Origin of the sequence: Psychroserpens mesophilus (genome assembly GCF_050617655.1) — a bacterium.
In the GTDB taxonomy this organism is placed as follows: domain Bacteria; phylum Bacteroidota; class Bacteroidia; order Flavobacteriales; family Flavobacteriaceae; genus Psychroserpens; species Psychroserpens mesophilus_A.
The window spans coordinates 865,069-922,739 of the sequence record NZ_JBODQC010000001.1 but is presented as its reverse complement, the minus strand read 5'-3'; the positions used below and the strand labels follow the sequence as shown (position 1 = coordinate 922,739).

Sequence of the window (57,671 nt, the reverse complement as noted above, 5' to 3'; positions counted from 1 at the left end):
TAAGTTAAACCTATATTAATGTTTAATCCACTAAGCTCTGATCTGTTTTCCTCTCTTGTTTGATATTGTATAGGTATTCCATCATCATATAAAAATGCGATAGCTGTATTTTGGATCGTACCAAAATTGTAATTAAAATCAATTCCTGCACTTAATTTATCTGTTATTTGATAACCGAAACCTACAAAAGCTTTATTTAATCCACCCTCGCCTCTATATCTATTTACAACCTGATTGTTGCTGTTCAAATCTTCTAGCTTATAACCAACAGAGGTGTAAGGTAAAATTCCTAAACCAAATCCAAGTTTTTTACCTAATGGCATTGACATTGCTACATAATCAACTGTGGTAGCACTTGTTTTTTCGCTACCAGAATCTGCTTTTAAATTGATGCTATTATGACTTGCAGCTATCGAAAATTTAACTGGACGATTTTCATTATTAAAAGTCTTTAAATCTGGACCTACATAGGAAGCAGGGTTTCTAAGGTTAACATGAATGCTATCAGTATAGATGCTTAATCCACCCATACTCCTATTTTCAACTGTACCCTTAAATTTTAAAGATCCTATTCCATAAAAAGAATATGGTGAAGCTGTGCCTTCTTGAGCATTCATTTGTAATGCAAAAAAAGCAACGAAAACTATTACAAGTTTTTTTATCATTATTATGTATTATATTCTAAAATAAAATTCAAACCCTCTAAAAGAAAATTTGAATTCGCAAATATGCCATTTTTTAATTGTTTAGACAAGAAATTGGTATCACCTCCTGTTAAAATAACTGTTAAATCCGAATATTTCTCTTTATACTCATTAATAACACCATCTATTTCTTTCAAAACACCAAATACAACTCCTGAATGGATTGCACTATCGGTTCTGTTTCCTATTAATGATTCCGGTTGTTTAGTCTCTAATAACGGAAGATTTGAAGTTAAATTATTTAAACTTCGATATCGCAATCTGATACCTGGAGAAATCGCACCTCCTAAATATTCATTTTTAGCATTTATGAAGTCATAAGTAATACAAGTCCCTGCATCAATAATGAGAACGTTAGTCTCAGAAAACTGCTTTACAGATGCACTAACCAAAGCTATTCGGTCTACACCAAGAGTCTCAGGCGTTTTATATAAATTTTTATAAGGTTGTTTCGTTTCAGGGTTTAACACTAATAAATCAATCTCTGATTTTACAACTTTAATGTCTTTACTATTTAACTTACTAACAGAAGAAATGATCCCTTTAGAGATGATAGGATATTTATTGAGTACTTGCTCAACCGAATTCAGAAACTCATCGTGTTGAATTATAACTTTTTCAAACAAAACACCATCCTGAAAAACAGCTAGTTTCACTAAGGTATTACCTACATCTATTATTAAATTCATAGTAAACTAATATGCGGTAAACATACAAAATGCGAAAAAAATTCAAAGTCGGTTTAACCAAAAAATAACATATTAATTCGCTGAGTGTATTGACACTATACTTTTTAATGAACAAAGAGGGTAAATTTTTAAAGTTTCTTTTTGGTAATACTAAAAATGCATATATATTTGCAATCTCGTTTAAAACGACTGGTGCCTTAGCTCAGTTGGTAGAGCAAAGGACTGAAAATCCTTGTGTCCCTGGTTCGATTCCTGGAGGCACCACCACAAAAAAGCCTTAAACATTTGATTTCAAATGATTTAAGGTTTTTTTGGTTTTTATAAGGGACAACAATAGGAACGAATAAATTTTCTAAACAGAACTTACACTTTAGTCAAAGAACTTCATTAAATATAGAATAGAGTTCATAAACAGAACTCTACTCTTATTTTTGTTTATTAATGTTTGTGGTTTGAATGGTCATCACTTTTTGTGTCACCTGATTGATTCATCATCATGTCGTGGTCGTATTTACAACAATCTGGTAAACCATCATATGCTTCTTCATCACCTGCTACTTTTTCAGTATCATAACCTGAAGCTGCGATTGCTTTATGGATTGCCATTGCATCGGTTTTTGTATCATCAAAGGACACATCAATCTTCTTTTTATCGACATCCCAATTAGCACTTGCAACACCTTCAACACCGTTAGCTGCTTTTTCGATAGTATTTTTACACATTCCGCAATTTCCTCTTACACCAAAAGACAGGTCTGTCATTGCCATATCTTTTGACATTTCAGTAGTTGTGGTTTCTGTTTCTTTTTTGGTTTCGTTTTTACAACTTGTGAAACCTAATGCTGCTATTACAGCTACACTTAAAATTACTTTCTTCATTGTTTAAAATTTAATTGTTATTACTTGATTTATTATTCTATTACTTGTTTTATTTCACCACAGGTTAGCATTGCTTCGCCAAAGTATGGATTGATTACTTTTTCTTCTTTACTCAACCAATATGCACCATTGTTGTTATCTGCCATTGGACAAAATTCCACATAGACCTTTTCATTGACACCAAACAATTGAACAGCATTGATTAGATGTGATGATAAATGTTTAAAATGGTCTCTTTGAGATTTTATATCGGACGTTTCAGAAATTGAAGTTGCAGAAGATTTTATTTCGCCTTCTAATGACATCCAATGGTTATGCGCCTTATTATCTGACAACAATTTCATATCTACTTTGTTCAATTTATTTAATAATGTTGTTGCGCTTGTTGAAGTACTTTTTGAATCTTCTTTTACCAAAGCATCTTTTAAATTGATATACGCATTGAAAACAGCTTTTAACTGCTCTTGAAATTTCGCTGATACTTCCAAACGCTCATTCATATTAGTGTGGTCATTTTCTTTGTTAGATGCATTGTTATCCATACCTAAATGACCTTCGTGTCCAGTCATTACTTTACCACCATCTTTATTCATCATAGACTTTTTGCCTTGTAATTGTGCTGCTGCATCAACCGTAAATGTTCCGTTAGTCACTATTTCATTTCCAACAAATAAACCTTCTACAACTTCATATTCATTACCAATTTGATTGCCTAATTTAATTTCACGAATTTCAAAAATAGGTTGGTCTGGATTTGTTTTAAGGTACACCACAGAACGTTCACCTGTCCATAATACAGAAGATGCAGGAATTGATAATACTTCATCATTTTTAGCTGTACTGCCTTCAATATTTGCGGTTACAAACATTCCTGGTTTAAATACATCGTCCTTATTGCTTAAAACAACACGTAAGGTTACAGTTCTTGTTTTCGTGTTTAAAACTGGGTCAATGAAATCAACTTTACCTTTAAACTCTTTATTAGGATAAGCATTGGTTGTTATCATCACTTCCTGTCCTTTTTTAAAGCGGTCAATCTGATTTTCATACACATCAAAGTTTCCCCAAACTGTGTTGAGATTGGCAATTTTTAATAAGGGTTGTCCTTGTTTGATGTAATCGCCTTGCTCTACCAATTTTTCTGTAACAGTACCCGAAACGGTTGCATACACAGGAAAGTTTTCTTTTACTTTTCCTGTTTCTTCAATCTGGTTGATTTGATTTTCAGAGAGTTTCCATAATTTCAATTTATTACGGACTGCTTTGTATAAAGCAGGTTGAGATTCTTTTAAAGAAGCTGCTGTGATTAATTCTTGTTGTGCTGCATAGAGTTCTGGCGAATAAATGGTTGCCAATAATTGACCTTTACGAACTTCTTCGCCTGTAAAACTCACATTCAAACGTTCAATTCTTCCAGCGAAATAACTTACCTGTACTGCATTGGCTTCTTCGTTTTCAGCAATTTTACCAGATAACTTTATGGTGTTGCCTTCAACATTTCCCTTGCCTACAACAGTTGTTTGAATATTGGCTAATGCCATCGCATTTTCTGTTAGTTTAAATTGGTCTGCCATTAAGCCATCACTTCCGCTTTCCGCAGGAATTAAATCCATACCACAAATGGGGCAGTCGCCTGGCTCTGGTTGCATAATCTGTGGATGCATAGAACACGTCCACATTTGATTGGTTGCTGCAACCGCATCGTGATTATGGTCTATTTCTTCATTTGATGAGCCACCAAAAAGCAACCAACCCAACAATACGCCTACTATGAGCAATCCAATATATATAACTATTTTATTATTTTTCATTCTCTAATCGTTTTATCATTGCTTTCATTTCTCCTATTTCTTTACGTTGAGCTTTAATAATATCTTCTGCTAATTTCTTAACTTCTGGGTCTTGAATATCTGCTCTTTCACTTGTTAAAATAGCGATAGAATGATGTGGTATCATTGCTTTCATCCAAAGGACATCACCAATAATGGGTGCTTGTGTTCTTACCAACCCTAATGCACCAACAAACAGAATGAAACTACTTGCGAGTATTGCGATATTCTTCTTTTTATCATTATACATTTTTCGCATAAAAAACCACATTATTACTGCCATTGTTGAAATCCCTAAACACGTCATATAGAATCGTGTTAAACTAAACCATACGTGGTCTATGGAATAGGTGTTTAAATACATTGTGATGTACATTGCTACAAATGAGCAAGCCAACATTATAAAGAAGGTTTTGTAATTTCCTTTGTTTGAGTGTTTTTTTGAATTTTCCATAATTATTTGATTTTATAGTTATACTTTAATTGTTCTTAATCGTAGTGCGTTACCTATTACCGAAACCGAACTAAAACTCATTGCTAAAGCTGCTATCATTGGCGAGAGTAGTATTCCGAAGAATGGAAACAACACACCTGCTGCAATAGGCACACCTAAAGTGTTGTAGATAAGTGCAAAAAATAGGTTTTGCTTAATGTTCTTCATTACAGCATTACTTAAATTTTTTGCTTTTACAATACCGTGTAAATCGCCTTTTACTAAAGTTATCATAGCACTTTCTATCGCTACATGTGTTCCCGTACCCATTGCAATACCTACATCACTTTTTGCCAATGCTGGTGCATCATTAATTCCATCACCTGCCATAGCAACTACTTTTCCATTTTTTTGTAGTTTCTCTACTTCTTTGAGTTTGTCTTCTGGTAGCATACTGGCTTTAAAATCTGCAAGATTTAGTTCTGATGCTACTGCTTGTGCTGTATCGTGATTATCACCTGTTAGCATTATTACATCTATCCCTTTATCTTGAAGTGCTTTAATCGCTTTAGCACTTGTTTCTTTTATCTTATCGCCTATAACTACATACCCAACAACGGTTTTATCTATTGACAAATAAGAAACTGTTTTACCCTGTTTTTGGTAAGATTTAGCTTCGTCTTTCATTTTAGAGATAATATCTGCTTTGGCATATTCCATCATTTTAGGATTACCTAATGCTACTTTTTTATCTTTTATGGTCGCTTCAACACCTTTTCCTGTGACTGCACTAAAATCTTCGGACTTTAAAATTTCTGTGTTGTGTTCTTTGCCATATTTAACTGTCGCTTCTGCCAAAGGATGTTCGCTATTGGTATTTAATGAAACGATGTATTGTAACACTTCTTTTTCGCTTAAAGCATCGTTAAAAGCACCAACGGTTTCAACTGTTGGTTTTCCTTCGGTAATTGTTCCTGTCTTGTCAACAATAAGCGTATTTACCTTATCCATTTTTTCAAGAGCTTCAGCATTTTTAATCAATACACCATTTTGAGCACCTTTACCCACACCAACCATTACAGACATTGGTGTTGCTAAACCTAAAGCACAAGGACAAGCAATGATTAGTACTGCAATTGCATTGACAAACGCATACACATAAACTGGTTCTGGTCCCCAAATAGACCATACAATAAATGTGATAATAGAAATAAGAACTACAACTGGCACAAAATAGCCTGAAACTTTATCTGCTAAATTTTGAATAGGTGCACGACTTCTACTGGCATCATTAACCATATGAATGATTTGTGATAATAAAGTGTCACTTCCTACCTTTTCTGCTTTCATTAAAAAGGATTGATTCCCATTAATTGTACCGCTACTTACTTTATCATTTTCAGCCTTGTTTACTGGAATAGGTTCTCCTGTAATCATTGATTCGTCAATACTTGTATTGCCTTCCGTAATGACACCATCTACAGGAATTTTATCTCCTGGTTTCACTTTTAGAATATCATTAAGTTCTATCTCGTCAATACTGACTTCAACTTCTTCACCATCTACTATTTTTATGGCTTTATTAGGTGCTAATTTCAACAGTTCTTTTACTGCCGAATTGGTTTTACTATGTGCACGAGCTTCTAACAATTGACCTAAAAGCACTAACGTTAAAATCACAGTTGCTGCTTCAAAATAGACGTGAACTGCACCTGATTCTGTTTTAAATTGACTTGGAAATACTTCTGGAAAGAACATACCAAAAACACTAAACGACCACGCCACACCTGCACCAATCCCAATAAGTGTAAACATATTGAGATTCCAAGTCTTAATGCTTTTATAGGCACGTTCAAAGAACATCCAAGTGGCATAAAACACTACTGGAATTGATAATGCAAACTGAATCCAGTTCCAATATTTCTGTTCCATTATATCGTACAACGGATTGTTATTGAGCATTTCGCTCATAGCCATTAAGAAAATGGGCAAGGTAAATGCTGTGGCAATCCAAAATTTCTTTAATAGCTTTTTATACGTTTTTTCTTCTGCTGAACTATCTGCTTTCATTGGCACTAAATCCATCCCACAAATAGGACACGAACCTGCTTCTTCTTTTACAATTTCTGGATGCATCGGACACGTCCATTGTTCCTTTGAAGTTGCTGATAGATTTTGTTCTTCCACCAAATCCATTCCGCAAACAGGACAATCACCTGGTTTGTTATAGATTTTATCGCCTTCGCAATGCATAGGACAATAAAATGTGCCTGTACCTTTAGGTTGCTTTTCCTTTTTAGCTTCTGAATGCTGATGGTGTTCACCTTGTTTATGAATGCTATATGTACCACCATCCTTTTTTAAGGCTTCTTGAAATGTTTCTATGGGAATATGTGATTCCATTTCTATGTTAGCTTCTGCCTTATCTAAATCGACTGTTGCTTTTGAAACACCTCCTACTTTAGAGAGCGTTTCTTCTACGTGTGTTCTACAACCATTACAGGTCATTCCGTGTATATGATATGTATGTTTCATTTTTAAATATTTTAGAATTATTAGTCTAAATTACAATGACTTACCTTATAATATTATTCTAATTCTGGCTAATTTTTATACAATTTCATCCAAGGATTTTCTGTCTCCATATTGTAAGTTTTTATAATCTGTCATTGACATTCCAGTAACTTGTTTAAACTGTTTCGATAGATGACTACTGTTTTTATAGTTAAGGTTATAGGCTATTTCTGAAAAATTAAGCTGATTCAATTGAATATACTCTTTAGCTTTTTCTATTTTCAGGTTGATAAAATACTTTTCAAGTGTTATCCCTTCTGATTTACTAAACGTTTTACTCAATGTAGAATAACTTTTGCCTATTTCACTCTCAAGTTTACCAAGAATTTCATCTGTTTCATTTTTTTCAATATGCTGAATAAGATTAATTTTAATTTTTTCAACCAATGCCTTTGTAGGATCTTTAATCACTTCAAATCCTAAAGCATTCAACTGTGTTTCTAGCCGAACATAATCATCACTAGACTGTTCTTTAACAACAATTTTACCCAATTGTATAGATTCCACTTCAAAACCTTCATCATCCAACAAATTTATAATCGTCATTTTACAGCGATTACAGACCATATTTTTTATATGAAGAATATGATTCATTGTTTATTGATTCAATTTTTTAAATGAAGTATGTGAATGAATAATCTTCCAATCTCCATCAGTTTTTTTTAAAATTGAAGTTGCTACGCCTTTACTTTCAATGGTTCGTTCTTTTGTTCCTTTAGCTTCATCTGCCTTTAAAACTATCGTATACAAATAATTTTCAGTTGTATATGCATCTTGCGTAAAGAGTTGAAAAGTGCCTTCGGTTGTTAAGTTTTGAATGGCATTTTTATAAGATTTCATAATTTTCAACACTTCCTCTTTTTCATTTGTGGTGTCAACAACGACCTCTTTTTGAGTTTCGATAGTTGTATCTTGTTGTTTACTTTCTTTACAACTCACAATTAAAATCGTGAATAATAAGACAAATATGGGTGGTTTCATAATCGAATATTTTGATGTTTGACTTTTAATTATTTAAATTTTCTTTTAAATCTGACATATACTCTATGAGTAATTTCTTTTCGCTTTCAGACAATTTTGCATCTCTGTGTATTAACGTGTAAGAATCTAAAGGCATTTTATTGCCTTCTATTTGTTTTATAATTGAACGCAACTTGCTTGTTTTTCTTCGAATTGTTAATGAACCCCATTCACTAAAATTTAATTCTTTTTTGCCATCTTTAATATGTTCTTCTAAAAACCAAGCAACTGGTTGTATTTTATTATACCAAGGATATTTAGTGTTGTTACTATGGCAATCATAACAAGATACTTGCAACTTATTTTTTATATTATTTGGCACATTATTTACCAACATAAAATCGGTTACTGGTACAATATCAGTTTGGTTACTTTCTGTGGGAATAAATTGTATTCCCACAAAAGCGACCAATAAAATCAGCAATATGATTTTAACAGTTTTCATTTAGTTAATTTCTCTTTGTACTTTTCCGCACTTCAGCATTTTACTACCATAATAAGGGTTACGTACTTCTTTATTCATACTTAACCAAGCACTTCCTTTTTCATACATTGGGCAATATTGCTCATATAATTTATTAGAAGCACCTGTTATCGCAACCATATCTATAATATCTTTACTTAAAACCTTAAAGTGTTCTCTTTGGTGTGCTATTGGGCTTTTGGATATATGCTCTGCGTGTTCTTTGGCATCCAAAATAATATCCTTTAATTCTAATTTTTGAGCATCCGTATATTTAGAAACATCTAAATTTTCTAAACTTTTTTCTAATGAAGCACCTATTTTTTTTGCCTTTGCTTCATCATCTACAACTAAAGCATCTTTTAGATTAAAATAATCTTTAAGTATAATTTCGGCATTCCCGTCTTGATTGCTATTCATTGCCATTTCTTTTTTATCACTATCGTGATGACCATCGCTATTGTCGTGATTCATTTCTGTATTATGACCTTCATCGTTGTTATGTTCTTTTTTTGCGTCTTTACAAGACATTGCTGTTAGGCTTATAAAAGTCATTACCATAATTGTTGTTACTAATTTTACTTTTTTCATTTTGACTTACTTTTAAGATTAATATTTGTTTATATAAAATTGTTATGTATTATTAGAATCGAACTAATAGTCCGCCTCCCCAGCCATATTTATTATTGTAATTCCCTTGAATTGAAAAATTTCGAGATAAGATGTACGATGCTCCAATTAACCATTGAGTTTCACCTTCATAAGAATTGTTGTTTTCTAAATCATTGACCCATCCAAAATCCGCTCTATACTCGTATTCTCCTTCGAGAAAAATTCTAGGAAAAATCAATAGTTCTCTGTCCAAACGTATTCTTGGGCGCAGTTGATGGTCCATACTCACATCCACATTAAATCTGTAAGGCGTGAAATATTTAACTCCAACTAATCCTACAGTATTAAATGTATCATAAGAATTTGGTGTAGAAGTTTCAGTATTTACACCTGCATACACACGTACCCAATCATTGAGATATCTGTTATAATTTACTTCTATCTCGGCATTTTGGTTATAATCAAACTCGGCACGTAGTCCAAATTCGTTACGAATGTTGCTTGACATCAATAAAAGTTCATTAAAGTTTGAACCTACACGTGCAGCTCCCCAAGAGTAATAATGGTCAGTTTCATCAATTAGTTTTTGAACTGGATAAGGTTTCATCCTTTCATCGCGTGGTGTATCATAGCTAAATACTCTTGCCATACCACCCATCATATGATATAACACGTGACAATGAAAGAACCAATCACCATATTCTTCGTTATAAAATTCGATGACCACTTTTTGCATAGGTGGTACATTGACGGTATGTTTTAATGGGGAACGTTCGTCATTTTCATTGATGACCCTAAAGTAATGTCCGTGTAAGTGCATTGGATGATGCATCATTGTTAGGTTATTCAAAGTAATTCTAGTAACCTCTCCACCTTTAATTTTAATTTTGTCTGTTTCCGAAAGTGGTATGCCATTCAAACTCCAAACATAACGTTGCATATTACCTGTTAGATTAAGTAAAAGGTCGGTTACAGGTATGTCTGCCTTATAAGTCGTGTTTTCTTTTGCCTTTAAAAAATCATAATTGAAATAGGTTTTACGTGTGTCATAATTAAATGAAGTGGTGTCCTTTTGCATCATCTTATGATTCATTGGCATCACATCCTTTTTCATTTCCATATTCATTTCATTCTCCATCTGTCCATCTTTCATATCCATATTCATCTTCATCCCATATTTCTGCATTAGGACTTCTGGTGTGTTACTGTTTTTATTTCCTACTAAAGCAGGTGCACCCATCTTCATATCCATTTTTGCCATTTGCTTCATCATAGCTACTTTATCTGGTCTATCTATTACAGTTGCAGGAAAAAGTTTTCCAGTACCCAAACGAATTGATGTGTAGCCCGACCCATCTTGTGCGGTTGCAGTTACTTCTAATGTACCGTTTGGTATCGTAACTATGACATCATAGGTTTCTGCTATACCAAAGAGAAACCTACTTTTATTGACTGGTGTGACATCGACACCATCACTTGAAACAATTGTAGCATTACCTGCTCCAAAATCCATCCAATAATAAGTTGAGGCAGAGGCATTGATAAACCGAAGTCTTACTTTTTCTCCAGGTTTAAACTTTGGATATTCTGCAAGTTTTTTACCATTAGAAAGAAATGCAGGGTAATAAATATCTGCAATATCTGCACCTTCCATTCTATCGCGCCAAAATTTGAATTGTGCGCCTAATGCATCTTCTTTTATAACTCTGCTTAATGGTACCGCTGTTCCTTTTTTAACCTGATACCACTCATTTCCTCGTTTAAGGTTTCGCAGTACATTTATTGGTTTTTCATTTGTCCAATCGGAAAGGACTACGACTAAATCCTTATCATAGTCCAAGGTCTTTTCTTTAGGATGAATGACTATTGAGCCATAAACTCCTTTTTGCTCTTGCAACATCGTGTGGGAATGATACCAATATGTGCCAGATTGGTTTATAGGTATTCTATATTGAAATGTAGTGTTTGGTTTTATAGGTGGCGTAGTTAAATAAGGTACACCATCATAAAAATTAGGAAGTATTAAACCGTGCCAATGTACAGAGGTTTCTTCATCCATTTTATTAGTTACGTTAATAATAGCGAGGTCACCTTCATTAAATTCTAATGTAGGACCTGGAATTCCACCATTAATTGTCATTCCTTTGGCGGTTACACCTGAAAGAGTTATTTCATTTTCTTCTATAGTAAGGTTATACTCTTGTATGTTTCGGCCTTCTTCTTTTCTATCTTCACCATTTGTACCAACTTGGGCAAATGCCATTGAAGTTAGAAACAAGAGAAATATTGTGTTAAATGTTTTCATTGTTTACTGAATTAAATAATTAATGATTGTACTTTGCACATAGTAGGTCTTCACAGATTCTATTTGGTTCATTTGAAACTTTAGCTGCAACTCTTGAATATCCAAAACATCATTAAAATCAATCGTTCCTGTTTCATAGCTTTTGATTAAAATATCTTCTGCATCTTTGGCTTGCTGTAGGTTTTTGGTTTGGGTAGCATAACTAATTCTTGCAGAAATGCGTTCGTTAATCGCTTTGTCTAAAAGCGTTTCCAATGCATTTAAACGTTCCTGTTTTTGAGCAGTAATTTCCTGCTGTTGCAAATCATTTTGTTTGGTTTGGGATTTATATTTCTTATTGAAAATTGGGATAGATACCGAAACCATTGGCATTACAATATCCTTTCCGTTATCGCTGAAATCCATATTTGGTCTTTCAGCAACATTGATATAATCTAATCCAAAACCAATCATTGGACTGCTTTCTTTTTGATTCAATAATTCTGATTGCTCTATGGATTGATAGAGTTTATCAAATTTTAGTAATTCAGGATGTAATACTAATTTTTCAAAAGTAATATCAAAGTCTTCTGAAGGTATCATTAAACTATCTACCACATTCACGGTAACATCATTATCTCTATTCAATAGATTATTGAAGTTAGTTTGTTCTGCTAAAAATTGTTGTTGCAATACATCTTTTAATTGTTGCATTTCGTTTTGACGCATTTGCAATCGCAATACATCTACTGCGGATGCTTTACCAACCTCAACAGAAGTTAATGCCAACGTCTCATAAGTTTCTAATAGTTTGATGTTTTCAGTTAAAACCTCTTGCTTTGCTTTGTTAGCGTATAAATTATAATAGGATTGTGATACCGAAGCCATTAGTTTTCGCTTTGCGATGACAATGTCTTCGTATTTAGCATCTGCCAATGAACTCACGTAATTTTCTCTCGAGGTAATGGTTCCGAACCACGGTAACATTTGTTTAGCAGATACTTTAAAGCGTTGTGCACCTGTTCGTGTTTCTGCCTCACTCACAAAATAACCAACACCAAATTCGGTATTAGGAATGGTGTTGACCTCGTTTACCTTTTCGGAAGCTCTTTTGTATTGTAACTCAAACTTTTGAATTTCTGGATTGTTTGTTAAGGCTTCATCGATAAGTATTTCTAATTGTTGAGCGTTCGCAAAAAGACTCAAGAAACAAGAGCCAAGAGCCAAGACGATTTTTATTTGTATTGATTTATATTTCATTTTGATGTTCTTTTAAGTTGAACTTCTGCTTTCCAGCTATATAATACTGGAACAACAAATAAGGTGATTAAAGCGATTAACATTCCGCCGAAACTCGGTATTGCCATAGGAATCATAATATCACTACCTCGTCCTGTTGAAGTCAATATGGGCAACAATGCCAAAATGGTGGTTGCTGTTGTCATTAAACAGGGTCTGATACGTTTTTCTCCTGCTTCAACTACTGAAGCTCTAATCTGTTTTTTGTTTTCCGGTGTATTTCTATCGAATGTTTGAGTTAAATAGGTTGCCATAACTACACCATCGTCTGTTGCGATACCAAATAGTGCAATAAACCCAACCCAAACCGCTACACTTAAATTAATCGGGTGCATTTGAAATAAATCGCGCAGATTTTCACCAAAGACATTGAAGTTTAAGAACCAATCTTGACCATATAGCCATATCATTACAAAACCACCAGCAAAAGCAACTGCAATACCTGTAAATACCATTAGTGATGTCCCTACCGAACGAAATTGGAAATACAGAATTAAGAAAATGATTGCCAACGCTAAAGGCACAACAACCGACAAGGTTTTTTCTGCTCTTAATTGGTTTTCATACGTTCCTGTAAATTGGTAGTTAATACCTTTTGGAACTACTAATTCGCCACTATCTATCTTTTGCTGAATTAGAGCTTGTGCGCTTTCAACTACATTGACTTCGGCAAAACCATCTAGTTTATCGAACAATACATAGCCAACTAAAAAGGTATCTTCACTTTTAATGACCTGTGGACCTTGTTCGTAACTTATAGTTGCCAATTCGCTTAAAGGCACAGGACTTCCTTTTTCAACTGGCACATAAATCTGTTGTAATTCTGTTGGGTTTGCTCGTAATTCTCTTGGGTATCGTACTCGTACACCATATCGCTCTCGACCTTCAACCGTTTGGGTTAAGACCATACCACCAACTGCTACTTTTAATACATCTTGAACATCTTGTATCGAAATGCCATAACGTGCAATTTTCTCTCTGTCAATATCAATGAGCAGATAAGGCTTACCAACAATTCGGTCTGCAAAAACAGCTTCTTTTTTAACACCTTCAGCTTCCTTGATAATGTTTTCTAATTGCACACCAAACGCTTCAATCTGCTTTAAGTCTTGACCTTTTACTTTAATTCCCATTGGTGCTCGCATTCCTGTTTGAAGCATTACCAATCGGGTTTCAATAGGTTGTAGCTTTGGTGCAGAGGTTACGCCTGGCAATTTGGTAACTTTTACAATTTCATTCCAAATATCGTCCGGTGACTGTATTTCTGGTCGCCAATTACGGTAGAACTCTCCATTATTGTCTGGAATGAGTTGTTCTTTTGCTTTAAGAGATTGCCACGCTTCACGCTGTTCCGCTCGCAATGACATTCCGTTTTTTAACACATATTCACCATCATCATTGACTTTATAGCGTTGGCGTACTCCGTTTTCATTCAGCATATATTCTGGTTTATACTGAATGATATTTTCATACATCGACAAAGGTGCTGGGTCTAACGCTGATTCTGTTCTACCTGCTTTACCAACTACCGTTTCAATCTCTGGAATACTGGCTACTGCCATATCTAATTGCTGTAAGACACGTTTGTTTTCTTCTACGCCAGAATGAGGCATCGAGGTTGGCATTAGTAGAAATGAGCCTTCATTTAAAGATGGCATAAACTCTTTGCCTGTATTTTTCATAATGAAAAAACCTGCAATGACAATTGCTGTTGGGACAGACAAAAAGAGTAGCTTATTATCTAAACACCACCTTAAAATGCGTGTGTAGTATTTTATAAATAATGAGAAAACACCTAATAAACCAAAGCAAATAACACTCACGAAAATAAGATTCCAGAAAATGCTTTTATCAACGCCTAATGGTCTCCAATATTCGGCTAACAAGAATACTATAGCTGATGCTGAAATAATGATATTGATAAGATTCGCTTGTTTGTCTGTTATCTTATTTTGAAGATTGAGAAGCGCTGTAATTCCAAAAGCTATCAAAATCAATCCTAACCAATAACCATAGACTATTGCAACTATTCCTAATACTATTAAAACACCATTTAAAATAGTTTTAAAATTGGTTTTAATGTTTTTCTTTCTGAATAAAAATGCAGCAAACGGTGGAATTAAAAATAACGCTACGATTATAGAAGCTGCTAAGGCAAAGGTTTTTGTAAACGCTAAAGGCCTAAACAGTTTTCCTTCGGCACCAATCATTGTAAACACAGGAATAAAACTGATGATGGTGGTGGCTACAGCAGTTACAATAGCACCTGAGACTTCAGCCGTGGCATTATATACGACAGTGTTGATAGGAAGTTTCCCTTTGTCTTCATCCAAATGCCTTATAATGTTTTCTGATAGGATAACTCCAACGTCAACCATGGTTCCAATCGCAATCGCAATCCCAGATAAAGCAACAATATTGGCATCAACACCAAAGAGTTTCATAGCTATAAATACCATCAAAACAGCGACTGGCAATAATCCAGAAATTAGTACTGAAGCTCGAAGATTAAACACCATCACAATGATGACCAAAATGGTAATCAATATTTCAAGAGTTAAGGCTTCATTAAGTGTACCTAAGGTTTCTTGAATTAATTCTGTTCTATCATAAAATGGTACTATGGTGACTTGTGAGGTTCTTCCATCTGCCAATACTTTTGACGGTAATCCTGCGCTTAATTCATTAATCTTTTCTTTAACATTGTTAATCACTTCCATTGGGTTCGCACCATAACGAGCAACAACAACAGCACCAACAACTTCAGCACCTTCCTTATCCAAAATTCCTCTTCGAGTGGCTGGTCCTAAGGAGACGTTCCCAATATCTTTAATTCGTATGGATGTATATTCTTCGGAAGTGACTACTGCATTTTCGATGTCTGAAATGGATTTCACGTAACCCAAACCACGCACTAAATATTCGGCTTGGTTAATTTCCAAAGTCTGTGCTCCAATATCTTTGTTACTTTCTTTAACAGCTTTTACAACGTGATGTAATCCAATATTATATTGACGCATCAATTCTGGATTTACATCCACTTGGTATTCCTGAACATAACCACCAATGGATGCGACTTCCGAAACACCACTTGCTGAGGATAGCGCATACTTTACATAGTAATCTTGAATACTGCGTAACTCTTGTAAATCCCAACCACCAGTGACGTTTCCGTTTTCATCACGACCTTCAAGCGTGTACCAAAATATTTGTCCTAATCCTGTGGCATCAGGACCCAAAGCAGGATTAACACCTTCAGGTAATAAACCACTTGGTAAGGAATTAAGTTTTTCGAGAATACGACTTCTACTCCAGTAAAATTCTATGTCTTCTTCAAAAATGATATAGATACTTGAAAAGCCGAACATAGAAGAACTACGAATGGTTTTTACACCTGGAATACCGAGTAAAGATGTTGTGAGTGGATAGGTGATTTGGTCTTCTATATCTTGTGGTGAGCGACCATCCCATTTTGTAAAAACGATTTGTTGGTTTTCACCTATATCTGGTATGGCATCTACAGCAACTGGATTACTTGGTAAGAAACCAGTATCCCAATTAAAAGGTGCGTTGACTGTTCCCCAACCCACAAAAAGAACGAGTAGCAGAACTGCTACGAGTTTGTTTTCTATTAAAAATTTGATGCTTTTATTGAGCATTGGCTTTGATTATTAAACAGTTAGACATTGGTGTAAGGAAAACACCGAATACAGCGAGTTATCCTTACAACATTGCAGTCATAGGATAAAAAAGTCTATTGTTTAAAAATCAAATTAAGTATGTTTCGTCAATCTTGTAGATACGCCTAATGACGAGTGGCGGTTTATATTCTTCGTAAGTAGAAACGTTATTTTCTAAACCTTCAAAAAGGTTAATGTAAGTGTAAACAAATGAAGCTATAAATAGGTGTTGCTCAAACGTAATTTTATCAACTTGCAATTGTAATTCGTCCTGACCTTCAATTGATAATTGTTCATCATCACAACAATTTTTCTTGGTAATAGAACAGCCTTCGGTTGAAGGTTTTTCCATGTCCATGCCGCAACCTTTGGTTTTTTGAAAGATAGTCGTTTCCACTAAAGTATCTCCACAGTAATGCATATTTACAGTAAATGACATTGTAGAGAACAACACTACAAAAGCCATTACTAAAGACATTATTTTATGGAAAAATTGCTTCATATTGATTACGAAGTTACGAAATTTTAACAACTATTAATTGTGTTTAACAGAAGTTTAATTGATTAAATAACTGAATACCAATTCATTTTCTGTATTCGAACTGCATTTTAACTTAGTAATAAAGCCATGTCTACATTTACAAATACTGCTTCACAAATTTTAGCAAAACCAACTGCTCCTAAAACAATATAGTGACTACGCTCCAAATGACGCCAGATTGTATTAAAATCTTATTCTTTTAATGTTTTGTTTTAACAATGATACAGAACTCCCAAAACAATTGTGCTTATAGCCTATCGCCTTCTTAACCATCCAAATTCATTTGTTCGTATAACGTAACCTATTCTTATTATACTCTGACTTTGTTGGTAATTTAATAATCCTTCTGCTTGACCTAAAAACCACTCAAACATAATGTATTGATTCGAAACATTGTTACTAAATGGATTGAAATACAATCGTGACCTTACTGAACCTTTTGCATCAAAATTTAAGCCTTTTCTAACCCTAAGATCAAAAACCCATTTATTTGGCTTAAACCTATGTGAAACATTAATTTCACCTAAACCAACATATTCTAATAGATCAGAATTATTTTCTTTATAAGCAAAAGGTAACCATACTTTAAAACTAGCAATAGTATTCTTCTTAATATTAGTGGTGTATTCTAAACTTATGCGATTCCAACTTCTAGAAGCAATACTATCTCTACCATTGGACTCATGCTCAAAAGAAAATGTGGCAATTCCTTTTAGTTTTTCTTCTTTATCATAAATAATTTTCCCTAAAGCAATGGATGGATTAAAGTTAATATCGCTGAAAGGAAAAGATTCTTTGTAAATATTCCAAAAGGATTTTTGAGTATAGGTCAAATAGAGAAAGGTTTCCAATGGCAATTTACTACGAGTTAAAATTTGTTTAAAACTAATTTGATATTTTGCATTAGCAGTGTTTCTATTAATAGATTTATTGATTGGTACTCCAGTAATAAAATAATTATTCTTGTGAATTGAAAAGTAAGGCTGTTTTTTAATTGAGTCGTTTATCTCTTGTTTTGTATAAACCTGAGAGTTACATACAATCGTAGCAAACATTATCATTATAAAAACAAGAAAATCAAAAGCTCTAAAGTTGTAAGTAGTTTTTTTCATGCTAAAAAGTGATCTTAAATACTTTATGCAACTTAAAGATTTAACATCTTACAATTTACCTTAATTACTATTGATGCTATCTCATATACTAACATGAAAAAAATATAAACCTTATTAATTACAACCTTCTACCTTGCATCAATCACAGTCTTTAGCCTAGATTGGCATACTGCGTCACAGTTATTAGTGAGTTTTTAGGGTTTCTCCATTCAAATAGAAGAACCGACGACTTCATTGATATAACCTTTAAAGTTAGGGTAAAAATCGACCGTAACTCAAAATGCAAAATAGGTCATTAAACTACGTTTTTTCGTTTCAAAACTTAACTTTAAAACTTTTAGACAACGCAGAATACAATTCAGGATGATCTTTCTTCAATCGTTCTGGACTTTCAAAAAAGTATTCTGAAGCTACAGCAAAAAATTCTGCCTGGTTAGTGGCTCCATAGGGTCTTAGTTTTGACTTATTATTGCTAATGCTTTCCATTTCCTTATAAACTAATTCTAACCAAGGAATGACATTAGGATGTTGTAATAAAATTTCAGGAATTCCATCTACACTTTCATCCATTTTATCAATGAGGTGTACAAACTCATGTATGGCAGTATTTCTTCCATCATTATCATTCTTAAAACCATGATGCAATGCCTTTTTAGAAATTATCATTTTACCTTGTAAACGACCTGTACCTACAACACCTGCTATTCGTTTAGATTTACTAGTCTTTGAAAATTCAAAATCTTCATTAAAATTATCTGGATACAAAATCACACCACTCAATGTATTGTAATGCCAATCGTTAAATGCAAATACAGGTATAACACCACTGGCAGCAATTAAAATAGTATCTAACTCTGTTATTTCTAAATTAACGCTATCAATATACACTTCACTTAAAAACTGCATCATTCGTTTCTGAAACCTTAGCTGTTCGTCTGCACTTAAACCTCTGTAAAATTCAACTTCCTTTACCAAAAGAACATGCCAGTGTGCAGGAAATGGCTTGATTGTCCTTTTACCTGTTCTGAAAAAGGCATATCCTACAAATCCGATTAGGATTATAAAAATGACAAAGTAAACATCCATGATTATCTGGTTATTTAGCGTTCTGAAGCTAACAAAATTCTTCAAGAATTTACCTTATGCAGACAGTAACTTCTACACATAGGCTAAATTGATTATTAACAGCGTTAATATTAATAGCAATAGTAACAATTATAATATCTTTGGTTAATTATATTTGAAACTTGGAAAATAACGAAACAACAGAACATAAATCGCCTAAACAATCAAAATTTCGATGGTTCCGCAGAACCATAAGAGTCTTTTTGAGCATTTTACTTTTTTTGTTTTTGATCTTACTTTTTCTAAGAAGTCCTTGGGGACAAAATTTAATAGTGAGCAAAGTTGTTAGCTACATATCTGATAAAACCAATACAAAAGTTGAAATTAAAAACCTTTTTATAAATTTTGATGGCGATTTACAAGTTGACGGACTCTATTTGGAAGATAAAAAAGGAGACACTTTAGTCTATTCAAAATCATTAGAAGCCAACATTCCTTTACTTCAAATGATTAAAGGTGAAGCAATTGGTGTAGATGCCTTGAACTTGACTGGTTTAAGAGCTAATATTATTAGAAAGGATACTGTTTCAGGATACAACTTTCAGTTTTTAATTGATGCGTTTGAAACATCTGATACCACAAAGACTACTACAAAGGCTCCAGCAACACCCTTAAATATAATTTTAGGCAATTTAAAATTTAACACTATCGACATTGTTTATGATGATGCTGTGGCAGGTATCGACAGCAGGTTTCAGATAGGTACACTTAATGCCAACATGAAAACTACAGATTTTGAAAACATGACGTTTGATGCTTCGGAAATTGAATTGAGTAACTCAAAAATAAAATTCATTCAAAAATCAGTTGGTGTAGACACCGCATCTTCCAACACTATACCGCCAAAATTCTCTTCGGAAAGTATTTCATTAAATAATGTTATTGCTTATTACGAATCACAACCTGAACAGATTATAACCGATTTGGATATTGAAGAATTCTACACTGAAATTCCACAAATCAACCTGGCAGATAATGATTTACACTTGGATATTATTCGTTTAAAAAACTCTGAAATCTTTGTCAAAACGGAATCCGAAACCAATAGCACACTAAAAGAAACTAAAGCTGATACAACAGTCGGTTTTCAAACTTTTGAATGGCCTCAATTAAAAATTGACATAGCAGAGATTGATTTTGAAAACAATCAAATTGACTATCGTGCTGGTAATGCAAAACCAAATGACTCATTATTTGATCCAAATGCTATTGCGTTGCAAAATTTCAATTTAAAAGCACAACATCTACTTTTAAAAGACCAGGAGGCAAGTTTACAACTCCATCAGTTAAGCTTTAATGAATCCTCAAACCTCAACCTTAAACAATTAGCAGTTAATTTAAAAGTTACACATCAAAAGTTACGATTGGATGACTTAAAATTCAAATTAAACGATAATGCTGTTTCGGGTTATGCTCATTTAGATTACAATTCGATTTCAAAATTAATAAACCATCCTGAAAGCACTGAGGTTGATTTTAATTTCCCATCCTTTAATCTATCTTTAAAAGAGCTATTTAAGTTTCAGCCCAAACTCAAAAAAAATCCATATTTAAACACATTAAGTAACAAACAACTCTTTGGAAACATTAACGCTTCAGGAAGCCTAGCCTCTATTAACTTATCGCAAGCCACTATGTTTTGGGGAAATACAACAAAGTTGAATGTAAGTGGTAAACTTCAAAATGTTACCAATCCTGAAACACTTACATTTGAGATTCCTCAGTTTTTAGTAGAAACAACACTTTCAGATATTAATCAATTTATAAATGAAACAGATTTGGGTGTAAATCTACCCAATTCAATAGTTCTTAACGGAACTATAAGTGGTAATCTTAAAGATTTTTCAACTCAGACAACTTTAACAACTACGCAAGGTACTGCTATATTGAATGGTAATTTACAAAACACAAACACCATGACTTATGATGCCTCTCTTACCATTGAAGATTATAAAATAAACGAATTACTTAATGATCCGCAGTTTGGTGCTTTGAGTTTAAATTTAAAATCACAGGGAAGTGGTAAAACTATAAACACATTAGATGCTTCATTAGACGCTACGGTTTCAAAATTTCAGCTTAATGAGTATGCAATCAAAGACCTTAATCTTAACGGAAACATTAAAAATGGAACAGGAACAGTCATCTCAAAATACAAAGACGACAACCTTAATATAAACCTTGATGCTTTTGTGGTATTAGATTCAATAGCTCCAGAAGCTAGTGTAGAATTAAACATCGTTGGTGCAAATTTACAAGCACTTGGTATAACCAATCGTAATGTTAAAACGGCTATGGATATTTATGCAGACTTTAAAGGAAATAGTGAACGCTATGATGCCACAGCTATAGTAGATAAAGGTGTTTTTGTTTATGATAACAAAGCTTATTTGTTAGGAGATTTAAATGCATTGGCATATGTTGATAAAGATACGACTTCTGTTTCTGTCAAAAACAAAATGCTAGATCTTAATCTAAAGTCAAATGCTAATCCGCAAACTTTTAGCAAAGCCATAAAAAGACACGTGTCAAGTTATTTCTATAGAGATACAGAAGTGCCTGATTCGATTTCTAATTTTGTCAATTTAAAACTAAATGGCAAAGTTTCAGAATCGCCATTACTAAGTGATGTTTTTTTGGTAAATGTTAAAGATTTAGACACTATAAATATCGCTTTCGATTTTAACGAAAAAGCTCGTCAGCTTAAAGCAAACATTACTGCTCCGCATATTAATTACAGTGGTAATGAATTAGACAGTTTAGCGTTTTCAATGGATACTGATCAAGACAACTTCAGCTTTAATTTAGGTTTTAAGAACATAACTGCTGGCCCATTAAATGTACCAAAAACAGTCATCACAGGAAATCAAACTAATAATGAGTTGTCTTTAAATTTCTTAGGGTATCATGAAGGTGAAAGGCTAATGAATGTAAATACAAAAATAACAGGAAATCGGAATCGCTTAAAATTTTCGGTTAGTCCAGATAGTTTAATTCTGAACAAGAAAAAATGGATCATTCCAGCACAGAATGAAATAATTTTAACCGACAAGAACTTAGAATTTAATGACTTTAAAATATCAAAGAATAACCAATCAATTGCTATTACAGATAAGCTTCAAAATATCACCAAACCGCACATTGCTTTAGAATTTATAAATTTTAAAATAAGTGAATTTTTTAATTATTTAAGTCCTGATGCACAATTGGCAACTGGTCAACTCAATGGTGATTTTGTTCTCGAAGCACCTTTCGCAGAAACTGGATTATTAGCCGATTTGAGTATAGAAAATTTCAATGTCTTAAAAACCGACTTAGGCACCTTAAGTCTGAATGGCAATTCGCTTTCAGATAATGAATATGCCTTTAACGCAGGACTTAAAGGAGGAGACATAGATATAGATCTTGTTGGTGATTATACTGCTACAGCTGCTGATGCCGACCTTAATCTCAACCTTAATATCAACGATTTTAAAATGAGAGCACTTAACACCTTGGCTCTAGGGGAAGTTAAAAATGGTGAAGGAAGTTTCAACGGTAAATTTAAAGTCACAGGAACTATTTCAGACCCTTTGTATAATGGTTCATTACATTTTAATAATGCTGGTTTTAATGTGGCAAAACTCAATACAAAGTTTACCATGAAAAATGAAACACTCAATGTTAATAACGACAGATTGTCAATGTCTAACTTTACGGTTTTTGATGAAAATAATAATGCACTTATCCTTTCTGGAGAAGTTGGAACTGAAAGCTTTTTAAACCCAACATTTAATCTCGATTTAAAAGCTGATAATTTTCAAGTTCTTAATGCTACTCAAGAGGATAACAAAAGTTTCTATGGAAAAGCCAGCTTTAATGCAAAAGCAACACTTACTGGAGATTTACAAATTCCAAAGTTGAGCGCTGAGTTGACTTTAGGATCTAATACTGATGTAACTTATGTCATGCCAGCATCATATGCTAATATTGAAGAACGTGATGGTGTCGTCGTTTTTGTAAATCGTGAAAATCCTGATGCCATCCTTACTCAAACTGAAGAGCAAACAGCTACCATCAAAGGATTTGATATTTCTACTCTTATCAAAATAGGAAAAGACGCAGCAGTGACTGTTATACTTGACGAAGAAACTGGAGATAATTTCAGAGCGTCTGGTCAAGGAGAACTTATTTTTACCATGGTTCCTAATGGACGCGTAACCTTAACAGGAACTTATGAAATATCAAATGGGCATTACGAACTAAATTTATACAATCTGGTAAATAGAAAATTTGTAATTGCTCCAGGAAGTCGTGTTACCTGGTCTGGTGATCCATTTGATGCCAAACTGGATGTTCGTGCTATTTATAATTTAGAAACGTCTGCATCTGGATTAATGGCTCCTCAAATTTCTGGTGCTGATCCTTCAGTAAAAAATAAATACCGACAAGTATTGCCTTTTAATGTTTATCTTAATATTGATGGTGAATTATTGTCTCCAAAAATATCTTTCGGCTTAGATATGCCTGAAGAAGAACAAGGTGCTATTGGCGGACAAGTTTACGGTCGTGTGCAACAAGTTAATGCACAAGAAGGTGAATTAAACAGACAAGTGTTTTCGCTATTGGTGCTCAATCGCTTTTATCCAGATTCTGGTAGTGATGGAAGTTCTGGAGGTTTTGCAACCATAGCTAGAGACAACCTTAACGACGCTGTCTCTGAACAACTTAACACATTCTCAGATAAATTATTAGGCAATTCAGGTTTTGAGCTTGATTTCGGAATCAACAGCTACACAGATTATCAAGGTGAAAGTGCTGAAGACAGAACACAATTAGACATTGCAGCGCAAAAAAAATTATTTGATGATCGATTAATCGTTCGAGTTGGTAGTGAAGTCGACATTCAAGGCAGTGGCTCTTCAGAAGAATCCACACCATTAATAGGCAATGTTAGTTTAGAGTATATCATCTCAGAAGATGGCAGATACAGATTAAAAGGGTTTAGAAAAAGTGAGTTTGAAAATGTTATTGATGGCCAAACTATCGTTAGTGGTATTGCTTTAATTTTTACACAAGAATTTAATCAGTTTGATGAGCTTTGGGATGCTATTTTTAAATCACAAAGTCAAAAGAAATCCAAATTGGAAAATGAAAAAAAAGCTGAAGAAGAAACAGATGAAACCTCAGAAAAGAAAAAAAATTAAATCTTGAAAAAAAACATAATACATATCGCTTATCTTTTTTTCTTTGGTATTGTACTACATTCCTGTAGCATTAAAAAATTCATCCCAGAAGGTGAACGCCTTTACACAGGAGCTAAAATAGAAATTGAAGCAGATTCTTCTATTCAAAATGTTGACCAATTAAAAGATGAATTGGAAACTATTTTACGACCTGAACCTAATTCAAAGTTTTTAGGCATGTATCCTGGTCTCTATTATTACTATAAAATCCAAAAAGAAAAACCAGGTTTTTTAAACCGTTGGCTCTTCAAACAAATTGGTGAGAAACCAGTGTATCAATCTGATGTTGAAACTTTTGAGGTTGAAGACATTTTACTTAATAGATTAGAAAATAATGGTTTTTTCTATAGCACAGCAGGATCGTCTTTTGAAGAAAAAGAGCTGGAGGCATTTGCTACTTACTCACTAAAAGTTCCTCCTCCTTATAAAATGGAAAGCTTTCAAGTAGATTCTATGGCATCACCACTTTATGAATATGTAAAACAAGCCGCAACACATTCTCCTTTAACAAAAGATATGCGATTTGATTTATCTAATCTCAAATTAGAACGCCAACGTATCGATTCTGAATTAAAAAAGAAAGGCTACTACAATCTTAATCCAGATTTTTTCATTTTTGAAGCAGACACTAATCAGTATCGTAACAGACGTTTTGACTTATATTTAAAATTAAAAGCTCAGGTTCCACAAAAAGCAACAGTCCCTTATCAGGTAAAGCATGTTAACGTATATCCAGATTATGATTTGCAAGATTCAATACCCCTTAATGCCGAACGTTACAACTCTAAAAATTATTTTCAAGATTCGCTTTTTTTTAAACCTAAGCATTTAGATAAATTTATCACAATCAAAGAAGGTGAATATTACAATCCGCAAACCTCAAAAAACACATCCAGACGCTTATCAAGTATTGGAGCTTACAAATATGTAAACATTCAATATAATGAAATCGATTCTTTATTAACCGATAGCTTAGGAATTCTCGAAGCCAATATATTTCTTTCACCTTTAACAAAGCGAGCTCTCAGAGCAGAATTACAGGCAGTTACAAAATCGAATAATTTCGCAGGTCCAAATTTAGCATTTACTTACAGTAACAGAAACCTTTTTAGAGGTGGAGAAACGCTCAACATCAGTACAAACATTGGTTACGAAACGCAATTTGCAAGTGGTGAAAATGCAGGATTGAGCAGTTTGGAACATGGATTAAAAGGAGAGCTTATTTTTCCTAGAATGATTTCGCCATTTAATATCAGAGATGATTTTTTTAGATATTCTGTTCCGAAGACCAAAACCAGTTTAGGCATTAGTTATTTAAAAAGAAGTAAACTCTACACTCTAATAACCGGAAGTGCTCTTTTTGGATATACTTGGAATGCTAATCGCTTCATAACCTATGAGGTTAATCCCATTACTGTCAATTACACAAGCCTCTCTAATACAACAGATGAATTTCAAGATATTCTGGATAATAACCCATTCTTAAAACTTAGCTTCGACCAGCAATTTATTTCTGGGCTTACCTTTTCATTTACATATAACGAAATGGTAGATACTAAGGACCCTAATCAATTCTTTTTGAATACAACTTTAGATGTTGCCGGAAACTCTATAAGCCTTTTGGGCAAAGAACAAAATAAAGGAGAACCTAAAACTTTTTTAGGCTTGGAATATGCACAATATGCGAAAGCAGATATCGATGCCAGATTTCATTTAAACTTTGGAAAAAACAGACAACAAACATTGGCAACACGATTGTTTGCTGGCTACGGTTTAGCCTATGGAAACTCTGATGTTATTCCATTTGTAAAACAATATTTTTCTGGAGGTCCTTATAGTGTAAGAGCTTTTAGAATTCGATCTTTAGGACCAGGAACCTACAATGAAGATAATGATGCTAATAGTGATGGCACATTTTTTGACCAAACTGGAAACATTAGACTCGAAGCAAATGTAGAATATCGCTTTCCAATTTTTTCTTTTTTTAAAGGTGCCTTTTTCGTAGATGCAGGAAATGTGTGGAACTCAGAAGCTAACCCTGTTTTTAATGGTGATGATAAATTTACTTCAAACTTCATCAATGAATTGGGTATGGGAACAGGCTTTGGTTTGCGAATAGATGTACAAGGCTTTGTGATTCGATTTGATTTAGCTGCGCCATTCCATGATCCATCTTTACCAGAAGGAAAGCGTTTTGATTTTAAACTCGATGAGCCTGTTTTAAATTTTGCTATTGGCTATTCGTTTTAATTTTTATCAACACTTTTACATTTTATTATATCTTTATAGGTACACAAATTTTAAAGCTTTTATATAAATATCTATGACAACTAAAGAAAACTTCATGAAAGAAGCTGTGAATGCAGCTTTAAAAGGAATGAATAACAACGAAGGTGGCCCTTTTGGCTGCGTGATAGTGAAGGACGGAAAAATCGTCGGACGAGGAAACAACAAAGTCACATCAACCAACGATCCAACTGCACATGCCGAAGTTACAGCCATTAGAGACGCTTGCAAAAATCTGGATTCTTTTCAATTAGAGGGTTGTGAAATCTATACCTCTTGCGAACCATGCCCAATGTGTCTAGGTGCCATTTATTGGGCAAGACCAGATAAAGTGTATTATGGAAGTAATCAGGTAGATGCTGCTAATATTGGCTTTGATGATGAATTTATTTATAAGGAAATTCCGTTGCCTTACACTAAAAGAAGTATTCCGTTTGAGCAGTTAGCTCGCGAGATTGCTTTAGAACCATTTCAAGAATGGACCAAAAAAGAAGATAAAACGGAATACTAAATCTATAACACCACTATTCGAGTCTCTCGACCTGTTTTATGGACATCAACCTTAAACCAATTGAAATTCAATGATAACCTTCATACTCAATAATAAAACCATAAGAACTCCTGAACATTCAGGAATGACCTTACTTGATTTTGTACGATATGAACAACGGCTTACAGGTACAAAAATTGGTTGTCGTGAAGGTGATTGTGGTGCTTGCACAGTTTTAGTTGGAAGCTTAGAAAATGACAGTATTAAATACCAAAGCATTACCTCTTGTATTTCTCCTTTAGGAAATGCACATGGTAAACACATTGTTACCATTGAAGGTACTAATCTTCAAAACAAACTCACCATTGCCCAAGAAGCCATGAAGACAAATTATGCCACACAATGCGGATTTTGTACTCCTGGTTTTGTAGTGGCTCTAACAGGATTTGCTTTGTCTAATTCTGAGAAAAATTATAACAATGCACTTGACGCAATCAGTGGAAATATTTGTAGATGCACTGGTTATAAAGCCATTGAAAAAGCTGCTTACCAAGTCGTAAAAAGCTTGGAGAAACATAAGGACTTCAATTCCTTTAGCTGGCTAATTGAAAATGGTTTTGTTCCTAAATATTTTAATGACATTCCTAAACGATTAAAAGCTTTAGAAGCTAAAGACATCAATCAACCTAGAGGAAAATACATTTCTGGAGGAACCGATTTATACGTGCAACAAGCCGATCATTTAGCTGATAATTCTGTGCATCTAATTGCTGAAAAAGATTACCTCAAAGGGATTAAAATTGAACATGACAGTTGTACAATAGGAACAAATTCAACTGTTTCTGATTTGTGGAATCACACCGAAATTAATAGCTACTTTCCAAATCTGAAAAAACATCTCAAACTGGTCTCTTCAGAACAAATTAGAAATATGGCTTCATTTGGAGGTAATTTAGCCAATGCTTCTCCAATTGGTGATATGACTATTTTCTTTTTAGCACTTAATAGCGATATCATTATTACAAACGAACACGAAGAAGAACGCGTCTTACCTCTAAAGAATTTCTATCAAGGTTATAAGACTTATGATTTGAAAGAAGGAGAACTGTTAAAAGCGATTCGTTTTAAATTACCAACATCACATTCCTTTTTTAATTTTGAAAAAGTTTGTAAGCGAACACATTTAGACATCGCAAGCGTCAATTCGGCAATTCATATTTATAGTGAAAACAATCTCATTTTAGAAGCGCACGTATCCCTAGGTGGTGTTGCTGCAATTCCAAAGTATTTGCATGAAACCTCAACATTTTTAAAAGGGAAAAAACTGTCTTCGGAAACCATATTAAAAGCAAGCGACCTTCTTCAAAATGAAATTTCACCAATTAGTGATGTTCGAGGAACAAGCGACTATAAACGTCTTTTAGGTCGACAATTATTTTTTGCACATTTCACAGAATTATTTCCGAAGCAATTTACATTAAACGATTTTGTTCAACATGCATAAAAACAAAATAAATAAGACGCTAAATTCTAAATTAGATGCTGTTTCAACCTCTTTAAAACAAAGCATCAAAAACCTGGATTCATACACACACGTTCGTGGTGAATCGTTATACGTAGATGATGTTAATATCAGACAAGGTACGTTTCATGCAATCGTTTTTGATTCACCAAAAGCTCATGGTAACATAAAACACATCAATTATTCTAAAGCGGAAGCACTCGAAGGTGTTGAGCGTATTTTTACTTACAAAGATATTCCAGGGAAAAACCAAATTGGAGGTATCATTCCAGATGAACCTTTATTTGCTGAAGATGACGTTCATTTTTGGGGAATGCCAATTGCTTTGATTGTTGCTGAATCTGAATTTATTGCAAGAAAAGCTAGAGGATTAATTGAAATCGATATTGAAGAATTGCCTGTAATTACAACAGCAAAACAAGCCAAAGAAAAAGGAAGTTTTATCAATGCACCTCGCTCCTTTAGTTTAGGAAATACTGAAAAAGCATTTAAATCTTGCGAGTATATTTTTGAAGGTGAAACTTTTTCAAACGGACAAGAACATTTATACATTGAGGCACAAGGTGCTTACGCTGAACCTTTAGAAAATGGAAATATAAAAATCACCTCTTCTACCCAAGGTCCAACGGCTGTCCAAAAAACAGTGGCTCAGGTTCTGGGTGTTGCCATGCACAAAATTGAAGTAGATGTCACACGTCTTGGTGGTGGATTTGGAGGTAAAGAAGACCAAGCCACACCTTGGGCTGTTATGGCTGCATTAGCAACCTACCATTTAAACCAGTCCGTAAAACTCATATTGAATCGTCATGACGATTTACGAATGACTGGGAAGCGTCATCCTTATGAAAGTTCTTATAAAATTGGTTTGTCTAAAGATTTAAAAATTTTAGCTTATGAGGCTGAGTTCCTTCAAAATTCTGGTGCAGCTGCCGATTTATCACCTGCTATTGCTGAGCGAACGTTATTTCATGCTACAAACAGTTACTTTGTTCCGAATGTAGAAACCACAGTGATTAGTTGTAAAACCAACCTTCCTCCCAATACAGCATTTCGAGGTTTTGGTGGTCCGCAAGGTATGTTTGTCATAGAATCTGCAATAGCACATGCTGCTCATGAAATTGGTGTGTCTCCTAAACAGATTCAAGAAGCAAATCTGTTAGATGAAAACGATACGTTTTCTTACGGACAAATTGCCAAAAAGGTTGAAGCTAAAAACACCTGGGAATCTGCGAAATCCCTTTACAATCTCAAAACTTTAGTACTAGAGGTTGAAGACTTTAACAAAAACCATTCTAATTTCAAAAAAGGGCTTGCTCTCATGCCTATTACTTTTGGCATCTCTTTCACCAACACACCTATGAATCACGCTCGTGCTTTGGTTCATATTTATCTCGATGGAAGTGTTGGCATTAGTACAGCAGCTGTTGAAATGGGACAAGGTGTAAATACAAAAATGATGCAAATTGCTGCTCAGGTATTTTCGATTCCTATTGAAAAGATAAAGATTGAAACCACCAACACCACCAGAGTTGCAAATACTTCGCCTTCTGCTGCAAGTTCCACTGCAGATTTAAATGGAAAAGCAACTTTAAAAGCTTGTCATACATTACTCGATCGTTTGAAAACTGTTGCTTCAAAATATTATAAAGTTCTACCAGAACAAATTGCACTAAAAGATGAGTTTGTTTATGTAAAGGGTAAAAAATCTAAGCTTGAATGGACACAACTCATCAGTATGGCTATGATAGAACGTGTGGCATTAACGGAAAATGCACATTATGCAACACCAGAAATTCATTTTGATAAAACAAAAGAAAAAGGCCATCCTTTTGCATATCATGTTTACGGGACAGCAATCATTACAACCACTGTAGATTGTACGCGTGGCACTTATGAATTTGATTCGGTAAAAATTGTTCACGATTACGGAAAAAGCATGAGTGAAGGCATTGATTTAGGTCAAGTTGAAGGCGCATTGGCACAAGGAATCGGCTGGATGACTATGGAGGAGATTTCATATAATAATGAAGGTCGATTGCTTTCAAACGCCTTATCGACCTATAAAATTCCAGATCTGTTTTCGGTACCAAAACGTGTGGAAGTTATTCCTGTAGACACCAAAGGTCATGACTTAGCCATATTAAAATCAAAAGCTGTTGGAGAGCCACCTTTAATGTATGGCATTGGTGCTTATTTTGCCATTCAAAATGCTATTAAAGCGTTCAACCCTAAGTATAATTTAAAGTTTCATGCACCAATGACTCCTGAAAAAGTTTTAATGAGTCTCTACGAAAAATAACGCCTTATCACACTTCACTACAAAAAACAAAACAGTCTTAAAGGTGCACTAATTTACAGTGCAGGAGATTCTGTAGCAGCAATTTTACTTGATGAGTTTTCCTGGTATCGTTTATTTGGAATGATACTTATTGGCGCCACGTTTTATGCTTTTGAAATACCCAATTACTTTGATTGGATTGTCAAAAAAACAAAGCATTTAAAAGGCTTGAGATCTACCTTAACCAAAACAGGTTTGGCGATTATATATTTTAATCCCTTGTGGATTGCCAGACATTTAATCTTTATTAAATTATTTTCAGGAGACATTGAAGCGATTGGCTGGAATGTAATGCATATAGCCTTTTGGTCGTTTGTGGTAAACATCCCTATTTCATTTGTAGCCAATTTCATTATTCAGAATAGATTCAAACTTAAATGGCGTTTTGTTGGGAGTGCTATTTTTTCTGCAATTATGGCAATTTATTATGCTTTAAGTGAAACCATTTTTAGTTGATAGATTCTACATCAAATACGATGGATAAATCATAATAATGATTTTAAATCTTCCTTTTTCAAAATTGAATATTTAGAAATCGCATAATGTTGTAAAATGTCTTTAAGTAAATACTCGCGAACCACAACAATTAAATGATGCGTGTCATTATTTATATAAGTTGGCATTAATATTTTAACAGAATAGTGTAACCCTTCATTTTTCAACTCTAACTTTCCTAGTTCATCTATAATTAGATAATTGGTTTTTTTTTCAGAAGCCATAGACAGCAAATCATTGTTTGCTTTTTTGAATGCTGATTTTAAAAACTTAAAGTTGCCAATATTGATAACACCTTCATGATTGTTTTCTACTTCAAAATCAAATGTTTCATTAGATTTTACTTTCAGAAAATAGCGTGTTCCAGAGTCATTATCAGGACACAATAACCCATTAACATCGTTCCTGTTGTTTATCCAGTTTAATAATGCTGTTGTTTTTCCTGTTCTAATAGCTCCTGTGAGAATGTAAATCATTCCGAAGGTATTTTGAAATGAATACAATTAGAGATGCTATTGGCCATAAAATACTTAAATCTACCATACCCTTTTAGGCCTTTGGTTTCTTTCCAACTGTATAAAATAATCTGCCTGAAGTAAGGAAACAAATACATTGCATTTGAAATATCTTCTTTGTACTGAGACTTCTTTTTATTAAGATATTTTTGAACTAATTGCAATAAAAAAGGACCAATTATAAGGTACCAAAGCAATAAAATTAAGAAACTACGAAGCATGATATAAACAGCCATTTTCCAACCAAACATATCGCCTCCAAAAAAAGTGAATGCTATGACAATACCAGTTACAGTAAGCAACCAAACCCAAATCACTTTACTTTTAAACGACTTTTTAGATTTGTTTTGACTTGAATCTAAATCATCAGGCTCTAAATAAAAATCATCTTGTTTTTTGTTGGATATAATTTTAATCATGCTTTTGATAAACAGACCTGCTAAAATTCCGCATATGCCATATACCAAGAGGTAAGTTGTTACTAAAACAGATGTTGCCGACGTTTCAGAGACCACACCCAATTTCTTTTGAACTGAAGCGCCATACATATTGATAGCTTCCCAAAATCCTGTTCCGTAAACGATGGTAAGTATTAATAATTTCTGAAGTGCAGATTCTAAAAATGTTACCATTCCTAAAACCATCAACGTGATTCCTTTCCAAGAAAAATTTGCAAATAATAAAGCTCCAAAAAGTGCCTGAAAACTTACAGCGACATATGCACCAAACGGCGAATATGGACTAACAGCCATTTTTATAATTAATACGACAAGCAATGCTTTTAAAATGGCTTTCCATTTGTTTTCAGCATAATAGGCAATTAAACTTATGAGTAAAATTGAAATTCCACCAACTATAATTCCTGTAAAAGGCGTACTAAACACATGTAAAAAACCTCCAAGTCCAGACTCATTTAAAGCCCACAGTGCAGTTAATTTATCAATAATAGATTTATTATTCTTCATTTTTATAATGCACTTCCAGCAGCTGTGCAACAACGCTTATTGCTATTTCTTTAGGCGTGTCACCTCCAATTTGCAACCCTATAGGACACACCACATTGCGCATCCCTTCTTCAATATTCATCTCTTTTATAAGCATATTATTAAAACGAACTTTCTTGGTTTTACTTCCAATTAAACCCAAAAATTTCGTTTCATTTTGAAGTGCCATTGCAACAACCTCAAAATCGATAGAGTGGTCATGAGTCAACACTAAAACATAGCAGTTTTTTCCCCATTTCACAACATCTCTAAACGTTTTAAAATCATTTATATTAACTTCACGACAACTAATACTAGCGTCTAGTGTAAAACCTTTAAACCAATCTTTTCGCGAATCAATAAGATGAACTTTAAAAGGTGTATCAACTAATATTTTCGCAATTTCACATCCAATATGACCTGCTCCAAATAAAAATAATTCTGGTGATTGATTCATAGGTTCTATTATAAATTCAACTTTTCCGCCACAACATTGTTCAAACTCCGGACCTAAGGTATAGCTTGATTCGATAATTCTATTTTCACGAAGTGCATTTATGGCTTCTTGTGTGGCTAGGAATTCTAATTTTCCGCCACCAATAGTGCCATATAGTTGCTTATTGTTAGTTATTATCATTCGTGAACCAACAACACAAGGTGTTGATCCCAAACATTTTGTTACAGTAACAAGCGCAACAGGTTGTTGTGATTTTTTAAATTCTGATAACTGTTCAATCCAATTCTTCATTTGCATTACAAAAGAGAATTTTAAAAATAAGACTTTTTTGGTGTAAACCATATATAGTACCAGCTATAAAATAAATTAGCAGAAAGCTTATTTTTCTGTTAAGTTTGATAATTAATACCGACTTAAAACCCAATATCTACTATTTTCGTAGATAAATTAACTCATAACATTTTAAACATGTCAAAAACATATTACGACCCAGCCGATCTTAAAAAGTTTGGGAAAATCACAGAATGGAGTGAAGAATTAGGGACTAAATTTTTTGAATATTATGGAAAAGTATTTGAAGAAGGTGCACTTAGCGCTCGTGAAAAATCATTGATAGCATTAGCAGTTGCACACACAGAACAATGTCCTTATTGTATTGATGCCTATTCTCAAGATGGATTACAACGTGGTATTACAAAAGAAGAAATGATGGAAGCCATCCATGTTGGAGCTGCGATAAAAGGTGGAGCAACTTTAGTTCATGGTGTTCAAATGATGAATAAAGTAAATAAACTCGACGGGTAACTTAAAAACCTTCTTTTAAATTTTTTCGTAAATAGTTTAAAGACAATTTATCAATGGCAACAAAGTCCTTACACAAAAGACATAGCGATTTAGCAAATAGTAACAGACAATTAGAAATTTTATCAAATGGTATTTTTCAAAATGGAGAATTACCAACCTTTAAAAATAAAATTTCTGAAACAAATCAATTTCCTTTAAAAGCAAAAAAACTTGAAATCTTACAGATTAATGTAGGTTATATGTGCAATCAGGTTTGTGATCATTGTCACGTTGATGCTGGACCAGACCGAAAAGAAATCATGACAAGAGATACTATGACAGAGTGTTTGGAAGTGATTAAAAATTCTGGTGCTCACACATTGGATTTAACAGGTGGAGCTCCTGAGATGAATCCAGATTTTAGATGGTTTGTTGAAGAAGCAGCTAAAGTAGGAATTAAAGATTTTATCGTTAGATCTAACTTAACAATTATTAGAGCTAATAAAAAATATTACGATTTACCTGAGTTTTTTAAAAAACATAATGTTCATGTAGTAAGTTCTATGCCACACTGGACAAGAGGAAAGACAGACAAACAAAGAGGTGATGGTGTTTTTGATAAATCTATTAAAGCTTTGCAAGAACTCAATGCTGTTGGCTATGGCATGCCTAATAGTGATTTGAGATTGGACTTGGTTTATAATCCGTCTGGTGCATTTTTGCCTGGAGACCAAATGTCTATGGAAAAAGAGTTCAAAAAAGCTCTACTAGATGACTTCGGAATTCAATTTCATAATCTATTTGCCATTACCAATCTTCCAATATCTCGTTTTTTAGATTATTTAATCGCATCTGAAAATTATGAAGATTACATGTACCAACTGGTTGAAAACTATAATTCTTCAGCAGTAAAAAATGTAATGTGCACCAACACCTTATCTGTAAGTTGGGATGGCTATTTATACGACTGTGATTTTAATCAAATGCTTGAATTACCTGTCAACAGTAAAATAAAGCACATTTCAGGATTTAATGAAGAGCTATTAGAAGGACGTCAGATTATGATTTCTCAACATTGCTATGGTTGCACAGCTGGTGCAGGAAGTAGTTGTCAAGGTGTTGTTGCATAATATGAAAACATTCTTTTTATACCTATTCGGACTCTTAACTATGTGTAGTTTTTCACAAGAAAGCCTATCTGAATTGCTACAAAAACACAACACTAAACAAGTTCCTTACATCTCTGTAGAACAATTGGCCATGCCAAAAACAAACCCTGTTGTTCTTGATGCAAGAGAATCTCAGGAATATAAGGTGAGCCATCTTAAAAATGCCATTCATGTTGGTTATGATCGTTTTAATATAGAAACTGTTGAGATGCTAATACCAGATAAAGATCAACACATCGTGGTGTATTGTTCTCTTGGAATTCGTTCAGAGGTGATTGCTAACAAACTGAAAAAAGCTGGATATACTCACGTTAAAAATTTATATGGCGGAATTTTTGAATGGAAAAACAAGAACTTTTCAGTTTATAATACTCAAGAAAAAGAAACAGACAGTATCCATGCCTTTTCTAAAGACTGGAGCAAATGGTTAAACAATGGTATAAAAATTTATGAATAAGGAACTCGTTATTGTTTTTGTAAAAAATATAAAACTTGGAAAAGTAAAAACAAGACTTGCCAAAACCATTGGTAATCAAGCTGCTTTTGAAGTTTATAAAGAATTGGTAAACCTTACCGAAAACGCTACTAAAAAACTTAATACCCCTTTACGAATATATTTTTCTGATGCTGTCGCTGACACTAAATGGAACGAAGCCTATAAAACTGTTCAAAAAGGGATTGACTTAGGTGAACGCATGAAAAATGCATTTTTAGATGGTTTTGAAGATGGTTTTGAACGCATTGTTTTAATTGGGTCTGACCTTCCAGATATAGGTGCCTATCATATTCAAAATGGGTTGAAAGCCTTACAGCATTCTGAAGTTGTCTTTGGACCTGCTGAAGATGGTGGTTATTACCTCATAGGAATGTCTAAAATGAACTTTAAAGTGTTTGAAAACAAACCTTGGAGCCAAAGCGATTTATTATCGGAAACCTTGTCTGAATTACAACAAAGCAATACAACTTATACAACATTAGAAGTCTTAAATGATATTGATACATTTGAAGATTTAGAGGCCTCTGAATTTTATAAAAACAACATAGCATTACAACATAAAATAAAACAACTCAATGATTAAATTCATAACAGAAACCGCAGACTATCTTGTTGCAAAAGGTTTTGAAAATCCAGAGATAGGAATTATTTTAGGAACTGGTTTAGGTCAGCTTACCAACGATATTGACGTGATAAGCGAAGTAAGTTATAATCACATTCCTAATTTCCCAACAGCAACTGTAGAATTTCATAAAGGAAAATTAATTTATGGCCATCTGGCTGGTAAAAAAGTGGTCGTCATGCAAGGTCGCTTTCATGTGTACGAAGGCTATTCGTTGCAGGATGTTACTTTCCCTGTTCGTATTATGGAAAAACTGGGAATTAAAACTCTGCTTGTCTCAAATGCTGCTGGTGCCATAAACCTCAACTTTAAAAAAGGAGAATTAATGTTGATTGACGATCATATTAATTTACAAGGCAGTTCTCCATTAGCTTTTAAAGGTGTTGAAACTTTAGGTGAACGTTTTACAGACATGAGTGCTCCTTACAATTTAGAGATTAATGACAAGTTTAAAAATATCGCAAAAGCACATAACATTACCTTACATGAAGGTGTGTATGCCAGTGTTGTCGGACCTCAACTGGAAACTAGAGCTGAATACAGAATGCTGAAAATTATTGGCGCAGATGCTGTAGGCATGAGTACAGTGCCAGAAATTATTGTTGCTAATCATCTAAATATGAAAGCTGTAGCCATTTCAGTATTAACAGACGAATGTAATCCTGATGATTTAAAACCTGTAAATATTTCAGAAATTATAACAATGGCTGGAAAAGCGGAGCCTCATATGATTACGCTTTTTAAAGAACTAATAAAAGCAATTTAAATGTGTAATCTTTGTTACACTCTTCAAATGATAAAGGATCTATCTTTATCTACAAAAATTTTTAATAAAAAAACCATAAACTATGAGCTACTTAAACGCTACTAACGATTTATATAAAGAGGCAGCATTAACACCTGATGTTGGATTGTGTTGTACCACAAATCCGGTTTGGGAATTACCTGGTTTAAAAATTCCTAGGATTATGCAAGAGATGAATTATGGCTGTGGAAGCACAGTTCATGCTCGTGATTTAACAAATAATCCTAAAATGCTTTATGTTGGTGTTGGTGGCGGAATGGAATTATTACAATTTTCATATTTTAACCGACAAAAAGGTGGTGTTATTGGAATTGATGTGGTTGATGAAATGTTAGAAGCTTCACGTAAAAATTTCGTTGAAGCTGAAAAACAAAATGATTGGTTCAAGGCTGAATTTGTAGAACTTAAAAAAGGGGATGCCATGCATTTGCCTGTCGACGATAATAGTATTGATGTAGCTGCTCAAAACTGCTTATTTAATATCTTCAAAGCAGATGATTTAAAGAAAGCTATAGCAGAAATGTATCGTGTTTTAAAACCTCACGGACGTTTGGTCATGAGTGATCCTACATGTGAACAACCCATGAACGATGAATTGCGAAATGATGACCGATTGAGAGCGTTGTGCTTAAGTGGAAGTTTACCAGTTTCAGAATATGTAAAAGCATTAACTGATGCTGGATTCGGAACTATTGAAATTAGAGCAAGAAAACCATATCGCGTTCTTAGTCCGAAACAGTATCCAACAGATGAACTCATCTATATCGAGTCTATTGAAGTTGCTGCTATTAAAGACCCAATGCCAAGTGATGGACCATGCGTTTTTACAGGAAAAGCTGCCATTTATTATGGTGAAAATGATTATTTTGATGATAAAGCTGGACATGTATTACTTAAAAATCAACCTTTAGCCATTTGTGATAAAACAGCTGGAGTTTTGTCTAGCTTAAAAAGAGATGATATCTTTATAAGTGAATCTACCTATCATTATGATGGTGGTGGTTGCTGTTAAACGACAATCACCATTTAATCAGATCACTCTGACATAAAAAAACTGATGGAAAAGTATCTCGACATATTAAAAAACTCCTATTCTGGATATTGGAATTATTTAAAGAACGAAATCCTATTGCAAACTAACTGGGATAACTATTTCTATGGTCTAATTCTCATTTCAATTGCCGTTTGGTTATTAGAAATAGCATTCCCTTGGAGAAAAAACCAAGCCTTATTCCGTCAAGATTTTTGGCTGGATACGTTCTACATGTTTTTTAATTTCTTTTTGTTAAATCTTATCGTTTTTATAGCACTTTCAAATACAGCCGCAGAACTCTTTAATGACATCCTTGGTTTAGTAGGATTATCTGTTTCCAGTTTTCAGTTATTTGATGTTGACGATTTACCAAGGTGGCTAGGTCTTTTTGTTTTTTTTATTATTAGTGATTTTGTACAATGGAATACACATCGCTTACTGCATCGTGTTCCAATGTTATGGAATTTCCACAAAGTACATCACAGTGTAAAAGAAATGGGATTTGCTGCGCATTTACGTTACCACTGGATGGAACCTGTTGTTTATAAATCACTACTTTATATACCCATTGCAATCATAGGAGGGTTTGATGCTCAAGATGTGGCTGTCGTTTATTTTTTTGCCATCGTAATTGGCCACTTGAATCATGCTAATTTGGGTTGGGATTACGGGATCTTTAAGTACATATTCAATAATCCGAAGATGCACATCTGGCATCACGCCAAAGAATTACCAAAACATGTTAGGTTTGGCGTTAATTACGGACTAACCTTAAGTATCTGGGATTACATCTTTAAAACGGATTATGTGCCTCATAATGGTCGAGACGTTGAATTGGGTTTTGAAGATGATGAGAAATTTCCAAAAGATTTTTTAAACCAAGAGCTATTTCCACTTAAAACCAAAAGTTAAGTAGTCTCGTAGGTATTATAACAAACTCTTAAAAAACCTAAAAATGAACTACTTAAAATATACACTTACGCTTTTGATAACGTTAAGCACATACAGTTGTTTCTCAGCGAAAGGGCTTCCTGTAAAAGAGGTGAAAGAAAACACTTCCGTTAAAACCAAGAATCAGGTATTAGATCATTCATCTTGGGATGACTTATTACGAAAATATGTTGCAGATAATGGCAATGTAGATTACAAAGGCTTTCAAGCAGAATCTAAAAAATTAAAGGATTATATTGATTATTTAGCATCAAAAGTACCTGCTAAAGATTGGAGTGTGAATCAGCAATTAGCTTACTTTATTAATGTTTACAATGCTAATACAATCAAACTTATTATTGACAATTACCCATTAAAAAGCATTAAGGATATTAACAACCCTTGGAGAAAAAATCGATTAAAAATTGGAGAAAAAGACTATTCACTGGCAGATATTGAAAATGGTATTCTAAGGAAAATGAACGAACCAAAAATTCATTTTGCTATTAATTGTGCCTCTTATTCTTGCCCAAAACTACTAAACACAGCTTATACTTCAGAAAATGTTCAGGAATTAATGGAACGTGCTACCCGAGAGTTTATCAATAATTCTGACAAGAACATATTATCAACTAATAACCCGAAGTTATCTGAAATCTTTAAATGGTACAAAAGTGATTTTACAGAAAACGGCTCGCTAATAGATTACATTAATCAATATGCTGATACTAAGATTTCAAATAAGGCTAAAGTAGATTATTTAGATTATAATTGGAATTTGAATGAATAGAGTTTCTGTCATTATTCCAACACTTAATGAAGCTCAAACCATTGGTGACCTGATCAGGTATTTAGTGAACAATTCTGCGTTACCTGAGCAACTAGAAATCATTGTCGTTGATGGCGGAAGTACTGACAATACAATACCAATTGTAAACAATGTCAGCTCAAGTATCGTTGAGTGGTCTCCCAAAACAATCAACTGTGCTGAACTTAATATTACACTTTTACATTCTGAAAAAGGACGAGCAAAACAGATGAACCTGGGAGCAAAAAATGCCTCAGGTAACATTCTTTATTTTTTGCATGCTGATTCTTTTCCTCCTCAAAATTTTGATGGGTTTATAATTAACGAAATAGAATCAGGTAATCAGGCTGGTTGTTTTAGGATGCAATTTGACAGTAATCACTGGTGGTTGAGATTAGCAAGCTGGCTCACTCAGTTTTCCTGGAGGGCTTGTCGTGGTGGTGACCAGAGTCAGTTTATTTTACGCAAACTTTTTGATGACATAGGTGGTTTTGATGAACGCTACATTATATATGAAGACAATATTTTAATTAATGAATTGTTCAAAAGAAAACAATTTGTAGTCATTAATAAAAAGATTCAAACCTCATCAAGACTTTACAAAAAACATGGCGTCTGGAAATTGCAATATCACTTTTGGACCATTTATGTCAAAAAATGGTTTGGTGCTTCTGCTGATGATTTATTTACTTATTATAAAAAGCATCTAGGTTAATTAACTTTTATTTCTTCCTGATTCATTAGGATATAGATGTTGTAAGGCTTCACTCTGGAAAATGTTTTTTGTATCAATATCAATAGCAGATAGCTTTCCGGTAAAAGCAGCTCCTGTATCTACATTCCAGACGTTAGCTGCATTCATAGGCTTATCTTTATTATAGTTAATGGTTGGTGTATGACCTATGTAAATTTCGGAATAATGCTTTAAGCGTTTTGGATATAATTCAGAATCCTTTTCAATACGTTTATCCAAAGTGACTACCATTTCCCAAAGAGTCCGATCAAAATAAAAATTGCGAAAACTATATTCCCTATCAACGCCATGCATCGATGTGAAACCAGCATGAATAAATAATCGATTGTTATCATCAATATGATAAAGGCTCATATCACCAAAGAAATACAAATGTTGTTTCTTTTCTTCTTTTGAAAGTAACGAATAACTTTCTATTGTTTCTTGTCCGCCATGAGCTAACCAAACCGGATCTTCCTGACCAGTTCGCAACCAATCCTCACACCAAACATCATGATTTCCTTTAATAAAAATACAATTATTAATCTTTGATAATTTGATTAAATATTGAACGACCTGAGCTGACTCACTCCAGCCATCAACATAGTCTCCAACAAAAATGAGCTTATCTTCTTTAGTAACCTTTGCAACCTCTAAAAGTTGTATCAAGCCTTTTAAACCTCCATGAATGTCTCCAATAGCTAATGTTCTCATTTAATTCCTTTTTACAAATTTAAGTCCAAAAAATTACAGACCTATAACTGACCATTAAGTTAAGGTTAATTTATATCACAAAAAAGCCACCAAAATTTTTGGTGGCTTAAATATAGTTGAGTGTAAACTATTATTGTTTTTCAAGTCTGAATTCAAACGAATCTGTTTCAGTGATTCCCTGAAATGTCTCTTCGTATGAATTGGTCATGTTCAAATTAGTTTCGTTAAAAAATGTCACATTATACAATTCTCCGTTAAGCGTAATTGTTCTATTTGCATTATTGAAACCAAAAGTACCTGTCTCATCTAAATTAACCACTCCTTGTTGAGTTTCTGGAGCCTGTCCAGTAACAGTAACTGTATATGTTTCTACATAAGACCCTGAAAATGCATAAGTACCATCAGTATTAAAAGTTAGCATGGCATTCGTAAACACATCCCCTGAGTACACATCAGTTTCAGTAACTACGGTTACACCTCCTGTTGCTGTTACACTAGTCTGACCAGAACCAGCATAGTATATTATTTCATAGGTTCCTACTAGATTATCGTTGTTAAGAACTATCTCTACAGGACCTTGATCATCATTACTATCATCATCACTGCTACAAGCGCTAAATGACACTATAGCCATTGCAAATAAAAAGAATTTTAGGATTTTCATATGGATTTAATTTGTTTTAATTAAGGAGCAAATATAAACAAACGAAGTAATTGTTGCATCTATTTTTTTATTTATTGTCAACTGTTTTTCAATTACTTAATAACACTAAATAAAAGTCATAATTGGATATTTTTATTAGAAATATTGTCCAATTCCAAAAACAAAACCTCGTGTTGCTCTATCAGTAACTCCTATTCCGTAGTCGATTCTAAAAATAGCATTAAATATTTTTTTATGAATAAATCGCAGTCCGAGACCTGGATAAACAAGCACATTTTCAGATTCAAACAAATCACTAAAATCACCTCCAGGATCTCTCCAGCTTCCTGTATCAATAAAGGCATTTCCTTGTAAAGAAAACCAACCTTTTTCGTATAGAGTTTGACGATATTCTGTATTCAAAACTATTGCTCCTGTTCCTCTGTCAATCACATTCCCAACACCTCTAATATTTATATTATTATCAACAGCAAATGGTGCAAAAGGTGTATCATTATTAGTTGACAGACCCAAACGAAGTCTGCTAGCCCAGTTCCCTGTTTTTCCTGAGCGCTTGAAATACTGAAAATCATTCCATCCAATGGTAAACGTTGGGAGTTGTGCTTCATCTTTTGAAGTTACATGTTGAAAATTCAAAATATTTCTAAACCCTTCAACATATTGATAATCGTAATTGAGGTTATTATATTCATAAATTAATTTATACATTAACTTATCAACCTTAAGTTCTTGAGGGACGTTTGGACTTGTAGCACCAAATTTATACGTATAATCTTCAGTAAAATAATTAAGACCTAATTCAAATCTGTTGGTATCATTAAGTTGAAATAAACCTAGTACTTCAATAGACTCATTATTATATTTATAATCTGAAGTTGTATTATCAAAAAAAACAGGTTCTTGCGTAGTTAAATCCTGGTAATTAACGGCTAATCCCAATTGGCTGGAAAACAAAAAAGGTGCTCTAAAACTTATTGCGTATGAGCTGTAAATATCTTTTTGATAAAACCCACCAAAAATCATGTTTTGTCCAAAGAGGTTGAATTCATACAATCCTAATCGGTAAGCAAATTCATCGTCGTTAGTGGTATACACATTTGCTGATGGAATAATCGTAAAGTTTTCTTCAATAGTATAAACTACATGATAGGTATTTTCTTCCGAAGGAAATACTTCGTAAGACGCATTGGCAATTGATGGTAATCGTTTTAAAAGTCTAATATCTGCTTCTATTATAACAGAATCAAGTTTTACTCCAGGTTGAATTTTTGAAATCTTCTTTATAAGAGACGTTTTAATCTTTTTGTTTCCTTGTATTTTTAAGTTTGCAACTGTATTATCCTGAGCATTTGCAAATGATGAAAATAGAATAAGAATGGTTATAACATATTTCATATAAGAGTAAATATAAACTTTTGTCGTCTACATTATAATTCCTTACTATCAATCGAAATATTTATTTTATTCATACTTATAATAAGATTTAATAATGGCTTCAACTGGTTTATTTTGAGGTGTAAACTGATTATCTTTCTCTCCACCACTATTTTCATAATTATGATACCATTTCCAAACAAAACCTCCAGCAAACCAGTCTTCATTCCAGAATTCTTCAAAAAGTGCTTGAGTCGCATTTGCCTGACCTTCAAAATTTAATGATTGTATGGTATGATCACTTTCCCATGGCTCTTTTCCGGTAAAATCCATGCTTCGGTAACCATATTCGGTAAATAAAACAGGTTTATTATAAGTTTCTGAAAGTGATTTAATAAGTGTTTTATGAGATTGCCATCCGGCTTTACATTCTTCAATTGTTGGTGTTTGTTGTTCACTTACTGGAAAATAAGCATCTACTCCAATATAATCAAGAGTACTCCAGAATGGTGTACGTTTAAATTCGTCCCAGTTCGCGGCATAAGTCAGTTTTCCTTTATAGATTGTTCTAATTTTTGAAATTAAATTATGCCAATATTCAGGACGCTCTGTTGTAAATTGTTCTAATTCGGTACCAATACAAAAGATTTCAGCATCCGTATTTTGAGCGAGTTCTACATATTCCATAATAAATTTAGAATATGTTGTTTCAAGAGCTTTCCAATTGTCTTCAGAAGACATTTTAATATGACCCGTAAACTCACCATTCCAAACCCAAATTTGTGGTTTAATCATTATTTTAATGGAATGCTTTTTAAGCGCTTCAATATACTGTTTTGCTCCTGCTCTAGTTTCGCCAAACCACTGCTTATCTGTATTATGAATGATTTCAGGATGTTCTAAATGACGCATAAAACCAAAAGGCATGATTGCTGTATAATTAGCACCAACCTCAATTACTGGTTTTGTATGATGTTCGTTAATAATTTCTGGAGAAGCCACAAAACTAAGTCCGTTTATTTTCTCTTTTTGAACAGCGCATGAAGTCACAATTAAAAACAGAATAAAAACACAGAAAGTCAAAATTATTCTCATACCTAAGATTTAATCTTTAAATTTAAACAAAAAGCTAATAGTATTTAAGGTTTTCACTAAACCTTCGACAAAAGATTCAACTAATTTACGCTTATGGATAATATCGTCATTATTGGAAATGGAATTTCTGGCATCACTCTAGCAAGACACATTAGAAAACTTTCTGATAAAAAAATCACTGTTATATCAGCTGAAACCGATTACTTCTTTTCCAGAACTGCACTCATGTACGTCTATATGGGACATATGAAGTTTGAACACACACAACCTTACGAAAATTGGTTTTGGAAAAAGAATAGAATTGAATTACGCAAGGCTTATGTTGAAGAAATAAACACAGATCATAAATCTTTAAAACTAGCGAATGGTTCAAATATAAGCTACGATAAATTAGTCATTGCCACTGGTAGCAAACCTAATAAATTTGGATGGCTAGGTCAAGACCTCAAAGGCGTCATGGGAATGTATCACAAGCAAGATTTAGACACTCTGGAAACGCATGCACCAAATAATGAAGTTTGTAAAAGAGCTGTCATTATTGGTGGTGGATTAATAGGCATTGAACTTGCTGAAATGCTAAGTTCAAGGGATATTCCGGTAACATTTTTGGTGCGTGAATCCAGTTTCTGGAACGGAATTTTACCTGAAGGTGAAAGTCAAATGATTAATAAACATATTGAAAGTCATCATATTGATTTACGATTATCAACAAACCTTAAAGAAATAAAGTCTGATGAAAACGGACATGTAAAATCTGTTATCATCGAAGGCACAGGAGAAGAAATCCCTTGTAATGTTGTTGGATTAACAGCTGGTGTTTCACCAAACATAGATTTTATAAAGACTTCAAAAATTGAAACTGGAAAAGGCGTGAAAGTCAACCGTTACCTGGAGACAAACATTCCAGATGTGTATGCCATAGGAGATTGTGCCGAACAACGTGAAGCCATAGGAAATAGAAGACCAATTGAAGCCGTTTGGTATACTGGTCGCATGATGGGTGAAACATTAGCGCAAACTATTTGCGGTAATCGTATGGCATACAAACCAGGACATTGGTTTAATTCCGCAAAATTTTTTGATATTGAATATCAAACCTATGGATGGGTTTTCGGAAATAAAGGAAGACCAGAATATGAAGAACACTTTCATTGGAAACACGATGATAATACCAAGTGCATTACAGTTGCATACCATAAAGATACCAATGTCTTTTTAGGAATTAATACTTTCGGAATACGTATGCGCCATGAAACATTCGACAAATGGTTAACAGAAAAAAGAGGTGTAGAGTATGTGATTAACCATCTTTCTGAAGCCAATTTTGATCCTGAATTTTATAAGCGTTTTGAAAAAGATATTATAATGGCTTACAATAATCAACTACAAACTGCATAATTATGAGCAATAAATTAAATTATAGCATGTCTTTGGCCCAACCTGACGCTCATGACTTATCAAAAAAACAAAAATTAGCTGTTGGATTGGGAGTTGTTGGATTGTTTATTTTGGTATTGGCATTATGTAATATCAACTTTCCAGATGCTGCTACTTTTCTTATCATAGCCTTATCTTTAATTATAATTGGTACGGTTCTATTTGCTAATGATGCCTACCTTACAACATCAAAAGGTATTCAAAATGATGGTGTTTGGTTTAAATCCATTTCCTCCAGAGGAACTCTAGGCTGGATCACCGGAATTGTTTTAACATCTTTCTACATCGTTCTTTATTTTTACGAAGGTCTTTTAGGTGCAGCCGTTGATGGTGGAGAAAACTCAGGGTTAATTGCCTTATTTGATCCTTTGAGTCAGTTGTTAAGTGGCAGACCTGCCAGCCAGTGGTTTGTATACGGAACTCTTTATACAATTGCTATTTTAGCTTTTGGATACAAGTTTATTTTAAAATACAGACATAATCGTTACGAACAAATCAGAACGATTTCAGTAATGTTTTTTCAATTGGCATTTGCCTTTCTGATTCCGGAATTCATGTATGTTATGAATTCTGACCTTCCTTATTATGATCTTAAAAACATATGGCCTTTAAACTATTATAACTTTGAGCAATATCGAGTAGATTCATTTATCAGCGCAGGAACTATAGGACTAGCCATGCTAATCTTCGGGATTGTTTCCATATTTATCATCACTCCAATCTTGACCTTTAAATATGGTAAACGCTGGTATTGTTCCTGGGTTTGCGGCTGTGGAGGTTTAGCTGAAACTGCTGGAGACCCATTTAGGCACCTCAGTGATAAAAGTCAAAGTGCATGGAACATTGAACGTTGGGTAATTCATAGTGTTTTAGTATTTGTAGTTTTAATGACCACTGCTGTTATTTATACTTATTTGGGTGATGATGCCAATAAATACTGGCTCACCAGAGATGTCTTTCTGTTTTCTGTTGTAGGAATTCTGACTTTAGTATTTGCGCTGACTATGATTTTCAAACGACATGAATTAGGTAAAGATGCTATATATGGAGCTATTGGCTACTTTGTAATTATTATTGTACTTGTTGGAATTCATGTATTCAGCTCGGAAACAAAATTATTTCTTTTTAAAGCCGAAACATTAAGATCAACATACGGATTTCTAATTGGAGCTATTTTTTCAGGTGTTATTGGAACTGGTTTCTATCCTATTTTTGGAAATCGGGTATGGTGCCGTTTTGGCTGTCCGATGGCAGCTATTTTAGGGTTTCAGCAACGTCTATTTTCGAAGTTTAGAATTACAACTAATGGTGGACAATGTATTTCATGTGGAAATTGTTCCATTTATTGTGAAATGGGAATTGATGTTCGTGCTTATGCACAAAAAGGTGAAAATATTATACGTTCCAGTTGTGTTGGCTGCGGAATATGTTCAGCTGTTTGTCCGAGAGGTGTTTTAAAATTAGAAAATGATAGTATGAAAGGACGTATTAATCCTAAAGAGATCTTATTAGGAAATGACGTTGATTTAATGGATTTGGTAAATCAGAAATAGTATTCAGCAAAATAACACCTAGAATTTATAATGAGATAATAACCTTAGCTTTATAAAAGCAAAATCTACATTTTCAAAATTGTATTTTTACACCTTCAAATCAACTCAATGCCTGATATAAAAGTTATCATTCCTGCTTATAATGAAGCAAATTCTATTACACATGTCATCAAAGACATTCCAGATATCGTAAATGAAATTATTGTGGTTAGCAATAATTCAACTGATGACACCGAAATAAATGCAAAAAAAGCTGGAGCAACCGTACTTACTGAAACTAATAAAGGCTATGGTTATGCCTGTTTAAAAGGAATGGATTACATTTCAAACTTAGTAAATCAACCAGACATTATCGTGTTTTTAGATGGTGATTATAGTGATTATCCTGAAGAACTCATTAAAATTACTGCTCCAATTATTGAAGACAATATCGATTTTGTTGTTGGAGCCAGAGTTAAAGCATTAAGAGAAAAAGGATCAATGACGATCCCACAACTCTTTGGAAACTGGCTTGCCACGACCTTAATGGCTTTATTTTTTAGAGCAAAATTTACCGATTTGGGACCTTTTAGAGCGATTAAATATGAAAAATTACTCGATTTAAAAATGGAAGATAAGACCTATGGCTGGACCGTTGAGATGCAATTAAAAGCCCTAAAACAAAATTTAAGTTATGTAGAAGTTCCTGTTAACTACAGAAATAGAATAGGCGTCTCAAAAGTTTCAGGTACCATAAAAGGTGCTATATTTGCAGGCGCAAAAATCTTAGGTTGGATTTTTAAATACAGTCTTAAAAAATGATCCTTGAAACGATAATTATTATCATTTACACTATCGCTATTATACTGATTTTCATGTATTCTTTAGCCCAACTCAACTTGCTTTTTAATTATCTGTCTTCAAAAAAAATTACTAAAGATTGTGACACTTTTGATTTTTCCAAGCCTGAGGAAATTCCATATGTAACAATACAACTTCCTGTCTTCAATGAAATGTATGTTATGGATCGCTTATTAGATAACATCGCACTCATCGACTATCCAAAAGACAAATTAGAAATTCAAGTACTGGATGACTCAACAGACGAGACTATAGAAACAACCAAACGACATATTGAAAAAATTAAAGCTAAAGGTTTTGATATAAAACACATCACCAGAACAGATCGTTCTGGTTTTAAAGCTGGTGCTCTAAAAGAAGGCTTGAAAATTGCTAAAGGAGAATTTATTGCCATTTTTGACGCTGACTTTTTACCTAAACCAAACTGGTTGAAACACACCATTCCTTATTTTAAAGATGAGCAAATTGGCGTTGTTCAAACGAGATGGAGTCACATTAACCGTAATTACTCTTTACTTACTAAAATTCAAGCATTTGCCTTAGATGCTCATTTTACGTTGGAACAAGTTGGTCGAAATAGCAAAGGTCATTTTATCAATTTTAATGGAACTGCTGGTGTGTGGAGAAAAGAATGCATCCTTGATGCTGGAAACTGGGAAGGTGATACTCTTACAGAAGATTTAGATTTAAGTTACAGAGCTCAATTGAGAAACTGGAAATTCAAATATTTAGAAGATGTTGAAACTCCTGCCGAATTACCTGTGGTGATAAGTGCTGCACGATCACAACAATTTCGATGGAATAAAGGTGGTGCAGAAAATTTCAGAAAAATGCTTAAGCGTGTCATTGCATCTAAAAATATATCCGCTAAAACTAAAATTCATGGCTTGCTTCATTTATTAAACAGTACGATGTTTTTAAATGTTTTTATAGTTGCTGTTTTAAGTATTCCTATGTTATATATCAAAAATGAATATGCTCATTTACGGTTTTACTTCTATTTTATGAGTTTTTTCGTCATGAGTACTGTCATCTTTTTTATTTGCTACTGGTTTATGTATAAACAAATATATGGTAGTGGTTTTAAAAATTTCTTCAGCTATATAAGTATGTTTTTTACATTCTTTTCAATAGCAATGGGCTTTTCTCTTCACAACTCAATTGCAGTTTTAGAAGGTCATGTTGGAAAACGAAGTGAATTTGTACGTACGCCTAAATTCAATATTAGTACGATTAAAGATTCCTGGAAAGGCAATAAATACCTTATAAAGAAATTATCGCCTCATGTTATTTTAGAAGGCATTCTCATGCTCTATTTTGGCTTCGGTTTATACAGCGCTTTTATTGTAGGTGATCAAGGTGGTGATTTTGGTTTGTTCCCATTTCACTTAATGTTGTTTTTGGGTTTTGGGTACGTATTTTTCAAATCGTTATCATCTAAAATTTAAGACTATGCAATTCTGGAAACTTTATAAAGTTCCTTTATTGCTCACATTTGTAAGCCTTTTTTTCTATTGGATTTTTGCTTACAATTTAATCAGAACCGATTATACAAAACTCATCGTATGGTATAGTGGATTATGGTTGTTATTTATATTACTGTTGAAGTACACTAAAGACAATATCAAATTCTTAACGACTATTGCCTTTCTATTTCGAGCCGTTTTTATTCTGGCGATTCCGAATTTATCACAAGATTTTTATCGTTTTATTTGGGATGGACGTATGCTTCTTGAAGGCTTCAATCCGTATGTATATACTCCTGAATCGTTTATCGAAACTCAAAATTTTCCAGTAAATCAGGCCAAAGAACTGTATGAAGGTATGGGACGACTTAATGGTAGTCACTTTACAAATTATCCTCCCATCAATCAATTATGCTTTGTTATCGCAGGATTATTTTCTGGTCATAGTATTTTAGGTTCAGCTATTGTATTGCGTTTATTAATTATTATTGCCGATTTTGGCACATTACACTTTGGTAAACGTTTACTAGAGCGACTCAACATTCCTGTAAAAAATATTTTCTGGTATATTCTTAATCCGTTTGTAATTATTGAACTGACTGGGAATTTGCATTTTGAAAGCGTGATGATTTTTTTCTTGATTTGGAGTTTGTACCTGTTGCATGTGGGAAAGTGGAAATGGGCAGCTGTTGTTTTTGCATTATCAATTTCGGTAAAATTAATTCCGTTATTGTTTTTACCATTGCTGTTTTGGTACTTTAAAAAGTCATCTGTCATTTCGAATGACGTTGAGAAATCTGAGAGCTCTCTCTACCATAATGGAGGAGACAATCCTAAATTAGTATCAGGTCAATTGGAGTGGAGAGCTCTTGGAATATTAAAATTACTGAGTTTTTATATCATAGTTGGTGTTACAACTCTAATTTTATTTATTCCATTTTATTCTTCGGAATTTATAACTAACTACACAAAAACAGTCGGACTTTGGTTCCAAAATTTTGAGTTTAATGCAAGTGTTTATTATGTATTTAGAGAAATAGGCTATCTATTTAGAGGCTACAATGAAATTGCTATTATTGGTAAAGTGTTACCCGTTTTAGTGTTTCTATTTATAATAGGTTTATCACTCTACAAGAAACAAATAACAACCAGAATACTCATTACGAATATGCTTTTTGCTTTTTCATTTTATTTGTTTTTGAGTACAACGGTTCATCCTTGGTATATTGCAACGCTTTTAATTTTAAGTGTCTTTACTAAGTATAAATTTCCATTGGTATGGAGTTTTGTAATTATATTAAGTTATTTGGCTTATATTAATTTAAATAAAGCTGATAAGTCTGAAAACCTCTGGATAATTGCTTTAGAATATGGGATTGTTTATGTTGTTTTTATTTGGGAGGTTTTTATTTCAAAAAAGCAGTTAAAATCTTATAAAACTAAAAAAGCCAACTCAAAAAGTTGGCTTGATAGTTCATTATAAAAAAAATTAGAGTTTCTTTAGACCAGTAATTGTATAGGTTTCAATCTCATCTTCAAAACCATCTTCATCTGATTCAATTTCAGTAGTAATTTTATAAGTAACCATAAACTTAGTTCCTATTAATTTTTCAGATTGTAAATCGAAAGATTTTAAAAGTGATTTATCTATATTTTGAAAGGTCATTGTATATTCTTCATCATCCTCATCGATGCCAATAAAGTTATAACCATACTCCTCTTGACCATCATAAATTCCTTCAAATGTTTCAGTATCATTCAATGTCGCCATTGAAGTTAGTGAAAAGAAACACAGTGTAAAAAAGCCTGCTAATGTTATTAATTTTGCTTTCATTTTAATACTATTTTAAAAAGTTGAAATGATTGTTTTTCTTCGGAATTTTGCCACCTCAAGTCCGAGAGTGCTTTTAGTAATATCATTCTAATGATTTACATGTGGTAATAGTATATTTACGTTTACAGCTAAGTTTTTAGACTATATTAGTTTTAAAATAAACATGTCTATAACTTCAATTACAATAAGTATAATGATAATCCATTCTAACCTGCTACTCTCTTTATGATCCATAATATCTTTAAAGAGTTCTAGATTTTCTTTGATGATATCAATTCGATCATGAATAAGGTGGTAGCGATCTTTAAGGTCAAATGTTTGCTTTAAATCAATGTTTAGTTTGTTTAGTTGCTCATCTTCCCAAGTAATGTCTGGAGAATCAAAAATGTATAAATTCTCCGAAATTTTATTTTTGATATTTAAGGTTTTGCCAATAAAGCGTTTTAATTTATTTCCTGAAATATCCAATTTACCTCTATCTTCTAAGTATTTAGTATGTTCGTTAGTTTCAATTAGTAATGCTTCAGTAATTTCAGAATAACTGGTCAGAGCTACAGATTGTGATGCATTTAGCATGACTAAGCGTAGCATTTCTGCATTCAACTCAGGCAGAATAACTTTATCAAATTCTACTTTAACATTTTGGTTATTGTTGATAACTACAGAAACATCCTCTGAAAGTTTTTCGGCTAAATAATCTTTACAATAAGGTTTTAAAAGATCTAAAGTACGATTGATTTCTTTAGTAGTCATATTAAAGAAACTCACCATTCCATATTGAAACACATAGATATACTTATCTCCAGAAAACTCAAAGAACAATTCGTCACTATCTTGAAACAAAAGTGTCCAATCTAATTGGCGCTTTGCTTCTTTAATACTGATAGTGTTAGATACCTGATAGGCAAGTACGTTAAACATTAGTCATCATCATCAGCAGGCTCTTCACCTACTTCCAAATCTGGATCTTGAACTGCATCTGGATCATCATCATCAAAATCTTCGTAATCATCCTCATCATAATTCTCCATAGTTACAGCTAGTTTTGTGCTCACTTTAACCAGATACTTTGTGTCTTCTGTAGTTACTTCAACAGCTTCTACAATTTCATTATTAGCATTTTTGAATGATATGATCTGGTCATCATCATAACCATCAGGATATTTCTCAACTAATAAGGCTAGTATTTCTGGAGTAAGCTTTTTAAAATCAACGATAACTCGTTTTAAATTTGCGTCTTTATTTCTCATTGTTATTTTTAATAATTGAAGCTATTTTAGTTTTAAAGATAGTATTTATTTTTCTACACGTATAACGTTATACACATCTTTTCTTCTGTCTTTTAAATTTTTGACTGCGCCAAAAGAATGTAATTCTCTTAATAAACTCAAATCGACATCTGCAACCAATATCATTTCCGTATTAGTAGTCGCTTCAGCTTTAATACCATTACTTGGAAATGAAAAATCACAAGGTGTAAATACAGCAGATTGTGCATATTGAATATCCATATTGTTCACATTTGGCAGATTACCTACACTACCAGCAATGGCGACATAACATTCGTTTTCAATTGCACGAGCCTGAGCACATAAACGCACACGGGAATACCCGTTTTGTGTATCTGTTAAAAACGGGACAAACAAGATATCCATACCTTCATCAGACAACAGTCTGGAAAGTTCAGGGAATTCAGAATCGTAACAAATTAAAATTCCTATTTTTCCTGCATCAGTTTCAAATGTATTTAATTTATGTCCAGGTTGCATTCCCCAAACTTTAGCTTCATCTGGAGTGACATGAATCTTTTCATAACGCTCTGAACTTCCATCTCTACGACATAAATAACCTACATTATACAATTTATCATCAATGAGTTCTGGCATACTACCAGTAATAATATTGATGTTATAAGAAATCGATAACTGTTGCATTTTTTCAACAATAATCTTAGTGTATTTTGCTAATTCTCTTATGGCATCTGGTTCATACATATGATTGTATTTCGCCATTAATGGTGCGTTGAAAAACTCTGGAAACAATGCAAAGTCAGACCTGTAAGCCGCTACACTATCAACAAAATATTCTACTTGAGTCATTAATTCCTCCAGACTATTGTAAGTTCGCATTTGCCATTGTATAAGGCCTAATCTTACTATTGTTTTTACGGTTTTTGCTTTTTTACTTTTTTTGGTATAATAAATATTATCCCATTCCATCAACACTGCATATTCGTTGGAAGCAGTATCGCCTTCCAGATAACCTTTCAAAATACGAACGGGATGAAAGTCATTAGAAATCTGAAAATTCAAAACAGGATCATGAATTTCTTTACGTTTTACCTTCTCAATATATTCTTTTGGAGTAAGTGCTTTGTGTTTGTGATAATTTGGCATGCGTCCTCCAAAAACAATACCTTTCAGGTTTAAGTTTTCACAGATTTCTTTTCTGTAATCGTACAGACGCCTTCCTAAGCGCAGACCTCTATATTCAGGTTTTATGAACACATCAATTCCATAAAGCACGTCGCCTTCAGGATCATGATTTTTAAATGAATCCCCTTTGATGATATCTGCATACGTATGGTTATCATCGATACTATCATAATCGACAATTAGAGATAAAGCACATCCTGCAATATTACCATCAATTTTGATAACGACTTGTCCTTCAGGGAACATCGTCGTCAATTGCTCAATATGATGCTTTTTCCAATAAGAATCTAAAACGCCTCCATAAGACTCTAATGTTGCAGATTTCAGTTCTTCAAAATCATCAACCTTTAAATACTTTAACTCTATGTTTTCAATTTTATGATCTTCCATTACATCCCAAGGAGATAAGCAAAAATTAATGGTGCTACGATTGTTGCATCACTTTCTATGATGAATTTTGGTGTATTAATATCTAATTTTCCCCAGGTAATTTTCTCGTTTGGTACAGCTCCAGAATAAGATCCATAACTCGTTGTTGAATCGCTTATTTGGCAAAAATAACTCCAGAATGGCGTATCTGTACGTTCCATATCTTGATATAACATAGGCACAACACAAATTGGAAAATCACCAGCTATTCCTCCGCCAATTTGAAAAAAGCCAATACCTTTTTGTGAATTATCTGTGTACCAATCTGCTAAAAAGGTCATATACTCAATTCCAGATTTCATGGTACTTGCTTTCAGTTCACCCTTAAGCACATAGCTAGCAAAAATATTCCCCATAGTACTATCTTCCCAACCAGGACATACGATTGGCAGGTTTTTTTCAGCTGCAGCATACATCCAAGAATCTTTTAAATCAATCTCGTAATGCTCTTCTAAAACACCTGACAGTAATAATTTGTACATATATTCATGAGGCAAATAGCGTTCACCTTTGGCTTCAGCATCTTTCCATATTTTTACAATGTGCTCCTGAATTCTTCTAAACGCTTCTTCTTCTGGAATACATGTGTCTGTAACTCTGTTCAAGCCTTTTTCTAATAAATCCCATTCATCCTGAGGTGTTAAATCACGATAGTTAGGTACGCGTTTGTAATGAGAATGCGCTACTAAATTCATAATGTCTTCTTCAAGGTTTGCTCCCGTACAGGATATAATGTGTACTTTATCTTGACGAATCATTTCAGCAAAAATCTTCCCTAACTCAGCAGTACTCATCGCTCCAGCTAAAGACACTAGCATTTTTGCACCAGAATTTAACTGATCTTCGTAACCTTTTGCTGCATCCACCAATGCTGCTGCGTTAAAATGTAAATAATACTTTTCAATAAACTGTGAAATACTTCCTTTAGTTGTCATCGTCGTCATTATATTTAGAAAATTTATTTAAACCAGAAACCGTGTCATTAAAATTACTGTCGTAATCATCTTCAACCTCTTCGTTTAAAAATTTATAAGTTAACATCTTGTAATATAGTTTTGCCGCTAAAAAATCTGAGGATTTTTCTTTAGGATTCGGACATAATTCAACAATATCAAATCCTACGACATTTTTCTCCTCAAACACCTGACGTAAAAATTCTAAGGTTTCGAACCATAGAAGTCCACCAGGTTCTGGAGTTCCAGTAGAAGGCATAATTGAAGGATCGAAAGCATCTAAATCTATAGTGATGTATACGTCATCTGTCATTTGATCAATTGCAGAATCCATCCAATTATCATCTTCTGCCATTTCATGAGCAAAATACGTTTTGTCTTTATCCATAACCGTAGTTTCAATAACATCCATACTACGAATACCAACTTGGATTAAGTTTGTAGATTGACTCGCTTCATACAATGCACAAGCATGATTACATTTACTACCTTGATATGATTTTCGTAAATCGGCATGAGCATCCAATTGCAACACTGTTAAACTATCAAAACATTCATTAAAAGCTCTAATTGTTCCTATAGAAATTGAATGTTCACCTCCAAAAGTTGTGACAAACTTATTCTTTTTAATGTATTTTTTGACTTCTTTATGAACAGCATCAACCATGAGTTCAGGTGATTTGTTTTCTGTAACAGCCTCTGCTAAAAACACCCCTTGTTTGTAAACTTCTGTTTCTGTTTCAATGTCGTAAAGCTCCATGTTTTCAGAAGCATTTAAAAACGCTTCTGGGCCTTTATCGGCTCCTTTTTGCCAAGTACTTGTACCATCATAAGGCACTGGAATTAGTACAATTTTAGAATTGTCTAATTTAGAATATTGGTCTTCTATTCCTGCGTAAGTTTTATTGTTCATTGTAACCTAAGATTTTAAGTAAGTCTTCACTTTTTTGTTGTTCACTAAATAGTTTTGTGGTGATGTTTCCATCGTCATCTTTGTTGATTAAAATATGTTTTGGCGAAGGAATTAAACAGTGTTGTAAACCTCCAAATCCACCAATAGTTTCTTGATAAGCTCCTGTATTAAAGAAGCCTATATACAATGGTTTTTCCTTATTATATTTTGGGAGATAAATAGCGTTCATATGCTGTTCGCTATTGTAATAATCATCACTGTCACAGGTTAATCCTCCTAACAGCACACGTTCGTAACTATCACTCCAGCGATTGACAGGCAACATGATAAAGCGTTTGTTAATGGCCCAAGTGTCTGGTAAGGTAGTAATGAATGATGAATTGATCATATTCCATTTTTCACGATCATTTTGTTGTTTTTGGTATAGTACTTCATAAATCGCTCCTCCACTTTCACCAACTGTAAAACTCCCAAATTCAGTAAAAATATTTGGCACATCCACCTCTTCCTCTTCGCAAACCAATTTAATTTGATTTACAATTTCATCAACCATATATTCATAATCAAAATCAAAAGCCAACGAATTTTTTATTGGAAATCCACCTCCAATATTTAAGCTATCTAATGACGGACAAATCTTTTTTAAGCTCGTATAGACTTTTAGACATTTTGCCAGTTCATTCCAGTAATAAGCATTGTCACGAATTCCTGTATTAATAAAAAAGTGCAGCATTTTTAGTTTGACTTTCTTATTGTTTTTTATTTGATTTTTATAAAAAGGAACAATGTTTTTATATCCAATTCCTAATCGTGAGGTGTAGAATTCAAATTTTGGCTCTTCTTCGGAAGCAATACGAATTCCAACATTAAATTTTCCTTTTATTTCTGCAGAAAGCAGTTCGATTTCTTCATAATTATCAATAATAGGAATTGCATTTTTATGACCATTATTAATTAGTCTTGCAATATTGGTTATATACTGAGCACGTTTAAATCCGTTACTAATCACAAAAGTGTCATCTGTAATTTT

Annotated in this window: 50 protein-coding genes and 1 tRNA gene (2 of these 51 only partly in view); 21 read left to right on the top strand and 30 right to left on the bottom strand. The window is 33.4% G+C overall.

Annotation, left to right across the window (positions count from 1 at the left end):
• A protein-coding gene (locus ACRHNM_RS04010) for a hypothetical protein (protein WP_431133901.1) crosses the window boundary here: on the bottom strand, positions 1-665 show its 5' portion. Its footprint begins 643 nt before the window's first position; only the first 665 of its 1,308 coding nucleotides appear in the window; it begins with the start codon at positions 663-665; the stop codon falls past the left edge of the window.
• A 2-nt stretch (positions 666-667) separates the two neighbouring features.
• Entirely contained in the window at positions 668-1,393 is a 726-nt protein-coding gene (locus ACRHNM_RS04005) for a type III pantothenate kinase (RefSeq protein ID WP_431133899.1), read from the bottom strand.
• A 191-nt stretch (positions 1,394-1,584) separates the two neighbouring features.
• Between ACRHNM_RS04005 and ACRHNM_RS04000 the strand changes: the two genes are divergently transcribed.
• A tRNA-Phe gene (locus tag ACRHNM_RS04000) sits at positions 1,585-1,660 on the top strand.
• Positions 1,661-1,831: 171 nt separating this feature from the next.
• Here the strand turns inward: ACRHNM_RS04000 and ACRHNM_RS03995 are convergent.
• From ACRHNM_RS03995 to ACRHNM_RS03930, 14 genes are all read right to left on the bottom strand, one after another.
• Complete coding sequence (locus tag ACRHNM_RS03995) at positions 1,832-2,272, bottom strand: heavy-metal-associated domain-containing protein (protein WP_431133897.1); 441 nt, start codon at positions 2,270-2,272, stop codon at positions 1,832-1,834.
• Between the two features lie 32 nt (positions 2,273-2,304).
• Entirely contained in the window at positions 2,305-4,083 is a 1,779-nt protein-coding gene (locus ACRHNM_RS03990) for an efflux RND transporter periplasmic adaptor subunit (RefSeq protein ID WP_431133895.1), read from the bottom strand.
• Entirely contained in the window at positions 4,073-4,555 is a 483-nt protein-coding gene (locus ACRHNM_RS03985) for a DUF305 domain-containing protein (RefSeq protein ID WP_431133893.1), read from the bottom strand. The genes ACRHNM_RS03990 and ACRHNM_RS03985 overlap by 11 nt, the downstream gene beginning before the upstream one ends.
• 18 nt (positions 4,556-4,573) lie before the next feature.
• Positions 4,574-7,069, bottom strand: a complete 2,496-nt coding sequence (locus tag ACRHNM_RS03980) for a heavy metal translocating P-type ATPase (RefSeq protein ID WP_431133891.1) — start codon at positions 7,067-7,069, stop codon at positions 4,574-4,576.
• 75 nt (positions 7,070-7,144) lie between these two features.
• A complete protein-coding gene (locus ACRHNM_RS03975; RefSeq protein ID WP_431133889.1) occupies positions 7,145-7,654 on the bottom strand; it encodes a helix-turn-helix domain-containing protein in 510 nt (169 codons plus the stop codon).
• A gap of 51 nt (positions 7,655-7,705) precedes the next feature.
• A complete protein-coding gene (locus ACRHNM_RS03970) occupies positions 7,706-8,089 on the bottom strand; it encodes a nuclear transport factor 2 family protein (protein WP_431133887.1) in 384 nt (127 codons plus the stop codon).
• Positions 8,090-8,114: 25 nt separating this feature from the next.
• Positions 8,115-8,573, bottom strand: coding sequence for a heme-binding domain-containing protein (locus ACRHNM_RS03965; protein ID WP_013868941.1), 459 nt, complete (start codon positions 8,571-8,573; stop codon positions 8,115-8,117).
• On the bottom strand, positions 8,574-9,182 hold the full coding sequence (locus ACRHNM_RS03960; RefSeq protein WP_431133885.1) for a DUF3347 domain-containing protein: 609 nt from the start codon (positions 9,180-9,182) through the stop codon (positions 8,574-8,576).
• Positions 9,183-9,234: 52 nt separating this feature from the next.
• A complete protein-coding gene (locus ACRHNM_RS03955; protein ID WP_431133883.1) occupies positions 9,235-11,508 on the bottom strand; it encodes a multicopper oxidase domain-containing protein in 2,274 nt (757 codons plus the stop codon).
• Positions 11,509-11,511: 3 nt separating this feature from the next.
• Positions 11,512-12,747, bottom strand: coding sequence for a TolC family protein (locus ACRHNM_RS03950; RefSeq protein ID WP_431133881.1), 1,236 nt, complete (start codon positions 12,745-12,747; stop codon positions 11,512-11,514).
• On the bottom strand, positions 12,744-16,445 hold the full coding sequence (locus ACRHNM_RS03945) for an efflux RND transporter permease subunit (protein ID WP_431133879.1): 3,702 nt from the start codon (positions 16,443-16,445) through the stop codon (positions 12,744-12,746). Before ACRHNM_RS03945 ends, ACRHNM_RS03950 begins: the two co-directional genes overlap by 4 nt.
• Positions 16,446-16,554: 109 nt before the next feature.
• On the bottom strand, positions 16,555-16,968 hold the full coding sequence (locus tag ACRHNM_RS03940; RefSeq protein WP_431133877.1) for an HYC_CC_PP family protein: 414 nt from the start codon (positions 16,966-16,968) through the stop codon (positions 16,555-16,557).
• A 293-nt stretch (positions 16,969-17,261) separates the two neighbouring features.
• A complete protein-coding gene (locus ACRHNM_RS03935) occupies positions 17,262-18,119 on the bottom strand; it encodes a phospholipase A (RefSeq protein WP_431133875.1) in 858 nt (285 codons plus the stop codon).
• 315 nt (positions 18,120-18,434) lie between these two features.
• A complete protein-coding gene (locus ACRHNM_RS03930) occupies positions 18,435-19,205 on the bottom strand; it encodes a zinc-dependent peptidase (protein ID WP_431133873.1) in 771 nt (256 codons plus the stop codon).
• A gap of 311 nt (positions 19,206-19,516) precedes the next feature.
• Here ACRHNM_RS03930 and ACRHNM_RS03925 point away from each other — a divergent pair, with 311 nt between their 5' ends.
• The 6 genes from ACRHNM_RS03925 (at position 19,517) to ACRHNM_RS03900 (ending at position 31,561) form a co-directional block, all read left to right on the top strand.
• Positions 19,517-24,430 (top strand): translocation/assembly module TamB domain-containing protein, encoded by a 4,914-nt coding sequence (locus ACRHNM_RS03925; RefSeq protein WP_431133871.1) that lies wholly within the window; start codon positions 19,517-19,519, stop codon positions 24,428-24,430.
• A gap of 3 nt (positions 24,431-24,433) precedes the next feature.
• Positions 24,434-26,719, top strand: coding sequence for a BamA/TamA family outer membrane protein (locus ACRHNM_RS03920; protein WP_431133869.1), 2,286 nt, complete (start codon positions 24,434-24,436; stop codon positions 26,717-26,719).
• Positions 26,720-26,792: 73 nt separating this feature from the next.
• Positions 26,793-27,266, top strand: a complete 474-nt coding sequence (locus tag ACRHNM_RS03915) for a nucleoside deaminase (RefSeq protein WP_431133867.1) — start codon at positions 26,793-26,795, stop codon at positions 27,264-27,266.
• A gap of 70 nt (positions 27,267-27,336) precedes the next feature.
• A complete protein-coding gene (locus ACRHNM_RS03910; RefSeq protein ID WP_431133865.1) occupies positions 27,337-28,749 on the top strand; it encodes an FAD binding domain-containing protein in 1,413 nt (470 codons plus the stop codon).
• Complete coding sequence (locus ACRHNM_RS03905) at positions 28,742-31,066, top strand: xanthine dehydrogenase molybdopterin binding subunit (RefSeq protein ID WP_431133863.1); 2,325 nt, start codon at positions 28,742-28,744, stop codon at positions 31,064-31,066. Before ACRHNM_RS03910 ends, ACRHNM_RS03905 begins: the two co-directional genes overlap by 8 nt.
• Before the next feature lie 120 nt (positions 31,067-31,186).
• Positions 31,187-31,561, top strand: coding sequence for a hypothetical protein (locus ACRHNM_RS03900; RefSeq protein ID WP_431133862.1), 375 nt, complete (start codon positions 31,187-31,189; stop codon positions 31,559-31,561).
• 29 nt (positions 31,562-31,590) lie between these two features.
• Here ACRHNM_RS03900 and ACRHNM_RS03895 read toward each other — a convergent pair whose 3' ends face one another.
• The 3 genes from ACRHNM_RS03895 to xdhC are packed head-to-tail and all read right to left on the bottom strand — an operon-like array spanning position 31,591 to position 33,852.
• Positions 31,591-32,076, bottom strand: coding sequence for a nucleoside-triphosphatase (locus tag ACRHNM_RS03895; protein WP_431133860.1), 486 nt, complete (start codon positions 32,074-32,076; stop codon positions 31,591-31,593).
• Positions 32,073-33,080 carry a hypothetical protein gene (locus ACRHNM_RS03890; protein WP_431133858.1) on the bottom strand — a complete coding sequence of 336 codons (1,008 nt, stop codon included), beginning with the start codon at positions 33,078-33,080 and terminating at the stop codon, positions 32,073-32,075. Before ACRHNM_RS03890 ends, ACRHNM_RS03895 begins: the two co-directional genes overlap by 4 nt.
• Positions 33,070-33,852: a xanthine dehydrogenase accessory protein XdhC gene (gene xdhC / locus ACRHNM_RS03885; protein ID WP_431133856.1), complete on the bottom strand. Its 783-nt coding sequence runs from the start codon at positions 33,850-33,852 to the stop codon at positions 33,070-33,072. The genes ACRHNM_RS03890 and xdhC overlap by 11 nt, the downstream gene beginning before the upstream one ends.
• 171 nt (positions 33,853-34,023) lie before the next feature.
• Between xdhC and ACRHNM_RS03880 the strand changes: the two genes are divergently transcribed.
• The 9 genes from ACRHNM_RS03880 (at position 34,024) to ACRHNM_RS03840 (ending at position 40,916) form a co-directional block, all read left to right on the top strand.
• Positions 34,024-34,359 carry an arsenosugar biosynthesis-associated peroxidase-like protein gene (locus ACRHNM_RS03880; RefSeq protein WP_431133854.1) on the top strand — a complete coding sequence of 112 codons (336 nt, stop codon included), beginning with the start codon at positions 34,024-34,026 and terminating at the stop codon, positions 34,357-34,359.
• A gap of 53 nt (positions 34,360-34,412) precedes the next feature.
• Complete coding sequence (gene arsS / locus ACRHNM_RS03875) at positions 34,413-35,468, top strand: arsenosugar biosynthesis radical SAM (seleno)protein ArsS (RefSeq protein WP_431133852.1); 1,056 nt, start codon at positions 34,413-34,415, stop codon at positions 35,466-35,468.
• Between the two features lies 1 nt (position 35,469).
• Positions 35,470-35,964: a rhodanese-like domain-containing protein gene (locus ACRHNM_RS03870; RefSeq protein WP_431133851.1), complete on the top strand. Its 495-nt coding sequence runs from the start codon at positions 35,470-35,472 to the stop codon at positions 35,962-35,964.
• Positions 35,957-36,586 (top strand): TIGR04282 family arsenosugar biosynthesis glycosyltransferase, encoded by a 630-nt coding sequence (locus tag ACRHNM_RS03865; RefSeq protein ID WP_431133849.1) that lies wholly within the window; start codon positions 35,957-35,959, stop codon positions 36,584-36,586. Before ACRHNM_RS03870 ends, ACRHNM_RS03865 begins: the two co-directional genes overlap by 8 nt.
• Entirely contained in the window at positions 36,579-37,391 is an 813-nt protein-coding gene (locus ACRHNM_RS03860; RefSeq protein ID WP_431133847.1) for a purine-nucleoside phosphorylase, read from the top strand. The genes ACRHNM_RS03865 and ACRHNM_RS03860 overlap by 8 nt, the downstream gene beginning before the upstream one ends.
• An 82-nt stretch (positions 37,392-37,473) precedes the next feature.
• Positions 37,474-38,442 carry an arsenosugar biosynthesis arsenite methyltransferase ArsM gene (gene arsM, locus ACRHNM_RS03855; protein ID WP_431133845.1) on the top strand — a complete coding sequence of 323 codons (969 nt, stop codon included), beginning with the start codon at positions 37,474-37,476 and terminating at the stop codon, positions 38,440-38,442.
• Between the two features lie 45 nt (positions 38,443-38,487).
• Positions 38,488-39,375: a sterol desaturase family protein gene (locus ACRHNM_RS03850; protein WP_431133843.1), complete on the top strand. Its 888-nt coding sequence runs from the start codon at positions 38,488-38,490 to the stop codon at positions 39,373-39,375.
• Positions 39,376-39,418: 43 nt separating this feature from the next.
• Complete coding sequence (locus ACRHNM_RS03845; RefSeq protein ID WP_431133841.1) at positions 39,419-40,183, top strand: DUF547 domain-containing protein; 765 nt, start codon at positions 39,419-39,421, stop codon at positions 40,181-40,183.
• The gene (locus ACRHNM_RS03840) at positions 40,176-40,916 is read left to right on the top strand and encodes a TIGR04283 family arsenosugar biosynthesis glycosyltransferase (RefSeq protein WP_431133839.1); all 741 of its coding nucleotides are present in this window, start codon (positions 40,176-40,178) and stop codon (positions 40,914-40,916) included. Before ACRHNM_RS03845 ends, ACRHNM_RS03840 begins: the two co-directional genes overlap by 8 nt.
• Here ACRHNM_RS03840 and ACRHNM_RS03835 read toward each other — a convergent pair whose 3' ends face one another.
• The 4 genes from ACRHNM_RS03835 to ACRHNM_RS03820 all read right to left on the bottom strand — a co-directional run bounded on the left by ACRHNM_RS03835 (position 40,917) and on the right by ACRHNM_RS03820 (position 44,781).
• The gene (locus tag ACRHNM_RS03835; RefSeq protein ID WP_431133837.1) at positions 40,917-41,648 is read right to left on the bottom strand and encodes a metallophosphoesterase family protein; all 732 of its coding nucleotides are present in this window, start codon (positions 41,646-41,648) and stop codon (positions 40,917-40,919) included.
• 130 nt (positions 41,649-41,778) lie between these two features.
• Entirely contained in the window at positions 41,779-42,312 is a 534-nt protein-coding gene (locus ACRHNM_RS03830) for a hypothetical protein (RefSeq protein ID WP_431133835.1), read from the bottom strand.
• 135 nt (positions 42,313-42,447) lie between these two features.
• Positions 42,448-43,707 carry a POTRA domain-containing protein gene (locus ACRHNM_RS03825; protein WP_431133833.1) on the bottom strand — a complete coding sequence of 420 codons (1,260 nt, stop codon included), beginning with the start codon at positions 43,705-43,707 and terminating at the stop codon, positions 42,448-42,450.
• 66 nt (positions 43,708-43,773) lie between these two features.
• Complete coding sequence (locus ACRHNM_RS03820) at positions 43,774-44,781, bottom strand: glycoside hydrolase family 113 (protein ID WP_431133831.1); 1,008 nt, start codon at positions 44,779-44,781, stop codon at positions 43,774-43,776.
• A 93-nt stretch (positions 44,782-44,874) separates the two neighbouring features.
• Here ACRHNM_RS03820 and ACRHNM_RS03815 point away from each other — a divergent pair, with 93 nt between their 5' ends.
• The 5 genes from ACRHNM_RS03815 to ACRHNM_RS03795 all read left to right on the top strand — a co-directional run bounded on the left by ACRHNM_RS03815 (position 44,875) and on the right by ACRHNM_RS03795 (position 51,560).
• Positions 44,875-46,179, top strand: coding sequence for an NAD(P)/FAD-dependent oxidoreductase (locus ACRHNM_RS03815; protein ID WP_431133829.1), 1,305 nt, complete (start codon positions 44,875-44,877; stop codon positions 46,177-46,179).
• A gap of 2 nt (positions 46,180-46,181) precedes the next feature.
• On the top strand, positions 46,182-47,771 hold the full coding sequence (locus tag ACRHNM_RS03810) for a 4Fe-4S binding protein (RefSeq protein WP_431133827.1): 1,590 nt from the start codon (positions 46,182-46,184) through the stop codon (positions 47,769-47,771).
• Positions 47,772-47,879: 108 nt separating this feature from the next.
• Positions 47,880-48,572 carry a glycosyltransferase family 2 protein gene (locus tag ACRHNM_RS03805; protein WP_431133825.1) on the top strand — a complete coding sequence of 231 codons (693 nt, stop codon included), beginning with the start codon at positions 47,880-47,882 and terminating at the stop codon, positions 48,570-48,572.
• A complete protein-coding gene (locus ACRHNM_RS03800; protein ID WP_431133823.1) occupies positions 48,569-50,059 on the top strand; it encodes a cellulose synthase family protein in 1,491 nt (496 codons plus the stop codon). The genes ACRHNM_RS03805 and ACRHNM_RS03800 overlap by 4 nt, the downstream gene beginning before the upstream one ends.
• 4 nt (positions 50,060-50,063) lie before the next feature.
• Positions 50,064-51,560, top strand: coding sequence for a mannosyltransferase (locus ACRHNM_RS03795; protein WP_431133821.1), 1,497 nt, complete (start codon positions 50,064-50,066; stop codon positions 51,558-51,560).
• 6 nt (positions 51,561-51,566) lie between these two features.
• Here the strand turns inward: ACRHNM_RS03795 and ACRHNM_RS03790 are convergent, their stop codons facing one another.
• The 7 genes from ACRHNM_RS03790 to ACRHNM_RS03760 all read right to left on the bottom strand — a co-directional run.
• Entirely contained in the window at positions 51,567-51,911 is a 345-nt protein-coding gene (locus tag ACRHNM_RS03790) for a hypothetical protein (protein WP_431133819.1), read from the bottom strand.
• A gap of 141 nt (positions 51,912-52,052) precedes the next feature.
• Positions 52,053-52,832 carry an RMD1 family protein gene (locus ACRHNM_RS03785; RefSeq protein ID WP_431133817.1) on the bottom strand — a complete coding sequence of 260 codons (780 nt, stop codon included), beginning with the start codon at positions 52,830-52,832 and terminating at the stop codon, positions 52,053-52,055.
• The gene (locus ACRHNM_RS03780; protein ID WP_431133815.1) at positions 52,832-53,161 is read right to left on the bottom strand and encodes a hypothetical protein; all 330 of its coding nucleotides are present in this window, start codon (positions 53,159-53,161) and stop codon (positions 52,832-52,834) included. The genes ACRHNM_RS03785 and ACRHNM_RS03780 overlap by 1 nt, the downstream gene beginning before the upstream one ends.
• Positions 53,162-53,206: 45 nt before the next feature.
• Positions 53,207-54,736, bottom strand: coding sequence for a bifunctional GNAT family N-acetyltransferase/carbon-nitrogen hydrolase family protein (locus ACRHNM_RS03775; RefSeq protein WP_431133813.1), 1,530 nt, complete (start codon positions 54,734-54,736; stop codon positions 53,207-53,209).
• Complete coding sequence (locus tag ACRHNM_RS03770) at positions 54,736-55,710, bottom strand: deoxyhypusine synthase family protein (RefSeq protein WP_431133811.1); 975 nt, start codon at positions 55,708-55,710, stop codon at positions 54,736-54,738. The genes ACRHNM_RS03775 and ACRHNM_RS03770 overlap by 1 nt, the downstream gene beginning before the upstream one ends.
• Complete coding sequence (gene speB, locus ACRHNM_RS03765; RefSeq protein WP_431133809.1) at positions 55,700-56,641, bottom strand: agmatinase; 942 nt, start codon at positions 56,639-56,641, stop codon at positions 55,700-55,702. The genes ACRHNM_RS03770 and speB overlap by 11 nt, the downstream gene beginning before the upstream one ends.
• Positions 56,631-57,671, bottom strand: the 3' portion of a protein-coding gene (locus tag ACRHNM_RS03760) for an arginine decarboxylase (RefSeq protein WP_431133807.1). Its footprint extends 360 nt past the window's final position; the window shows 1,041 of its 1,401 coding nt (coding positions 361-1,401); its start codon lies beyond the right edge, outside the window — the gene reads right to left on this strand; it ends in the stop codon at positions 56,631-56,633. Before ACRHNM_RS03760 ends, speB begins: the two co-directional genes overlap by 11 nt.

What these genes read in the sequence shown, in the direction of transcription:
- ACRHNM_RS03800 (WP_431133823.1), top strand. Translation starts at nt 48,569, where the DNA reads ATGATCCTTGAAACGATAATTATTATCATTTACACTATCGCTATTATA.
- ACRHNM_RS03900 (WP_431133862.1), top strand. Translation starts at nt 31,187, where the DNA reads ATGATACTTATTGGCGCCACGTTTTATGCTTTTGAAATACCCAATTAC.
- ACRHNM_RS03775 (WP_431133813.1), bottom strand. Translation starts at nt 54,736, where the DNA reads ATGGAAGATCATAAAATTGAAAACATAGAGTTAAAGTATTTAAAGGTT.
- ACRHNM_RS04005 (WP_431133899.1), bottom strand. Translation starts at nt 1,393, where the DNA reads ATGAATTTAATAATAGATGTAGGTAATACCTTAGTGAAACTAGCTGTT.
- ACRHNM_RS03805 (WP_431133825.1), top strand. Translation starts at nt 47,880, where the DNA reads ATGCCTGATATAAAAGTTATCATTCCTGCTTATAATGAAGCAAATTCT.
- ACRHNM_RS03860 (WP_431133847.1), top strand. Translation starts at nt 36,579, where the DNA reads ATGATTAAATTCATAACAGAAACCGCAGACTATCTTGTTGCAAAAGGT.
- ACRHNM_RS03835 (WP_431133837.1), bottom strand. Translation starts at nt 41,648, where the DNA reads ATGAGAACATTAGCTATTGGAGACATTCATGGAGGTTTAAAAGGCTTG.
- ACRHNM_RS03960 (WP_431133885.1), bottom strand. Translation starts at nt 9,182, where the DNA reads ATGAAAAAAGTAAAATTAGTAACAACAATTATGGTAATGACTTTTATA.
- ACRHNM_RS03980 (WP_431133891.1), bottom strand. Translation starts at nt 7,069, where the DNA reads ATGAAACATACATATCATATACACGGAATGACCTGTAATGGTTGTAGA.
- xdhC (WP_431133856.1), bottom strand. Translation starts at nt 33,852, where the DNA reads ATGCAAATGAAGAATTGGATTGAACAGTTATCAGAATTTAAAAAATCA.
- ACRHNM_RS03880 (WP_431133854.1), top strand. Translation starts at nt 34,024, where the DNA reads ATGTCAAAAACATATTACGACCCAGCCGATCTTAAAAAGTTTGGGAAA.
- ACRHNM_RS03810 (WP_431133827.1), top strand. Translation starts at nt 46,182, where the DNA reads ATGAGCAATAAATTAAATTATAGCATGTCTTTGGCCCAACCTGACGCT.
- ACRHNM_RS03850 (WP_431133843.1), top strand. Translation starts at nt 38,488, where the DNA reads ATGGAAAAGTATCTCGACATATTAAAAAACTCCTATTCTGGATATTGG.
- ACRHNM_RS03955 (WP_431133883.1), bottom strand. Translation starts at nt 11,508, where the DNA reads ATGAAAACATTTAACACAATATTTCTCTTGTTTCTAACTTCAATGGCA.
- ACRHNM_RS03930 (WP_431133873.1), bottom strand. Translation starts at nt 19,205, where the DNA reads ATGGATGTTTACTTTGTCATTTTTATAATCCTAATCGGATTTGTAGGA.
- ACRHNM_RS03815 (WP_431133829.1), top strand. Translation starts at nt 44,875, where the DNA reads ATGGATAATATCGTCATTATTGGAAATGGAATTTCTGGCATCACTCTA.
- ACRHNM_RS03985 (WP_431133893.1), bottom strand. Translation starts at nt 4,555, where the DNA reads ATGGAAAATTCAAAAAAACACTCAAACAAAGGAAATTACAAAACCTTC.
- arsM (WP_431133845.1), top strand. Translation starts at nt 37,474, where the DNA reads ATGAGCTACTTAAACGCTACTAACGATTTATATAAAGAGGCAGCATTA.
- ACRHNM_RS03895 (WP_431133860.1), bottom strand. Translation starts at nt 32,076, where the DNA reads ATGATTTACATTCTCACAGGAGCTATTAGAACAGGAAAAACAACAGCA.
- ACRHNM_RS03965 (WP_013868941.1), bottom strand. Translation starts at nt 8,573, where the DNA reads ATGAAAACTGTTAAAATCATATTGCTGATTTTATTGGTCGCTTTTGTG.
- ACRHNM_RS03915 (WP_431133867.1), top strand. Translation starts at nt 26,793, where the DNA reads ATGACAACTAAAGAAAACTTCATGAAAGAAGCTGTGAATGCAGCTTTA.
- ACRHNM_RS03975 (WP_431133889.1), bottom strand. Translation starts at nt 7,654, where the DNA reads ATGACGATTATAAATTTGTTGGATGATGAAGGTTTTGAAGTGGAATCT.
- ACRHNM_RS03970 (WP_431133887.1), bottom strand. Translation starts at nt 8,089, where the DNA reads ATGAAACCACCCATATTTGTCTTATTATTCACGATTTTAATTGTGAGT.
- ACRHNM_RS03935 (WP_431133875.1), bottom strand. Translation starts at nt 18,119, where the DNA reads ATGAAAAAAACTACTTACAACTTTAGAGCTTTTGATTTTCTTGTTTTT.
- ACRHNM_RS03995 (WP_431133897.1), bottom strand. Translation starts at nt 2,272, where the DNA reads ATGAAGAAAGTAATTTTAAGTGTAGCTGTAATAGCAGCATTAGGTTTC.
- ACRHNM_RS03905 (WP_431133863.1), top strand. Translation starts at nt 28,742, where the DNA reads ATGCATAAAAACAAAATAAATAAGACGCTAAATTCTAAATTAGATGCT.
- ACRHNM_RS03780 (WP_431133815.1), bottom strand. Translation starts at nt 53,161, where the DNA reads ATGAGAAATAAAGACGCAAATTTAAAACGAGTTATCGTTGATTTTAAA.
- ACRHNM_RS03845 (WP_431133841.1), top strand. Translation starts at nt 39,419, where the DNA reads ATGAACTACTTAAAATATACACTTACGCTTTTGATAACGTTAAGCACA.
- ACRHNM_RS03890 (WP_431133858.1), bottom strand. Translation starts at nt 33,080, where the DNA reads ATGAAGAATAATAAATCTATTATTGATAAATTAACTGCACTGTGGGCT.
- ACRHNM_RS03830 (WP_431133835.1), bottom strand. Translation starts at nt 42,312, where the DNA reads ATGAAAATCCTAAAATTCTTTTTATTTGCAATGGCTATAGTGTCATTT.
- ACRHNM_RS03865 (WP_431133849.1), top strand. Translation starts at nt 35,957, where the DNA reads ATGAATAAGGAACTCGTTATTGTTTTTGTAAAAAATATAAAACTTGGA.
- ACRHNM_RS03940 (WP_431133877.1), bottom strand. Translation starts at nt 16,968, where the DNA reads ATGAAGCAATTTTTCCATAAAATAATGTCTTTAGTAATGGCTTTTGTA.
- arsS (WP_431133852.1), top strand. Translation starts at nt 34,413, where the DNA reads ATGGCAACAAAGTCCTTACACAAAAGACATAGCGATTTAGCAAATAGT.
- ACRHNM_RS03770 (WP_431133811.1), bottom strand. Translation starts at nt 55,710, where the DNA reads ATGACAACTAAAGGAAGTATTTCACAGTTTATTGAAAAGTATTATTTA.
- ACRHNM_RS03825 (WP_431133833.1), bottom strand. Translation starts at nt 43,707, where the DNA reads ATGAAATATGTTATAACCATTCTTATTCTATTTTCATCATTTGCAAAT.
- ACRHNM_RS03840 (WP_431133839.1), top strand. Translation starts at nt 40,176, where the DNA reads ATGAATAGAGTTTCTGTCATTATTCCAACACTTAATGAAGCTCAAACC.
- ACRHNM_RS03910 (WP_431133865.1), top strand. Translation starts at nt 27,337, where the DNA reads ATGATAACCTTCATACTCAATAATAAAACCATAAGAACTCCTGAACAT.
- ACRHNM_RS03785 (WP_431133817.1), bottom strand. Translation starts at nt 52,832, where the DNA reads ATGTTTAACGTACTTGCCTATCAGGTATCTAACACTATCAGTATTAAA.
- ACRHNM_RS03795 (WP_431133821.1), top strand. Translation starts at nt 50,064, where the DNA reads ATGCAATTCTGGAAACTTTATAAAGTTCCTTTATTGCTCACATTTGTA.
- ACRHNM_RS03945 (WP_431133879.1), bottom strand. Translation starts at nt 16,445, where the DNA reads ATGCTCAATAAAAGCATCAAATTTTTAATAGAAAACAAACTCGTAGCA.
- speB (WP_431133809.1), bottom strand. Translation starts at nt 56,641, where the DNA reads ATGAACAATAAAACTTACGCAGGAATAGAAGACCAATATTCTAAATTA.
- ACRHNM_RS03790 (WP_431133819.1), bottom strand. Translation starts at nt 51,911, where the DNA reads ATGAAAGCAAAATTAATAACATTAGCAGGCTTTTTTACACTGTGTTTC.
- ACRHNM_RS03950 (WP_431133881.1), bottom strand. Translation starts at nt 12,747, where the DNA reads ATGAAATATAAATCAATACAAATAAAAATCGTCTTGGCTCTTGGCTCT.
- ACRHNM_RS03870 (WP_431133851.1), top strand. Translation starts at nt 35,470, where the DNA reads ATGAAAACATTCTTTTTATACCTATTCGGACTCTTAACTATGTGTAGT.
- ACRHNM_RS03820 (WP_431133831.1), bottom strand. Translation starts at nt 44,781, where the DNA reads ATGAGAATAATTTTGACTTTCTGTGTTTTTATTCTGTTTTTAATTGTG.
- ACRHNM_RS03990 (WP_431133895.1), bottom strand. Translation starts at nt 4,083, where the DNA reads ATGAAAAATAATAAAATAGTTATATATATTGGATTGCTCATAGTAGGC.